The 56,570-nt window shown below is 52.9% G+C and carries 42 protein-coding genes and 2 tRNA genes; 27 read left to right on the forward strand and 17 right to left on the reverse strand.

The features are described 5' to 3' along the window. The 3 genes from BT142_RS07770 to BT142_RS07780 form a co-directional block, all read right to left on the reverse strand. The coding region (locus BT142_RS07770) for a signal peptidase I (protein WP_084659378.1) at positions 1 to 765 on the reverse strand (765 nt) is incomplete at its 3' end. 19 nt (positions 766 to 784) lie between these two features. Continuing rightward, complete coding sequence (locus BT142_RS07775) at positions 785 to 1,498, reverse strand: hypothetical protein (RefSeq protein ID WP_242871937.1); 714 nt, start codon at positions 1,496 to 1,498, stop codon at positions 785 to 787. Positions 1,499 to 1,544: 46 nt separating this feature from the next. Further along, entirely contained in the window at positions 1,545 to 2,348 is an 804-nt protein-coding gene (locus BT142_RS07780; RefSeq protein WP_072417637.1) for an EAL domain-containing protein, read from the reverse strand. Positions 2,349 to 2,707: 359 nt separating this feature from the next. Between BT142_RS07780 and BT142_RS07785 the strand changes: the two genes are divergently transcribed. The 7 genes from BT142_RS07785 (at position 2,708) to dcd (ending at position 8,650) form a co-directional block, all read left to right on the forward strand. Beyond that, positions 2,708 to 2,783: transfer RNA gene (locus BT142_RS07785), tRNA-Thr, on the forward strand. 328 nt (positions 2,784 to 3,111) lie between these two features. Further along, the gene (locus tag BT142_RS07790; protein WP_242940026.1) at positions 3,112 to 3,801 is read left to right on the forward strand and encodes a DUF434 domain-containing protein; all 690 of its coding nucleotides are present in this window, start codon (positions 3,112 to 3,114) and stop codon (positions 3,799 to 3,801) included. Between the two features lie 293 nt (positions 3,802 to 4,094). Continuing rightward, positions 4,095 to 4,685: a hypothetical protein gene (locus tag BT142_RS18665; RefSeq protein WP_139182192.1), complete on the forward strand. Its 591-nt coding sequence runs from the start codon at positions 4,095 to 4,097 to the stop codon at positions 4,683 to 4,685. After that, complete coding sequence (locus tag BT142_RS18670; protein WP_175545487.1) at positions 4,639 to 4,989, forward strand: hypothetical protein; 351 nt, start codon at positions 4,639 to 4,641, stop codon at positions 4,987 to 4,989. The genes BT142_RS18665 and BT142_RS18670 overlap by 47 nt, the downstream gene beginning before the upstream one ends. Next, positions 4,976 to 6,322 (forward strand): hypothetical protein, encoded by a 1,347-nt coding sequence (locus tag BT142_RS18675; RefSeq protein ID WP_092983111.1) that lies wholly within the window; start codon positions 4,976 to 4,978, stop codon positions 6,320 to 6,322. Before BT142_RS18670 ends, BT142_RS18675 begins: the two co-directional genes overlap by 14 nt. Before the next feature lie 276 nt (positions 6,323 to 6,598). Continuing rightward, positions 6,599 to 7,156 (forward strand): C2 domain-containing protein, encoded by a 558-nt coding sequence (locus BT142_RS07810; protein WP_072417642.1) that lies wholly within the window; start codon positions 6,599 to 6,601, stop codon positions 7,154 to 7,156. A gap of 957 nt (positions 7,157 to 8,113) precedes the next feature. Then, positions 8,114 to 8,650 carry a dCTP deaminase gene (gene dcd / locus BT142_RS07815; RefSeq protein ID WP_072417643.1) on the forward strand — a complete coding sequence of 179 codons (537 nt, stop codon included), beginning with the start codon at positions 8,114 to 8,116 and terminating at the stop codon, positions 8,648 to 8,650. Positions 8,651 to 8,840: 190 nt separating this feature from the next. Here the strand turns inward: dcd and BT142_RS07820 are convergent, their stop codons facing one another. The 4 genes from BT142_RS07820 to BT142_RS07835 all read right to left on the reverse strand — a co-directional run bounded on the left by BT142_RS07820 (position 8,841) and on the right by BT142_RS07835 (position 13,928). Then, complete coding sequence (locus tag BT142_RS07820) at positions 8,841 to 10,136, reverse strand: hypothetical protein (protein ID WP_139182191.1); 1,296 nt, start codon at positions 10,134 to 10,136, stop codon at positions 8,841 to 8,843. Beyond that, positions 10,085 to 10,987 (reverse strand): M26 family metallopeptidase, encoded by a 903-nt coding sequence (locus BT142_RS07825; protein WP_072417645.1) that lies wholly within the window; start codon positions 10,985 to 10,987, stop codon positions 10,085 to 10,087. The genes BT142_RS07820 and BT142_RS07825 overlap by 52 nt, the downstream gene beginning before the upstream one ends. Positions 10,988 to 11,062: 75 nt before the next feature. Continuing rightward, positions 11,063 to 11,686: a hypothetical protein gene (locus tag BT142_RS07830; protein WP_072417646.1), complete on the reverse strand. Its 624-nt coding sequence runs from the start codon at positions 11,684 to 11,686 to the stop codon at positions 11,063 to 11,065. 193 nt (positions 11,687 to 11,879) lie between these two features. Further along, on the reverse strand, positions 11,880 to 13,928 hold the full coding sequence (locus tag BT142_RS07835) for a carbohydrate-binding domain-containing protein (protein ID WP_072417647.1): 2,049 nt from the start codon (positions 13,926 to 13,928) through the stop codon (positions 11,880 to 11,882). Between the two features lie 507 nt (positions 13,929 to 14,435). Here BT142_RS07835 and BT142_RS07840 point away from each other — a divergent pair. Continuing rightward, the gene (locus tag BT142_RS07840) at positions 14,436 to 15,860 is read left to right on the forward strand and encodes a fibronectin type III domain-containing protein (protein WP_072417648.1); all 1,425 of its coding nucleotides are present in this window, start codon (positions 14,436 to 14,438) and stop codon (positions 15,858 to 15,860) included. 180 nt (positions 15,861 to 16,040) lie between these two features. Here the strand turns inward: BT142_RS07840 and BT142_RS07845 are convergent, their stop codons facing one another. Then, positions 16,041 to 17,297 (reverse strand): GGDEF domain-containing protein, encoded by a 1,257-nt coding sequence (locus BT142_RS07845; RefSeq protein ID WP_175444905.1) that lies wholly within the window; start codon positions 17,295 to 17,297, stop codon positions 16,041 to 16,043. Between the two features lie 701 nt (positions 17,298 to 17,998). Here BT142_RS07845 and BT142_RS07850 point away from each other — a divergent pair. After that, positions 17,999 to 19,126 carry a D-alanyl-D-alanine carboxypeptidase family protein gene (locus BT142_RS07850; RefSeq protein WP_072417650.1) on the forward strand — a complete coding sequence of 376 codons (1,128 nt, stop codon included), beginning with the start codon at positions 17,999 to 18,001 and terminating at the stop codon, positions 19,124 to 19,126. Positions 19,127 to 19,173: 47 nt separating this feature from the next. Here BT142_RS07850 and BT142_RS07855 read toward each other — a convergent pair whose 3' ends face one another. Further along, complete coding sequence (locus tag BT142_RS07855; protein WP_072417651.1) at positions 19,174 to 19,281, reverse strand: DUF3789 domain-containing protein; 108 nt, start codon at positions 19,279 to 19,281, stop codon at positions 19,174 to 19,176. 211 nt (positions 19,282 to 19,492) lie between these two features. Here BT142_RS07855 and BT142_RS07860 point away from each other — a divergent pair, with 211 nt between their 5' ends. After that, positions 19,493 to 20,569, forward strand: coding sequence for a carbamoyl phosphate synthase small subunit (locus BT142_RS07860; protein ID WP_072417652.1), 1,077 nt, complete (start codon positions 19,493 to 19,495; stop codon positions 20,567 to 20,569). A gap of 28 nt (positions 20,570 to 20,597) precedes the next feature. Further along, the gene (carB, locus tag BT142_RS07865) at positions 20,598 to 24,656 is read left to right on the forward strand and encodes a carbamoyl-phosphate synthase large subunit (protein ID WP_072417653.1); all 4,059 of its coding nucleotides are present in this window, start codon (positions 20,598 to 20,600) and stop codon (positions 24,654 to 24,656) included. An 87-nt stretch (positions 24,657 to 24,743) separates the two neighbouring features. On the opposite strand, the gene BT142_RS07870 is transcribed toward carB, so the two are convergent. The 6 genes from BT142_RS07870 to BT142_RS07890 all read right to left on the reverse strand — a co-directional run bounded on the left by BT142_RS07870 (position 24,744) and on the right by BT142_RS07890 (position 30,299). After that, positions 24,744 to 26,141, reverse strand: coding sequence for a family 43 glycosylhydrolase (locus BT142_RS07870; protein WP_072417654.1), 1,398 nt, complete (start codon positions 26,139 to 26,141; stop codon positions 24,744 to 24,746). A gap of 38 nt (positions 26,142 to 26,179) precedes the next feature. Beyond that, positions 26,180 to 27,679: a carboxylesterase/lipase family protein gene (locus tag BT142_RS07875; protein ID WP_072417655.1), complete on the reverse strand. Its 1,500-nt coding sequence runs from the start codon at positions 27,677 to 27,679 to the stop codon at positions 26,180 to 26,182. Between the two features lie 12 nt (positions 27,680 to 27,691). Continuing rightward, the gene (locus tag BT142_RS19855; protein ID WP_278277571.1) at positions 27,692 to 27,814 is read right to left on the reverse strand and encodes a hypothetical protein; all 123 of its coding nucleotides are present in this window, start codon (positions 27,812 to 27,814) and stop codon (positions 27,692 to 27,694) included. Positions 27,815 to 28,107: 293 nt separating this feature from the next. Then, positions 28,108 to 29,343, reverse strand: a complete 1,236-nt coding sequence (locus tag BT142_RS07880) for a phenylacetate--CoA ligase family protein (protein WP_072417656.1) — start codon at positions 29,341 to 29,343, stop codon at positions 28,108 to 28,110. Positions 29,344 to 29,400: 57 nt separating this feature from the next. Then, entirely contained in the window at positions 29,401 to 29,898 is a 498-nt protein-coding gene (locus BT142_RS07885; protein WP_072417657.1) for an ImmA/IrrE family metallo-endopeptidase, read from the reverse strand. Beyond that, entirely contained in the window at positions 29,895 to 30,299 is a 405-nt protein-coding gene (locus BT142_RS07890; protein ID WP_072417682.1) for a helix-turn-helix transcriptional regulator, read from the reverse strand. The genes BT142_RS07885 and BT142_RS07890 overlap by 4 nt, the downstream gene beginning before the upstream one ends. Positions 30,300 to 30,568: 269 nt before the next feature. Here BT142_RS07890 and iorA point away from each other — a divergent pair, with 269 nt between their 5' ends. The 9 genes from iorA to BT142_RS07940 all read left to right on the forward strand — a co-directional run bounded on the left by iorA (position 30,569) and on the right by BT142_RS07940 (position 45,754). Continuing rightward, positions 30,569 to 32,404: an indolepyruvate ferredoxin oxidoreductase subunit alpha gene (gene iorA / locus BT142_RS07895; RefSeq protein ID WP_072417658.1), complete on the forward strand. Its 1,836-nt coding sequence runs from the start codon at positions 30,569 to 30,571 to the stop codon at positions 32,402 to 32,404. After that, entirely contained in the window at positions 32,394 to 32,966 is a 573-nt protein-coding gene (locus BT142_RS07900; protein ID WP_072417659.1) for an indolepyruvate oxidoreductase subunit beta, read from the forward strand. The genes iorA and BT142_RS07900 overlap by 11 nt, the downstream gene beginning before the upstream one ends. A 124-nt stretch (positions 32,967 to 33,090) precedes the next feature. Next, the gene (locus tag BT142_RS07905) at positions 33,091 to 34,980 is read left to right on the forward strand and encodes a substrate-binding and GGDEF domain-containing protein (protein WP_072417660.1); all 1,890 of its coding nucleotides are present in this window, start codon (positions 33,091 to 33,093) and stop codon (positions 34,978 to 34,980) included. Between the two features lie 339 nt (positions 34,981 to 35,319). Then, the gene (locus tag BT142_RS07910) at positions 35,320 to 36,213 is read left to right on the forward strand and encodes a hypothetical protein (protein ID WP_072417661.1); all 894 of its coding nucleotides are present in this window, start codon (positions 35,320 to 35,322) and stop codon (positions 36,211 to 36,213) included. Between the two features lie 18 nt (positions 36,214 to 36,231). Next, complete coding sequence (locus BT142_RS07915) at positions 36,232 to 38,307, forward strand: glycoside hydrolase family 3 C-terminal domain-containing protein (RefSeq protein WP_072417662.1); 2,076 nt, start codon at positions 36,232 to 36,234, stop codon at positions 38,305 to 38,307. Between the two features lie 24 nt (positions 38,308 to 38,331). Beyond that, on the forward strand, positions 38,332 to 39,660 hold the full coding sequence (gene xylA / locus BT142_RS07920) for a xylose isomerase (RefSeq protein ID WP_072417663.1): 1,329 nt from the start codon (positions 38,332 to 38,334) through the stop codon (positions 39,658 to 39,660). A gap of 570 nt (positions 39,661 to 40,230) precedes the next feature. Beyond that, positions 40,231 to 41,364 (forward strand): HD-GYP domain-containing protein, encoded by a 1,134-nt coding sequence (locus BT142_RS07930; protein ID WP_072417665.1) that lies wholly within the window; start codon positions 40,231 to 40,233, stop codon positions 41,362 to 41,364. A gap of 902 nt (positions 41,365 to 42,266) precedes the next feature. Continuing rightward, positions 42,267 to 44,885: a valine--tRNA ligase gene (locus BT142_RS07935; RefSeq protein ID WP_072417666.1), complete on the forward strand. Its 2,619-nt coding sequence runs from the start codon at positions 42,267 to 42,269 to the stop codon at positions 44,883 to 44,885. Between the two features lie 440 nt (positions 44,886 to 45,325). Further along, the gene (locus tag BT142_RS07940) at positions 45,326 to 45,754 is read left to right on the forward strand and encodes a hypothetical protein (protein ID WP_072417667.1); all 429 of its coding nucleotides are present in this window, start codon (positions 45,326 to 45,328) and stop codon (positions 45,752 to 45,754) included. A gap of 94 nt (positions 45,755 to 45,848) precedes the next feature. Here BT142_RS07940 and BT142_RS07945 read toward each other — a convergent pair whose 3' ends face one another. Then, positions 45,849 to 46,964: a nucleotidyltransferase domain-containing protein gene (locus tag BT142_RS07945; protein ID WP_072417668.1), complete on the reverse strand. Its 1,116-nt coding sequence runs from the start codon at positions 46,962 to 46,964 to the stop codon at positions 45,849 to 45,851. Between the two features lie 158 nt (positions 46,965 to 47,122). Between BT142_RS07945 and BT142_RS07950 the strand changes: the two genes are divergently transcribed. From BT142_RS07950 to BT142_RS07980, 7 genes are all read left to right on the forward strand, one after another. Continuing rightward, entirely contained in the window at positions 47,123 to 47,878 is a 756-nt protein-coding gene (locus BT142_RS07950; protein WP_072417669.1) for a WecB/TagA/CpsF family glycosyltransferase, read from the forward strand. Continuing rightward, a complete protein-coding gene (locus BT142_RS07955) occupies positions 47,875 to 48,981 on the forward strand; it encodes a glycosyltransferase family 4 protein (protein WP_207647522.1) in 1,107 nt (368 codons plus the stop codon). Before BT142_RS07950 ends, BT142_RS07955 begins: the two co-directional genes overlap by 4 nt. Beyond that, complete coding sequence (locus BT142_RS07960; protein WP_072417671.1) at positions 48,978 to 50,186, forward strand: glycosyltransferase family 4 protein; 1,209 nt, start codon at positions 48,978 to 48,980, stop codon at positions 50,184 to 50,186. The genes BT142_RS07955 and BT142_RS07960 overlap by 4 nt, the downstream gene beginning before the upstream one ends. A 341-nt stretch (positions 50,187 to 50,527) precedes the next feature. Further along, positions 50,528 to 51,742 carry an O-antigen ligase family protein gene (locus tag BT142_RS07965; RefSeq protein ID WP_072417672.1) on the forward strand — a complete coding sequence of 405 codons (1,215 nt, stop codon included), beginning with the start codon at positions 50,528 to 50,530 and terminating at the stop codon, positions 51,740 to 51,742. Next, positions 51,729 to 52,646 carry a glycosyltransferase family 2 protein gene (locus tag BT142_RS07970; RefSeq protein ID WP_084659384.1) on the forward strand — a complete coding sequence of 306 codons (918 nt, stop codon included), beginning with the start codon at positions 51,729 to 51,731 and terminating at the stop codon, positions 52,644 to 52,646. Before BT142_RS07965 ends, BT142_RS07970 begins: the two co-directional genes overlap by 14 nt. Continuing rightward, the gene (locus BT142_RS07975; RefSeq protein WP_072417673.1) at positions 52,643 to 54,097 is read left to right on the forward strand and encodes a lipopolysaccharide biosynthesis protein; all 1,455 of its coding nucleotides are present in this window, start codon (positions 52,643 to 52,645) and stop codon (positions 54,095 to 54,097) included. Before BT142_RS07970 ends, BT142_RS07975 begins: the two co-directional genes overlap by 4 nt. A 103-nt stretch (positions 54,098 to 54,200) precedes the next feature. Continuing rightward, positions 54,201 to 54,274: transfer RNA gene (locus BT142_RS07980), tRNA-Pro, on the forward strand. A 1,911-nt stretch (positions 54,275 to 56,185) separates the two neighbouring features. On the opposite strand, the gene BT142_RS07985 is transcribed toward BT142_RS07980, so the two are convergent. Continuing rightward, a partial coding sequence (locus BT142_RS07985) for a tyrosine-type recombinase/integrase (protein ID WP_207647523.1) occupies positions 56,186 to 56,570 on the reverse strand: 385 nt, incomplete at its 5' end.

Here is a 56,570-nt window from a genome sequence, read left to right on the forward strand (position 1 = left end):
CTCGGCAGGTGTACTCTCGGTCGGGGTCTCCGCAGTCACGGGAGCTGCCGCCTCAGCAGGTGCGCTCTCAACAGGAGTCTCCGCAGTCTCGGCAGGCTTTGCTTCGGTCTTTGCTTCGGTCTTTTCCTCGGGCTTGCTGCCGCCGTCCTTGTTCTGGCTTGCGAGGTATTCCTCGATAGCGCGGCGCTTGATCTCTTCCTCGTCGCTCTCGGTGAGGACAGGCTTTCTGACCTCCTGAACGGTGATGATGAACTTGTAGAGCTCGATCAGGAAGAATATCGCCATCGGGATAACTATGCAGATAAAGAAGCCCTTCTTGGTGCGCAGGAAGCTCATAGCCTTTCCTGCACCGCCGAGCTTGAACTCGGTCCACTGACCGATGATATCGCCTGCGTATGCGGGCATATCGTCCTCAAGGTTGTTGTTATCGCCTCGTGTGATAAAGCTGCGGGAATTCTCAGCTATATTTATTCCGACGATCCTATGCGTGTTCTTTACTTTCTTGCCGTCGATTATCGTCCAGAAGGTAATAACGTCGCCTTCCTTGAGGGTGTTGAGGTCATCGACCTCTTTGCAGATGATGAGGTCGCCCTTCTTGAATGTCGGGAGCATCGAATCGGATTCTACCGTAAGGGGGATGAACCCGAAAAGGTTCGCCACGCCGTTATTCTTGCCCGACGAGAATACGATTATCGTAACAAGGAGCGCAAGGATAAGAACTATCCACGCAAGAACGTTAACAATTGCTTTGAGTACTTTTTTCATTTCATTTACCTCTCTTCGATCATGTTGTTTCGACTATCTTGAAGTCCATTCCAAGCTTTAAAGTTCCGCCGATAAGTTCATCGGTACAGTCGGGATCATTTCCCTCGAGCCACACCACGACTGTGAATTTATCCTTCGCTTTTGGTTCAAAGCCCTCATGTTTCGTTGTCATTACGATCGTAGAGGAGGTAAACTCGCTGTCACAATCAGATTCTTTTCCGCTGCCGTTGGATTTTGTTTTGCCGTAGACCGTCTTTTCGCCGTTTATGTAAACTGCCACTCTGACAGCCTCGTCAACTTTGTTAGTTACGTTTTCTATCGTCATCTCGCCGTCGTAGCTTATCGTATCATCGCCCGCGTTGATGAGATAGAAGGTGTAAGCTATATAGCTCTCACCGTTATGACTGCCGTTTATCATGTCGATATTTTCCGGCAGATCGTTTCCGCTGATATTCGTCATATCGTAGACGATATCCGCATTGAGCACCGCCTCAGAACGCTCATACTCAGGTGTTTCCGACAAGGTCAGTCCCTGCCGCATCATATCGTACTTGCTGATCTTTACAGTAAAGCTGCCGTACTTGTCATAGAAATACGATATCGCGTAAGCTATCGCGAGTATCGCCACGAGGATTATCACAAGCAAGCCTATGACTCTCATTATGACCTGATACCGCTTTACCTCTTTGGCAGTCCTTCTTAGTTCCAGAACATCTCTAATATCTTCAGCCAAAGCAGATTCTCCTTTTTCAATATTGTAGTATATTTCAGATCAACGATCATTCTTCCTTTTGGCCTTCGCCGTTTTCTTGTTCAACAAGCTGATCCGACCTTCTTCTTACGTACCTTTCGGCGACGTATTTTCCCGAAAGCGGACCTGCGCAGTACATACACTCAAACTCGTACAGTTTTTCCGCCTGTGCCGAGCCCGTCACGCCGTCGGCGATGGGTTCGACATCAAGACCCCTTACGAAGTCGATAAGCGACTTGACCGCACTGTCCGAGCGTTCGCTCTTGCCCAGATAACCCGTTACCTCGGTACTGAGCACGACGTAATCGACCTCATAATCCGAGAGCTTCATCAGAGGGCAGCCCGCGCTTCCGAAATCGGTCAGCATAAAGTGGAAGCCGTGATTTCTCAGCGCCTTGATGGTGGCGGACACCACGGGGTTCTCCTCATTGAGAAGTTTTACGGGAAGTGCGAAGCACAGCTTACTGGGAGTGACCTTAAAGCGTGTCGCAAGGTCGTAGATCCTTTTATCCGCCTCATGCTGGAGCAGGAATTTCACGGGCATATAGACCGACACCCACTGGAAGAGTATCTCACGCTCGATAAATTTGTTTATCGCTTCGAGAGTCTGAACGTATTCCAGCTCGAAAAGGCGGATGCATTGTGTGGTTATCTCGGCGGTGTCCCTGAAATTCTCGGGCATAAGAGTTCCCATGCCGGGAGTATTCAGTCTGGTCTGCGACTGATAGAAGGCGCAGTTTCCGCTGGAGATATCGCGGATAATGCGGTAAAACAGCTCAACAGCGCGGACCCCGTTAACGGTCGTGACCTTAGGTTCGGTATTTTCTGCCATTGTGCCGTTCACCCCCTTTTCCGACTATACACAATTATTCATTATCATTATACATCATTTTTGTCAATTTGTCAATGACTGATTAAGACTAATTTCATATTTTTCATACAAAAAACTAAAGAAAAATGAGAAATAAAGTACAAAAGATTTATATTGTAAAATAAATATGAACAAGCTTGACTTTCTCACCAAAATGCGGTATAATATTATATGCAAAATTTTTCGCCGGTATGGCTCAGTTGGTAGAGTGTCCGAATAAATTCGGACAGCGCATTCGTATGCGCAGGTCGTGGGCTGTGCTTAAAGCGACACGGCACAGTCGGTACGCAAGCGTCTTACAAAAATCAAATATCACCAATGCTGGTATGGCTCAGTTGGTAGAGCAGCGCATTCGTAATGCGCAGGTCGTCGGTTCGAGTCCGACTACCAGCTCCAAGCGAAAAGCCCGTAAACCGCATGAACGAATTCATGCTGACGTTTACGGGCTTTTTTCGTCCCTTATACAACCCGACTGATTGTATAGGGGACGTTTTCTTTGTAAACTGTCATACCCCTTGTGTCACAGAGGCACAGGATATTAAGTATACTATTATTAATATTATTACAATAGTGGAAAGAAGAATTCTATTGGTGCGCAACGAATTGGTCGTGCAGTTGTGGTTGATATTTCAGCTAAGATGTGATATAATTGAAATGGTATTTTAGAGCAAAAGATAAAGATTTATGAGGTGAAAACATGACTCCAAACGCAAAACGAGGCTTTATGCCGACAGATGAACGGGATTTTTCAGAAAAAGCGCTCCCGAAGCTGCGGAAAGCGGCTGAGGAGGTCTATTTTTTGCTGAACCGAGGTTATCCCGTCACAGGTACCACACGGTTCATTGGCGACCATTATCAGTTATCTGAGCGTCAGCGTCTTGCACTGGCACGCATTGTTTCTCCGAAGGAAAGCATCATTTCACGGAAAAATCGTGAGTTGACTGACATTTCGGGAAAAACGCTTTATATCGACGGATTAAATGTCATCATCGGTCTGGAGATCGCGTATTCAGATTCCATGCTGTTTCGCTGTATGGATGGCACTATCCGTGATCTGGCAGGTCTGCACGGCACTTACAGGCTGATCTCGCAGACGGATTCAGCCATTCGCGCTTTACTTGCATCTTTAGAGACGCTTGAAGTGGAAAAAGCGGTCATCTATCTCGACCAGCCGGTATCCAATTCCGGACGGCTCAGACAGAGGATTCTGGAATTAGCAGGATCTATCCCGTTTTCACTGGAAGTAGAGACAGAGAATCCGGTGGATGCAATCCTGAAAACCAAGCCGCTGGTCGCATCGGCAGACGCGATCATTCTTGATGAATGTCAGCAGTGGTTCAACCTTGTGAAATATGTTGTAGAGAAGCAGATAGGTGATTATCCTTACATAGAGATCATGCAGGATCAATTGTAAAATAGATCAGCGTCAGAAAAAAGCAGGTTCATAAGAGCCTGCTTTTTGTTTTGGAATCCATTTTTATAACACTTGCAGAAACTGCTATATACTACTTATAGCAGAAGCAAAACCGCGGCTATTTTCTGTCAGATGCCTTGATAGTTATTACTTATGTCAATCGGCGTATCGGTTTGTACATAATCCACTATTTTTATTGACAATTAAGCCTTAATATGATATAACATTTCAAAACAATATCATATTGTGCCAATTTTTCCTTGCTTTGGTAATAAAATAACGGGGGTCAGAACATGATAAAAGCCGAACTGTATTACAATCCGTATCTCATGGAAATAGACGTCAGATTCAACGGGCAGCCGCCGCATATCAACAGTCTGATTGAAAAATATCAGAACAAACCGCTTCAAGACTGGATCGACGCTGTACCGCAGATATTTCACGATGAGATGAACGGTTATTATTTCGAGCTTGATTTTTCGGGAACGGCACTTGACTGTGATGAGGTCAGGGAGACTTTTCGCAGGGCTGGTGTCTCTGAAAATGAAGTGCCTGTTTTTCTGAAAAACGAGCTGGAATCCCGTGAGGAAAAGATCGGAAGGATCGATGAACTGCTTGTGTGGCTCGATGAGAACCGTTACAGAAGGTTCGATGTTGAAGCATTCCGCAAGGACAACAGCGAGCTTTTCGATGAGGATTATCCATGTATATCAGAACGACTGGGTGAAGCCCGTGCTCACGATGATCAACAAGGCAAACGTGAAGGAGGAGCGCTATGTCTACACGAACAGCTCCGCTCTGCTCACGGAAAAGGAGGCTCGCAGCTGCATCGTCAGAATGCTGATGCAGCCCTGGTTCGGCGGCGAACCCGTGCCGATCGATAAGCTGACGCGTTCGCTGAGAGTGCTCAGCCTTTCGCGCAAAGACCGCAAAACGATCGGCTCGCTCATCGAGGACTACGAGATCTTCGGCGGTCAGCTCGTGTGGAAGTCGGAGCAGCTGCCGGAGCTCGGAAAGCTTGTCAGAACGGTTCTCGGCATCACCGACAAGGACATCGAAAAGCTGCGCTCCGCAAATGAGCTGGAGGAACTTGCTGCCTCAAGGCTCAAAAAGATGAACAGAAACAAATTGCAGGATATATGTTTTGTTATGACATCAGTAGAGGAGGAGGATAATGATGACATTTGACGCTGTTGAAAGAAGCGGACTGGATATCAGTGCTGTTAGTATCAGAGGCAAGCTGGAATCGCTGAATAAGGGATTCAGGAGCAGTTTAGCGCCTGAGGGTGGGGTGTATGCTAGTGAAAATACAGCCTACCTTGAATATGCCAAAGCAATGGGCGTTGAGAATATTGAACAATCACCGACTGTAAAAGCTACAATATTTGATACGATAAAAGGTCTTAAAAGAATAGCTGATCGTGATGTAAGCAATGATTATCTCAGACAGCAAGCCGGATTTGCTGCTGAAAAGATCAGTACCGGTGTTGACAATATTAAAGCAATATCAGAAGGAACAGGTGAAGTTACTATTAGACTTGATGAAATGTCTGATGATTTGCGAAGCAAAACGTCTGATTTTCTTGGTGATGACTGGAAATTATCAAAAGGAAATGACCCTTTTGCTGATAAGTTCAGGCTTAGGTTTAATGAAGACGGCAGTATCAAGGATTGTAAAGCGATACAGTCTAAATTTGTTGGTAAAAATGCAAAAGAGTGCTATGCTCATTTAAAGTCATCTGAATATAACAGATATTATGAAAAGTGTCATGAAGTCGAAATTCCCAAAGATTATTATGAAGGAGTAAAACAGATAAATAGTAAAAAAATAAAGTCAATAGAAGAAAGCATTAAAAAGTTAGAACTTGAAGGGAATACTGAAAAAATCGCTGAACAGCAGATTGAGCTGGAAAAATGTAAATTAATTGATGCAAAAACCAAACCAAGCTCCATATCCTATAATACCCCGTACTATACACTTAAAGCAATCAGAGCACACAAAGCCGGAGTTTCATCAGCCAAACAAGCCGCAGGCTTGACTGCTGTGGTATCGGGTGTGGATAATTTTCAGCAATACTATAATGGTGAGATATCCGGCACCGAGGCTATTGAAAATGTGGCTAAGGACACAGCTATTGCAGGCGGTATTGGATATGTAACCGGTGCTGTTACCGACCTTGCCGGAGGTTCAAATATTCCGGCAGCGGTGATAACAATGGGCGTGGAGTCTTACGATGATGTTAAAGGCTATGTTGACGGTGATATCAGCGGTGAAAAGTTAGCTTATGAACTTGGAGGAAATGCGGCTAGAACAGCAGGTGGTATTGCAGGATTCAAAGCTGGAGCTGCGGCTGGAGCATTAACCGGAGCCAAAGTTGGAGTAGTTGTCGGTGGAGTTGGCGGAGCCGCAACCGGAGCAGCAGTTGGAGGAGTTGTAGGCGGATTTGCCGGAAGTATGGGCGGCAGTGCTGTTGCTGCCAAAGCATACGAAGCAGGTGCGGAGTTCGTATCCGACTGGTAATGCTAAGAAAAAGGTCGCAAACGCGATACATAAATAACGGTCAAAGAGCGTTCACCAAAAGCGCTGAGAGCCTATTTGTGCCACCGACTGCTGAGGTCGGGAAAATAGCTATATTAACCTTCATATTTTTATATACCGCTTTCAGAACAATACGGTCTAAATTCTTCGTAAATCGTTCTATTTCGGTATACTCATCAACCAAGACAGCCCATCTCCTACTTGACAAAACCGCGTATTTATGATAAAATAATGATAACATAGGAGATGATACGCTCGATGAAGAAAAACAAGTATAAAGTCATAGAGAATCCGTTGAGCGGTTATGATTTCAGCTTTCGCAGATGTCATGCGGCAGAAATCGGGGCATACATTATCGGAATTACGCTCTTTATTTTGATTTGTGCATTTGCTGTTTTTTCAGAAGATGACGGACACAGCTGGAATAATCTATGTGAAAATTTATTATACCCATTATCCTTTTCGATTCCGCTGTTTCTCCTTGGTTTGAGCATGACATTCAGAATCAGGCGCGTGAAAAGAATCATTGCAAATGGAAAACAGGTAGACGGCGAAATAGTTTCATATCGCAGGACACACATTAATTATGCAATAGGCAGTCGTGCTCCAAGAAAACCAAATCACACCATACTGACTATAAGATTTAATGATAACGGCGATCAAGAATGTACTGTAGGTGCAGGACACAAACTGCCGGAAAAAGCACTATCTTCTCCTTACTGTACAGTGTATATCTTAGATGATAATGTATTTGTCACCGGTTTCAGCCTGAGGAAAAAAGGAGATCCTCAGATATCTTTTAAGTTGGAAGAATAAAGAGAATAAAAAATCAGTTTTGTATAACCTACAAGTCGCAGGTCGAAAACTATGACAAAATGAAGATCATTATCATATCCTTGAATGATAAGGGTATGGAAGGTGATAATAGTATTATTCGACTTTTGAGTACGCTTCTGTCTACAACTGAGACTGTTGCAAGAAGAAAACAGATACTCGAAACCCAATTCAATATTCCCATGACAAAGGAAATCGAGTAGGAGGTGCTTGAAAGCATCAAGAAGATGATGAAAAATCTGAAACTGACAGCACAGCAGGCAATGGATGCATTGGAGATTCCCAAAGACGATCAGGCACGTTATGCCGCAATGCTCGATAATAACAAATAAACTGATATTATCCCCTCAGAGTTGACACGCGAAACATAAAGCGTGTCAACTTTGAGGAGGATTTTTTATGTCAAAGAGTAGGTTGAGAATGAATAGCATCAGTGATGGTTTTAAATGAAGGGCAGGGTAGCTTTGTGTGCTGCTTATTCGTAAAGTTGAATATGAAACTAATAATAACACCCTTATGACACTTGTGCAGCCATCCAAACTTTGACAGTTTCCGACACAAAAAATTGACAATCAAAACTCATTCTGATATAATTTTAAATGGCTTAGAAGCCATGTTCATATATCACTTATGATGTGGTGTACAGTATTGTTCTGAACGATGTCAGACGCGTGCTTGAAAGCTACTTGCACGACAAAGAACAGTTCAGAGCATATCTTGACAGCCGATACAGCGACAAACGAATAAGTGTACTATATTAATAGTGTGATAATAATAAAAAAGCAGGTCCATATGTGCGATGCTGATATAGAAGTTTTTCGCCATAGTATTTCTGATGCAAGGTCAGAAGTACTATGGAGTTTCTGTTGACATGGCAGTAATACTGTGTTATAATGAATGCGAATACAAATCGTATCTGCATCGAGAGGAGCTATAAAAATGATATTATCCGATAAAACGATTATAAAAATGCTTGATGAAAACTCTTTGGTGATCAAACCGCTTATAAAAGAACAAATACAACCCGCAAGTGTTGATATACGGTTAGGCGATACATTCAGCGTTGTTGATGACACTCCTTCGGGAATAATAACCTTGGACAATAAGATAAGCTATAAGACCATTAAAACCGATACTTACTTGATTTTACCCGGGCAATTCGTTTTGGCAACAACGATGGAGTATTTTGAACTGCCTGATAATCTAACGGCATTCGTTGAAGGCAGAAGTTCTCTTGGTCGAATGGGGTTGTTTATTCAGAATGCAGGGTGGGTCGATCCTGGCTTCAAAGGTGAGATAACATTAGAATTATATAATGCTAACAGATGTGCTATCGAGCTTAAGTGCGGACGTAGAGTAGGACAGTTAGTATTTGCAGAAATGGACGATCATGCACTAAATCCATACAATGGAAAGTATCAAGGACAAAAAGGAGCAACAGGCTCAAAGGTCTTTATGGATTCAGATAAATTCTGATTTATCTGAGCAGGATAATTAATTCAATGCCCCGAAGCGATTTGAAACGCTTCGGGGCAAAACTTCTATATGGTTATCTGTCATAAGAACCTGCTTTTTGTTTTGGGATCCATTTTTATTTCCTTGCAGAAACCGCGGCTATGAATAACGCAGCCATCCGACAAGCTAAAAAACCAAGGTGTAAAAAGACTTACTTGATGGTAACAGTCACAGCCCTCTGGTTCAGGTTGCTGATATCCCACTTGCCGTCAACTCTCGCGCCGACTGCGAGCTGATAGGTTCCTGCGGGGACCTTAGTCCTGGTGTAGACGGTTCTGGTCGCATCGAACTGATCGAGCAGTCTCCACTTGCCTGCGGAATAATATGCGACCGCGTACTTTTCAGCACCCGGGACCGCATCCCAGCTGAGCCTGAACGCATTGCCCCGTACCTCAACATTAACTTGGGGATAAACAGGTGCATTCGGGGTCACAACGATCGCATTTGAAGTGTCGGTGAACCACTCGCCGTCGAGCTTTGTGATAACAGCTACCTTGTACTCCTTGACCGGGGTCAGTCCCGTGATGGTGTAGGTGTTGCTGTCACACTCTGCGATCTTCGTCCACTCGCCGTTGAGGTAAGCCATTACCGCATAGCTTTCGGCGCCTCTGACCGCAGTCCAGTCGAGTCTGACTGCGCCGTCACCCTTGACGTATGTGATGACAGGAGGGACGTAGGTACTTGCATCACCTATCACCCATACAGCGGAAACAGTATTCTTATATCCTCCGACGCCTGTGATCGTAATGGTATGCTCTCCCGCGTCTACGGCAGAGGTCTCGCCCGACACAGTATAGTCGATACCCTCGGTCAGGACAGTGTCGCCGAACTTAACGGTGAATTTCGGCGTGATCTCCTCGCCTGTATAAACGATGTGCCTACGCTCGAAGGAGACAGCAGCTAAGGAAATGTCGATCGCACCCAGCTCATACTCCACGTTCACGGTCACGTCACTGTCGGGCATTGTCAGCGTATCGCCGTCGATCGTTCCCGCACTTGCTGTGTATCCCGTGAGATCGTGACCTGCGGGAAGAGTATTGCCGAGGGTGACTGTTTCATCCTTTGCCGCGTAGTACTTTCCGTTATACGCAAGACCTGTGCCGTAAGCCGTGATACCGCTGACATTGTACTGAGTTGCCTTGCTGCCGCCGACTGTCACATATTCGCCTGCGGTAATGGTGTGAGCAGGCTTGCTCGTATCCGCCAGGGTGTGTTTTTCCACGGAGGTGGGCTGTACCGTGTAGTAAACATTCGTGCATTTTATAGAAGCAGAAGCAGCATCATATTTGCAGCCGATCGGGTGGAACTTTGAACCGCCGCTGTATTCACCTGCAAAGAGACAGTCGCTCATCGTGATATTAGCATTGTCAGCCCATCCGATAATACCGCCGACATTCACAAAATCACTGTAATATGCCTTGCTGCCGATAGTTCCGCTGTATACCACGCTGCGGAAACGCTGCTGTTCAGATTGACATCCGCGGTCACATTGATATTTTCGATGGTATTTTTGCCGTCAGCAAAACCTGCAAGAGCCGCACAATGCTGTCCGCCTGTGATACTGCCGCCAACTGTCAGATTTTTGATAGTTGCGCCGTCAATGCAGGAGAATACAGCTTCTTTACCTGCACTGCCTGAAATGTCGGCAGTGATCGTATGTCCCGCTCCGTCGAAATTGCCCTTGAACGGATGCTCCCTGCTTCCTGCCATCGTGCTGACGGCAATATCATTCATCAGTCTGAAATACACGCCGTCTGTTGCATCTGCATCACAGAAGGCTTTGAACTTATCCCAGTCGTCGGCAGTGTATATCCTATACGGAACATATGACGTGCCGCTTCCGCCCAGAGTGCCTGCCTCTGTATTATACTGCGCCGTAACGGTACGGTCCTGCGGACCGTTGATAATGTATTTGTAGCTGTCACCCGACCAGCCCGAGAACTTGCAGCACTTGCCGTTTTTGTAATAATACTTGGGCGGCTCGGGAGGTGTGGTGCTCTTGTTGTAATCGACAGTCTGAGTTTTCAGCACCGTGCCGTCAGCACCCTTGAAGGTCACGTTGTAGTCAAAGGTATGCACCCTGACCGTCCTCTTTTTTGTTGAGATACTTCTGTTACTGTAAACGGCGGCTGAAATATCGCAGGTGTAATCATTTGCCTGATTAGCGAACGGCATGACCGAGAAACTTGTATTCTCGTTAAACCGCAACGAGCCGGCAGGAGCACCGCTGAAGCTGAATACTTTCTGCTGATCGGGGTATTTTGCGCCGTACAGGTCATACACTACGCCGCCCGACAAGGTATAGTTTGCTGCCTTATTATCTGTCGGGACATAGATATCGCCGTCGCAGACCAGCGAAGAAATGCCAAAGGGCTAAACTCCCTCTCCGTTCTTCTCATAGTAGAATGTTGTATCAGTGGTACGGTTCGAGCCCACACCTGTGTCTTTCCAGCTGTCGAAATAAGCCGAGGTCTTGCCAAAATGCAGGGTATTACCGTTAGTAGCGCCGTTGATGGTTGAGATCTTACAGCCGAATTTTCCTTCCCACAAGGTGATTGTATTGATGCCGCAGTAAGCCACGGGGTCAGCAGCTTTAATGGTAACTCTTTCAACATAGAATTCGGATTTGTCGGCGGTCTTTCCCCAGACAGAAAGATCAAGGCTGTCGGGAATGCCCTGTACCGTAAAGCTCTGAACATTAGAGCCCGATGTTTCGGCAACCTTATCGATGAACTCATAACCTGTCTTTGCGTTTGTAAGTACTTCGTTTCCCGAGGCCGTGACCTTCGGATACTTATAATTCAGACGAATATAGTTTGCCCTGTTGTTATTATCGTTTACAACGTTCCAGTAGACCGTGACCACATACTCTGGCGGAGCCGTTGCCGCTTCAGCTGTAAGATCGACCCACGACAGTCCGCTGCTTCCGACCATCATCAGTCCTGTGACTGCAAAAGCCGTGCCCCGTCTGAGCAGGCCTGTGATTTTGTTTGACATTTTAAACCTTCCCCTTACTTTTGAGACTGTAAGTACCGATGGGACTTACGGAGTAATTATACTCTTATTTTCGTGTGTTGTCAATGGAAAGATGTATTTTTATACATGAGGGCTATTCTCTCGGCAGTATGTATCGGCAGATCACAGAAAAGCCCCGCAGCTCATCACTGCGGGGGTCTGTGGTTCTTTCAGGTCATCTGCGCTTTCTCACGATGACAGCGGCTGCTGCCGCAAGACCCAGAGCCGCGAACGCTATGCCCTCTGCCGACCCTGTGGAGGGGTTCGGATCGGAAGAGCCTGCGGACGCCGACGCTGTGCCTGTTGCCGCGGCTGCGGAAGCGGAAGCGGAAGTTGAAGTCGAAGCGGAAGTCCCGTCAGCCGAAGAGCTGTCCGCAGACGAACTTTCGGTGCTTTCGGTGCTGACTGTCTGACCGTCTGTCGGGGGGGCGCCGAGGTTCGCAGCTGCGCCGACAGTCGTTTCGGCAGCCTGCTCGCCGTTGATGTACAGGTAGTAGGTCACGCCTTCTTCAAGGGCTTCGCTTGAGAACACGATGTGGTTCGCACTCTTGACGGCTTTACCCGAATAGAGCACATTCCCGTCCGCGACCTTTATCTCGAAGCTGTCGCCGTCATTCAGGGTGATGGCTGTGCCGCCCTGACCGCCGAAACCGTTGTCGCCGCCGTCGGGCTTGGTGGGAGGTTCCTGTCCGCCGAAACCGCTGTCATCGCCGTCGGGTTTGGTGGGAGGCTCCTGTCCGCCGAAACCGCTGTCGTCGCCGTCGGGCTTGGTAGGAGGTTCCTGTCCGCCGAAGCCGCTGTCGTCACTGTCGGGTTTGGTGGGAGGTTCCTGTCCGTCACCGGGCTGACCGCCGCCGGGATTACCGCCGCCCATTCCGCCTGCGCCGAAGGTGATGTACTTTCCCGAAGTGGGGGAAGTCGCCATCTGTGACATACCCACGCCGATGACCGTTCCGCCAGTCACGTTGAAATTGCAGTTGAAATCGCCGTAATCGAGAGCGGCATTGTCACCCATCGACGAACCGAAGACCTCGGTATAGCCGCCCGAAATGTTGATGTCGCCGTTGGAGTCGAGACCGTCGCCGTCGGCGTTGATGTACCACTCGCCGCCCGTGATGTTCAGCTCGAAGGAATAGCCCGTAAGGTCGCCGTTCGCGGCATTCACGCCGTCGTCGGTCGAACGGATGCTGCCGCTGCCGCCGTTGAGGTTCACGACCGCGCCCTCGAAGCCCTCATAGCTGTTCTCAACAACGATGGTCGGACCGTTACCGTCCCCCGAACCGATGTTGAGCAGATAATCGGAATGTATGCCGTCATCGCCCGCGTTGATGGTGATGTTTCCGCCGAGGATGTTCAGCGACTCGCCGCCATCGGTGCCGTTGAGGTGTATGGCGTCGTCAGCCGAAGTGACGCTGATATTTCCGCCGGTGATGTTCAGCTCACCGTCCGCCACGATGCCGTCGTCGCCTGCACTGATGGTGATGTCGCCGCCGTTGATGTTCACTACCGCTTCCGAAGTCTCGTCGTCCTCATCGGGGGAAGATTTCAGACCGTCGCCGTCGGCCGTGAGGTCGAGGGTACCGCCGTTCACAGTCACCGAACCGTCGCTCGAAAGCGCGTTGTTCACCGCCTTCACGTTAAGGGTCACCCCTTCGGAAACGGTGATGTCTGCGCCCTCGCCGCCCTTGATGCCGTTCTTGCACGCCGAGCCGTCGGCGGTGAGAGTGCCGCTGCCCGAGAACACAACGTTCGCGTTCGACTTTATCTTGACCGCCGCACCCTCGAAATCAGCGGCGGCAGTCTCGTCGGCGGAATCCTCGTTTGCGGGGTCTTCCGCGTCGGTGAGGGTGTTCTCGCCCTCAATGACGATCTCTGCGGAAGCCTCCTTGCCTATCTTCAGCGGCGAAGTCTCCGAAGAGGTGAGCCTGATGTCGGAAAGCACCAGCACAACGCCCTCGGTGCCTTTCTTGACGGTGATGCTGCCCTCGGCACATTCGCCCGTGACCACGTAGGTACCTGCGGCGCTGATGGTGAGTTCCGTGCCGCTGATGTCAAAGCCCTCGCCGTCGGTGTCCGAAGCGCTGATGCCCGTGTCGGTGAAGGTGAACACGTTATCAGCCGTATCTTCGTCGTATGCGAGAGCGCTCATAACGCCTGTCTGTGTGAGTATAAGGGTCGCAGCCGCCGCTGCGGATATTGCTTTCTTTGTGATCCTTGCTTTCATGATCTTTTCCTCCTTCATGCAGTGCGGATGTTGTTTCCGCCTTTCTGTATACAAGTATATCCCGCTAACTTAAAATCTGCTTTAAGCTGTGCTTTAAATTAACTTAAAATTTCAGCGGCAGTTAAGGCAACACCGCACAACCACCAGCTCGCGCCTTTGCACGTCATATGCCGTATCAAGCATAAGCTTGATACACATATTATTCCGTCAGATTGCCCAAATTCTCCTTGACTTGCGTCAGCAAGTCAAGGAGAATTTAGACAATCTGACGAAAAATCTGTGGCACCAGCTTCGCTGGTGCGGCGCATCTGACGCACAATGGTCGTGCGGTATTGCCTTAAGATATATACCGAATTTTTCCAAAAATCCTTGCATCCCCGAAAAAACTGTGATATAATAATGTAAGGGGACAGGCTGACCGTCCCCTTGCAGAATGTATTTTTATCCGCGCCGCACAGCTGTATCGGCGCGAAGTCTTTTTTGACAGATCTCAAGGAGGAAAAGATCATGACACACAACTTCACAAAGCGCACTCTCGCAAGTGTGCTGGCAGTTCTCTGCGCTGCGGGCAGCACTCCTGCAAGCCTGCTGACAAACGGTTTTATCGGCAGCGCGGCTCTCACCGTAAGCGCCGAGGGCGTCGATCCCCTGACACACTTTGACGCTGTTGAGCCTACCTGCACCAAGGACGGCAACATCGAATACTGGTGGGATCTGCTGACCCTCAAGTTCTATACCGACGCTGACTGCGAGAACGAGATCACCATCTATGACACCATCATCCCCGCAACAGGTCACAGCTACGGCGAGCCCGAGTGGACATGGAGCGAGGACAATTCAGCCGCATCCGCAGTCTTCACCTGCTCTGCCTGCGGCGAGACCGAAACGGCAGAAGCCGCTGTCACAAGCGAGAAGAAGGTATATCCCACCCATGAAAACGAGGGGCTGATAGTATACACCGCCACCGCCGAGTTTGACGGCAAGACCTACACCGACACAAAGGAAGAAGTTCTTCCCACCAACACGCTGGAGCACTTCGACGCCATCGAGCCCACCTGCACAAAGGACGGTCAGCCCGAATTCTGGTGGGATCTCCAGACGCTGAAATTCTACCTCGACCCCGACTGCACACAGGAAGTCACCATCTTCGACGTGACTTATCCCAAGTACGGTCACGACTTCGGCGATACCGCTGAATGGAACTGGAGCGATGACTTCTCGTCCGCCACATTCACAGGCACCTGCGCAAGATGCGGCGAGACCGTCACAGAAAAGGCTTCCGTGACCGCAGAAACTACCGAACCGACCTGCACTTCCGAGGGACAGACCGTTTACACCGCCGCCTGCACCATCGCAGGAAAGACCTACACCGACACCAGGACAGTTGTTCTCGAAAAGCTCACCAACACTCTTCCCGTCATCACCACCAAGAAGGGCAGCGGCTCCGTAAAGCTCAGCTGGACTGCTGTCAAGGGCGCGGAGAAGTACGCAGTCGTTGCTTATGTGAACGGTTCCTGGAAGAAGCTCGCAGAGGGCAACACCGATACTTACACCGTGACAGGTCTTACCGCAGGCAAGACCTATAAGGTAGCCGTTATCGCAAAGGTGGACGGCAAGTGGATCACCGACGTCTCCAACGCTGTCGAAGTGACCGCAGGCGAGGTATCGCCGTACCCCGAAGTGTCCACGGAGATCAATGATAAAGAAGTACGCATAAGCTGGGAGCCCGTTTCGGGAGCAGAAGCCTACGCTATCGCCTACTACAGATCAGGCAAGTGGAGAGTGTTAAAGCAGCTTCCCCCTTCCGTGACATACTATGTCTTCAAAAACATCCCCACAGGCACTTACAAGATCGCAGTGGCAGCCAAGTTAAACGGCAAGTGGGATACCACCGGCATCACGAACAAAGCGATCACCATAATAATCAAATAACGACCGTCCAAAATAAAAACGGCGGCAGCTTCTAAGTGAAACTGCCGCTTTTTTGTGGTGCGTTTTTTTCTGTGAGAACCTTCGCCTTTCCAAAGACTTTTAATATGTCGTATGTTTGATGTGAAAGGTACGTTTGGCTCTCTACATTTCAAAGAGATGTACTTTAAGAAAAACCAAGCATCATCTGTAGCTGCCGTATTTTGCTTTGAAGGCGTTTTTGGCTTCGTACATTGCCTGATCGGCGCGCTGGAAGAGCGACTCGAAAGTGCTGTCGTCGGGGGTCTGTTCTGCCATGCCGACCGCCGCGGAGTATCTGAGCCACGGTTCGAGGGCGGAGTTCCCGAAGCTCTCTGTGAACGCCGAACTGAGCGACCCTGCAAGGCGTTCCCTGTCGTCGAAGTCTTGACCTTTGAGTATCGCCACGAACTCGTCGCCGCCGATGCGGTACACGGGCGAGTGCTTGAAAGTCTCGCAGATCATGCGGCAGCAGCCGCTGATATAGGTGTCCCCTGCCTTGTGACCGTGCTCGTCGTTGATCCGTTTCAGATTATTCAGATCGACCATCACCACGGCAAGACCGCTGTCATTTTCCTTCATCGCTTCTTCAAGTTCGGCGGCTTTTTTGATATACGCCGCCTTGCTGCCGACACCCGTCAGGTTATCCTTGTAGGCTTCAAGGCTTATCTGACCTATCTGAGCGTTCTTGAAGCGGATGTCCTTTTCCGCCTGACTCAGGTTCTGCATATATTTAAGGTTATTCTTCATGAAGGTCACGAACAGGTGGTAGATGTCCTCTATCTCATCCCCCGTCCGAATGTCGAGCTGTTCCATCACGGCGATGTTGTTCTGATGATCTGTCTCGGTCTCGTAGGCGAATTTGTCGGTCGCCTGCTTCATGCGGTTGATCGGACCCGTCACCATCTTCTGCATGGTATGTACGTCGATAAGCGCGATCAGAAGAGTTATCAGCACCAGCAGGGCGAGCATTTTCAGCACGAAGTTTATGTCCTGCCTGTGCAGTTTCTCCACCGAGAAATCCACGCACACATGACAGCAGTAATTGCCCTTGCTGTCGAACACGGGACGCATATAGGTCAGCATATATCCGTCCACCGTGTCGCCTGTCAGGACGGGTATCTCCTTTCCCTCGCAGAGGTCGGTGAGATAGGGCACGACGGCAGGGTCGGGTTCGTAGATCGTCCCCGGCGGATCGGCATCGAGACTGTAGTCGCTGTCAAGGTCGAAGATGACCTCTCCCCCCTCGGGAACAAAATGATAAACGTACATATATAAGACGTCGGGGTAGTTCGATTTCAGGAACACAAGATTCTCACGTATCTCATTGTACTCCTCAAGCTCAAAGTTCTTCTCCATGTAAAGCTGAACTTTATCATGGTCGAACTCCTCAGACATCATTATCGTGGCACTCTTCCCCATAGCTGTGTACTCTTCTTTCGTTCTCCTCTCGAACCTAAGATACACAACGAAAACTACCGCGGCGATTATAACAAGAAAACTCGCGATAAACAACAACGGCAACCGCACAGATATAGATATCTGCTTCCTGCTAACACTTCCGCTTCCGTCACTCATGACCCATCCCCCATTTTCACACATATCGCTTACGGCGCTCTTTTTCAAAATAGCTTGCCCCTTGCCAAAAAGACGTTCGATAGAGCGTAACGCACCATTTGAGCGTATTTGTCAGATAACATCTTTTGAAATGTCAATGGACTATCTTCCCGACCCCAACAAACTAACAACATATTAAAAGTTTCAGGAAAGGGGTCTGGGGGAGAACCCTTTTTCAAGCCGTGCGAAGCTAAGGCGGACGTGCGAAGCTAAGGCGGACGTGCGAAGCTAAGGCGGGTTTCCCCCAGCAAGACCTGCACTCTTGAAGAAAAAGGCACCATATGCAATATGTTTGGAATATGTATAATCTGTGTATTATTATACCATGTTTCTCCTTTTGGTTCAAGTGTTTCCATGAAAAATATCTCAAAAGATTACTGACGCACAAATATTCGGTGGGATTTTTGGGCATTTATACAAATCGTCGGGGCTTTACCTTTTTGGATAATGACACGGGAAAAGTTCCATGATATAATTATATAAACAAAAGAAACTTCGGAGGCAAAATGAAAAACAAGATAAACAGGCTTGCTGCCGTCTGTCTGGTGCTGACCATGCTGGCAGGCTGCGGCAGAACGATAGAAGCGACCAACAGCTTGCCCGTGGCAACTGCCGAAACTACGGCGGTCACGGCACTTGCGGCCGACACCTCGTCGGCGGACGAAAGTCAGGCAACCGCCGTCACATCGGCAGAAACCGCCGTCACTCCCCTTTCGGACAGTTCGGAAACGGACAGCAAAAAAACGACTGCATCCGAAAAACCTGCCGTCACCGTGCAGGAGACCCGACCGCCCGTTCAGACCACGATCCCCGAAACGACCGAGCCGCCTGCTCCCGACCCCGACGACCTCAGCGTGCCGTACTCCGCGGCTTACGCGCTTTACCGTGCCGACGATGATATGCTGATAGCAGGCAGCGGCACCGACAAGCGCATCTCTCTCGCAAGCATCACGAAGCTGCTTTCGGCCTCGGTCATGCTGGAGCATCTCTCGCCCGATGACCTCGTGACTGTCGGCGACGAGGTCTACCGCGCAAAGCCCGACTCCACCCTCAGCGGCATCGCACCGAACACGACGCTCACCGTCCGTGACCTCATCGCGGCAATGCTTCTGCCCTCGGGAAACGATGCCGCATATACCGTCGCGGTCTGCACCGCAAGGGCGGCTTCGGGGGACGCGGAAATGTCTGTCGATGCTTCGGTGGAGTACTTCTGCGGACTGATGAACAGCTTTGCGGCAGAGCACGGCATGACGAACAGCCATTTCGCGAATCCCGAGGGCTGGGACGACCCCGACCACTACACCACCCTCGACGATCTGCTGAAACTCGCCGACTACGTGCTGACCGTCCCTGCCATCCGTGAGACCGCCGCCATGCACACCGTGTACTGCACACCCGTCTCGGGCGGCAGCTATTTCTGGACGAACACGAACCTGTTCCTCGACCCGAACAGCGCCTATTACCGCAGCGACTGCATCGGGCTAAAAACAGGCACCACCGCCGACGCAGGCTGCTGTCTTGTCAGCGCCTTCGATATCAGCGGCACCACATACGTCTGCGCGGTCATGGGCTGCGGCGAGAACACCGATCGTTACGAGCTGGTGCAGAAAATACTGAACAGATATATCCGATAGAAATGCAAAAAGCCCCGTCCGCACGGACAGGGCTTTTGCTGTTTGTGTCATTTCAGACCGAAATGTCTGTCGGCTTCACCTGCCGCCTGACACAGACACATGACCGTCACTCCTATGAGCGACCCTGCAAAGGTCCCTATGATAAATCCGATCATTTCCGTTCCCCCTTTCCTGCACCTTTTTATAATATGCCCGAAATACCGTTTTTTATCCTTTTTTCATCCACTTAACGGCCCGAAAAAGCCTGCCGCATCAGCAGATCTGCGAATATTAATAAATGAAAAATTTTTTTATTTACCACTTTACAAGACTGTCGTTTTGTGCTATAATGTTATGTGAAAAAATTTGCGTAAGGAGGAATTTACGGTGCAGAAGGCATATCTTATTCTCGAAAACGGTACTGTATTTGAAGGAAAGAGCTTCGGCGCACAGGGCGAAACTATTGGTGAGATAGTTTTTACCACCGCTATGGTAGGCTACCTTGAAACACTTACCGATCCGAGCTATTACGGTCAGATCGTTGTTCAGACGTTCCCTCTTATCGGTAATTACGGTGTTATTCCTACCGATTTTGAGAGCAGCCGTCCGCAGGTAAAGGGCTATATTGTCAGAGAATGGTGTCAGGAACCCAGCAATTTCAGATGCGAGGGAGATCTTGACACTTTTTTAAAGGAGAACGGTATTATCGGTCTCTGCGGCATAGATACCCGTGCGCTCACAAGGATAGTGAGAGAGTACGGCGTTATGAACGGCAAGATCGTTCAGGAGGGTTCGGGTCTGTCATTTGCGGATCTCAAGAGCTACACTATCGAGGATGCTGTTGAGAACACTACCTGCAAGGAAGAAGAGACCTTTGAGCCCGAGGAGAAGAACGGTCACAAGGTCGTTCTGTTCGACTACGGCGCTAAGAAAAACATCTGCCGCGAGCTGTTAAAGCGCGGTTTCGAGGTCACTGTAGTACCCGCTTCTACCACCGCAGAGCGTGTGAAGGAGCTTGCCCCCGACGGCATCATGCTCTCCAACGGCCCGGGAGACCCCGCAAAGAACACCGCTATCATCGAAGAGCTCAAGAAGATCGCAAAGCTCGATGTTCCGATCTTCGGTATCTGCCTCGGTCATCAGCTGCTCGCACTTTCGCAGGGCGCTAAGACCGAAAAGCTGCACTACGGCCACAGAGGAGCTAACCAGCCTGTCTGTGAGGTAGAGACAGGAAGAGTGTTCGTTACCAGCCAGAATCACGGCTACGCTGTTATCAACGACTCGCTGCCCAAGGGTGCGAAGGCTTCCTTCGTGAACGTCAACGACGGCACCTGCGAGGGCGTAAGCTACGACTATATGCCTGCTATCTCGGCACAGTTCCATCCCGAAGCGGCAGGCGGTCCTCTCGATACGGGATTCATGTTCGACAGATTCAAGAGCATGATCGAAAAGTACAAGAAGTGATTAACGGATAACGAAAGGATTGATATAAATGCCTTTAAATAAAGATATTAAGAGAGTTCTTGTTATCGGCTCGGGTCCTATTGTTATCGGACAGGCTGCCGAATTCGACTACGCAGGCACACAGGCTTGCCGCGCTCTCAAGCAGGAGGGTCTTGAGGTTATCCTCGTGAACTCCAACCCTGCTACCATCATGACCGACAACGCAATGGCGGATAAGATATACATCGAGCCGCTGACCCTTGAGACTGTCAAGAGGATCATCAAGAAGGAACGCCCCGACAGCGTGCTTTCCACCCTCGGCGGTCAGACAGGTCTGACCCTTTCGATGCAGCTCGCCAAGGAGGGCTTCCTCGACAAGTACGGCGTTAAGCTGCTGGGCGCCCGCCCCGACACCATCGACAAGGCTGAGGACAGACAGATGTTCAAGGACACCATGGAGTCCATCGGTCAGCCCTGCATCCCCTCGAAGGTAGTTAATACCGTTGAGGACGCTATCGCTTTCGCTGACAGCGAGGGCGTCGGCTACCCGCTCATCGTTCGTCCTGCTTTCACCCTCGGCGGAACAGGCGGCGGTATCGTACACAACGAGGAAGAGCTCAGAGAGATCGCAGGCAACGGTCTGTACCTCTCGCCGATCACTCAGGTGCTCATCGAGAAGTGCGTATCGGGCTGGAAGGAGATCGAGTTCGAGGTAATGCGCGACTCCAAGGGCAACTGCATCACCATCTGCTCGATGGAGAACGTTGACCCTGTCGGCGTACACACAGGTGACTCCATCGTTATCGCTCCCTGCGTTACCCTTTCAAACAAAGAATTCCAGATGCTGCGTACTGCGGCACTCAGAATAGTTGACGCACTCCAGGTAGAGGGCGGCTGCAACTGCCAGTTCGCACTCCACCCCGAAAGCATGGAGTACGCCGTTATCGAGGTAAACCCCAGAGTTTCCCGTTCGTCGGCACTCGCTTCAAAGGCTACGGGTTACCCGATCGCTAAGGTCGCTACCAAGATCGCTATCGGCTACACCCTCGACGAGATTCTCAACGCTGTAACAGGCAATACCTACGCCTGCTTCGAGCCGTCTATCGACTACCTCGTAGTAAAGCTGCCGAAGTGGCCGTTCGACAAGTTCGTTTACGCTAAGCGTGAGCTCGGAACCCAGATGAAGGCTACCGGTGAGGTAATGGCTATCGGCACCTCCTTCGAGCAGGCTATCATGAAGGCTGTCCGCGGCGCTGAGATCGGTCACGACTGCCTCATCAGCCCCAAGCACGAGGTGCTCAGCGACGACGAGATCAGAGCAAGACTCCACAACTGCGACGACGAGAGACTGTTCGTTGTATGTGAGGCTCTCAGACGCGGCGTTACCGTTGACGAGATCCACGAGATCACTATGATCGACGAGTGGTTCCTCAACAAGTTCCTCAAGATCATCGACATGGAAAACAAGCTCAAGAGCGGCGACGATTCCGCCGAGACCTACGAGCTTGCAAAAGTACTCGGCTTCCCCGACAAGGTCATCGAGAGACTTTCGGGCAAGCCCGTCAAGAACCACAGACGCGCTGTTTACAAGATGGTCGATACCTGCGCGGCTGAGTTCGCGGCTATGACACCTTACTTCTACTCGACCTACGACACCGAGGACGAGGCTGAGGAGTTCATCCGCTCCAAGAAGAGCACCAACAAGACCGTTATCGTATTCGGTTCGGGTCCTATCCGTATAGGTCAGGGTATCGAGTTCGACTACGCTTCGGTTCACTGCGTATGGGCTCTTAAAGAAAAGGGATTCGACGTTGTTATCGTAAACAACAACCCCGAGACCGTTTCCACCGACTTCGACACCGCTGACAGACTGTACTTCGAGCCGCTCACCAACGAGGACGTTATGAACATCATCGCTGTTGAGAAGCCTTACGGAGTAGTTGTGGCATTTGGCGGTCAGACTGCTATCAAGCTCACCAAGTACCTCGCTGCAAACGGCGTGAACATTATGGGTACGCCTCCCGATTCCATCGACGCGGCAGAGGACAGAGAGCGCTTCGACGAACTGCTTGAACTGCACAAGATCAAACGTCCGCAGGGCTTCACCGTTATGACTACCGACGAGGCTCTTGAAGTTGCGAACCGCATCGGCTATCCCGTGCTCATGCGTCCGTCCTACGTTCTCGGCGGTCAGAACATGATAATCGCCTTCAACGACGCGGACATCAAGGAGTACATGGCGATCATCCTCGCACAGGAGATCGAGAACCCGATCCTTATCGACAAGTACCTCATGGGTACCGAGCTTGAAATAGACGCTATCTGCGACGGCGAGGATATCCTTATCCCCGGTATCATGGAGCATATCGAGAGAACAGGCGTTCACTCGGGCGACTCCATCGCAGTATATCCCGCATGGAACGTTTCCGACGAACTTATCGAGCGCATCATCGACTGCTCGAAGAAGCTGGCTATCTCCCTCAAGACTATGGGTCTTGTGAACATCCAGTACCTCATCAACGAGGGCGAGCTGTATGTTATCGAGGTGAACCCGCGTTCGTCGAGAACCATCCCGTACATCTCCAAGGTAACGGGTGTTCCGATGGTAGATCTTGCTACCAGATGTATGCTCGGCGAAAAGCTCGCTGACATGGGCTACGGCACGGGTCTCTACCGCAATTCGCCGTATGTGGCTGTCAAGGTGCCTGTATTCTCCTTCGAGAAGCTTATTGACGTTGATAACCACCTCGGTCCCGAGATGAAGTCCACAGGTGAAGTTCTCGCAGTTGCAAGCTCGCTGGAGGAGGCTCTCCACAAGGGTCTGACTGCGGCAGGCTACAAGCTCAACGTCGGCGGCGGAGTGCTCATCACCGTCCGCGATACTGACAAGGGCGAGATCCCGCAGACTGCAAAGGCGTTCTACGACCTGGGATTCAAGGTATATGCTACTCACGGCACTGCCGCTGTTCTTTCCGACCACGGCATCCCCTGTGAGGAAGTTGCAAAGATAGGCGAGGCTGACGAGAATACCCTCACCCTCATCGAGAGCGGCAAGGTAAGCTACGTTATCTCCACCTCTTCCAAGGGCAGAAGTCCTCAGCGCGACAGCGTTAAGATACGCCGTAAGACCGTTGAGAGAAACATCCCCTGCCTGACTTCGCTCGACACCGCGAACGCTATCGCAGCTTCGCTGAGATCGAAGTACAACGAAAAGACTACCGAGATCGTTGACATCAACAATATGCGTCAGGAAAAGAAGAAGGTACGCTTCACCAAGATGCAGGGCTGCGGCAACGACTACATCTACTTCAACTGCTTCGACCAGCGCATCGACAATCCGGAGGGTCTGGCTCTCGCACTCAGCGATCGTCACTTCGGTATCGGTGGCGACGGCGTTATCCTGATCCAGCGCTCGGACGTTGCGGACGGCAAGATGAGAATGTTCAACCTCGACGGTTCCGAGGGCAAGATGTGCGGCAACGGCATCCGCTGTGTTGCACGCTTCATGCGCGACAACGGACTTGTTGACAAGGACGAGTTCGATATCGAGACGCTCAGCGGCATCATGCACGTCAAGCTGCTCCGCCACTACGGCGAAGTGAACGGCGCGACCGTAAACATGGGCGCGGCTATCCTTGACCCTACTCAGATCCCCGTAACTCTCGAAGCTGACGAGAACGGCAGAGTTGTTGACCGCAAGGTGAACATCGGCGGCAAGGACTACAACATCACCTGCGTTTCCATGGGCAACCCCCACGCTGTAACGTTCGTGACGGGCAACCTCGACGCTATCGACCTGGAGGACATCGGTCCTAAGTTCGAGAACGACGCTATCTTCCCCGAGAGAGTCAACGCAGAGTTCATCAAGGTGCTCGACGACCACACCCTCAAGATGAGAGTATGGGAGCGCGGATCAGGCGAGACCTGGGCTTGCGGCACAGGCGCCTGCGCAGCTGCTGTTGCGGCAGTGCTCGGCGGCTACTGCAAGAAGGACACCGAGATCACCGTTAAGCTCAAGGGCGGCGACCTCCAGATCAAGGTCACCGACGAGGCTATCTACCTCACTGGCGACGCTATCACCGTATTCAGCGGCGATATCATCCTCTAAAAAACACAAAACAGCAGGTTTATGACCTGCTGTTTTTTTTGCGCTGAAAAGCCATCTGCCGTGTTTTTTCGGCAGATGGCTTTTTGTTCATCCGAGAGTTATCGACTTCAGCTGCGGTGTGCCGCTGCCTTTGAAGGTCAGCCAGAGCGCGTTCACGCCGTCGGGGATGGACACTTCCGCGAAGGCTGACGTCCAGACGTTGGTGTTGCTGACCGCTATCTCGCCCAGCACCCCGCCGTCCCATGCTGTCTTTATCTGAAACACGCCGTTCCCGTAGCCGCGGGTAGAGATCCCGAACCGCCGCACTCCCTTGCAGTCGAAGTACCTGAACCCGATATTCGTGCCGTCACAGATGTTCGCGATGTAGCCCTCTTCCTCGTCGCCGTCTCTGCCGTCCTGAACTATCCTCGGAGCGTTGAGGTCGCCCACGTAAAGCTCCTTCTCCTCGGTGAACAGGCAGCAGGCGATATAAGCGGGGTACTCTCCCCTGCCCGTGAGCGGCGAGCCGTTGAGTCCGCAGGAGGTGATCTCCGCCTGCTCAAAACCGCCGTCGGGACGCATTTTCAGCCGTTCGGCACAGCCCTGCCGCGAGAACCATGTGCCGTTGGTGTGGCGGTGGTAGAAAACGTACCACTCGCCGCTTATCCCGACGATGCTGCCGTGGTTGTTCGCGCCGCGGACGGATGGCATTTCGGCAGGCTTATAGCTGTCGATGTGAAGGTCGGTGTTGCTGACCAGCACGCCGCCGTACTCAAAACCGCCCAGCGGACTGTCGCTGACGGCGTAGCAGAGCTCGTGCATCACCTCGGAGGAGTAGATGAAGAAATACCTGCCGCCTACCCTGCGTATCGAGGACGCCTCAAAGAACGCGTGCCCCTCGAATCCCGTGCCCTTGCTGTAGCAGCTTCCCGGGATGATGGTCACGGGGTCGGTGAGGACGGTGAGCATATCCCTGCCGAGAGTGACCACCCGCGAACCCGTCCGCGACCTGTCGCCCTGTCCGCAGAAACCGCTGTACATATAGGTCACGTCCCCCTCGGTGAGAACGGCGGGGTCGAACTGCGGTTCGTCGCCCCCGCGCTCGCCGAGACGGGTGCCGTCAGGATAGTGAACATAGCCGTAGAACTCGAACTTCCCCGCTGGCGTATCGCAGACCGCCACCGACATCACGCTCACCTTATCGAGGACATAGTAAAGGTAGTATCTGCCGTCCGCGCCGACGGTCACGTCTGGAGCGTAAAGGCACATATGCCCGTCCCTGTTGAGCGGGTCAGCGGTCTTCGGGTAGATGACGCCCTCATATCGCCAGTTCCCGATGTCATCCACGGGTGCGGACCAGCAGACGTAATCGCCGAGACAGAACACATGGCCGTTCCAGAGGTCGTGCGAACCGTAGATGTACACGCGGTCTCCGAACACGTAGGGTTCGCCGTCGGGGATGTATTCCCAGCTGGGAAGATAGGGGTTGAAAGCCTGTTTTTTCATGTGAAAGTCTCCTTATCCCGACTAATCGGGTAATTTTTTCACTCAAGCAGAACGCCCGTGAGCGAACTGCTCTCCACAGTCGGCACCGCACCCTCGGAAGTGAACTCCATCTCGGCGCGGTCGGTGTCCGTGTAGGGGCGCCACTCGGGGAGCTTATTGCCGTTGATGTCCGAGCCGTTCGGATCGCCGTTTCTGACGAAATTCGCGAGATAGTCGCACATCTGCCGTGCGATGTCGTAGTGTCTGCCCTCGTAGGGTCGGCTGCACTTCGCAAGGGTCTCGAAGAAGAACCAGAGGTCGCAGGAGTGGAAGGTGCCGGGCTTGTCATCGCCAGGGATGTCGGGTACGAAACGGTAGTAGTAGCAGGGCTTCGGGTCGGCGAGCCTGCCCTCGGCGAGGAACATCGACTTTGTGCCGATCTCGGGCGCGGACGCGGGAGCATAGCCTTCGTCGGTCATGATGTGCGCTTCGGGGCATTTCAGGAAAGCCTCAAACTTCGCCCCCAGCGCCCTCTGCGCAAGCGACGCCAGCTGCATCTCGGTCGCGGCAGGGATGGTGTCGATGAACTCATCCCCCGTGTTGCCTGCCAGCACGGGCACGCGGATGCGGCTTCCCTTCCTGAACGCTTCCATCGGGTCGCCAGTGCTGAAAATGTCGTCCTGCACGATGACGTAGAACATCCCCCCCGCGTTTCGCAGCTCGGAATACTTGCGGCGGATGGTCTCGGCGTCGAGCTTCCGCGCTTCTTCAAGGGTCTTTACGCCGAGATGCCCGAACAAGCGCTCGCCTTTCTTGCCTGCCGCTTCAAGGGTCTGCGGAACGAAAAACGGGTCGCGCTGATATGGGGAGCTGATGATGCCGCTCATCACCGCCGCCCTGTGGAACAAGCCCTCGTTGGCTTTGCACGCCATGTGCGCCATGACACTGCCGCCGCCTGCCGACTGACCTGCGATGGTGACGTTATCGGGGTCGCCGCCGAAGTTCGCGATGTTGCGGTTCACCCAGCGCAGAGCCGCCTGCTGGTCGAGCATACCGAAGTTGCAGGGCGCATCGGGCTGTTCGGCGGTCAGCTGCGGATGGCAGAGGAACCCGAACGCCCCGAGCCTGTAGCTCACCGTTACCACCACGATCCCGCGCCGTGCAAGACGTTCGCCGTCGAACTCCATCTCGGCGGTGTAGCCCCACTGGAAACCGCCCCCGTAAAACCACACCAGCACGGGCATCCGCTCGTCTGCGGACTTCGCACCCGTCCAGATGTTTAGGTAGAGGCAGTCCTCGCTCATGGGAATGTCGGGGTCAACGTGCCACTCGCGGCAGTAGATGTCCGTGCCGACGCCCGGTCTGTCCTGCATCGGGATGGGCGCGAAATCGAAACAGTCGCGCACGCCGTCCCAGCTGCGGCAGGGCTGCGGCGCTCTCCAGCGATACTCGCCGACAGGCGGCGCAGCAAATGGCACGCCCTTGAATGCGGTTATCCTCGGGTCAGCGGCAGCAAGCCCGCGCACTTTCCCGTTCTCGGTCTCGGTCGTTCTCAGCATAATATCAACTCCTCATTTTTTGTGCTGCTGCCTGCGTTTTTTTCTCTTGGGGGAGACCCTTTTGAAAAAGGGTCCTCCCCCAAACCCCCTCACTAAAACTTTTAATACTTTTTGGCTTGTGGGTGTTTCTTCCATAGGTAGTATTAAACGGGAAGATAGTGATTCTTCTCTTCGATAGTCTGTCCCTTGCCAAAAAGACGTTCAATGGTGGTTAACGCTTCATTTGCGGAATTTTTCAGATGGTCACTCTTGAAGCGGTGATAGTCTATCTTTCAAACCACAACAAACGAACGACATATTAAAAGTCTTTAGAAGGGGGGCTGGGGGAGAACCTTTCTTCAGAAAGGTTTCCCCCAGTTAAACCCGCAGTCAGTAAAAGCAAAAAGCCCGTGAGCAGGTCGGTATGCTCGCGGGCTGTGAAACTGTTATCAGTCGAATCTTTCGTCGATGACGCGCGCGGTCTTTTTCATGCTGCGCGGCAGGACGCCGTTTTCGACGACCTTGACGATAGGCGTGAAGCCGATGCGGCTCTTGACCTTTTCGGCGATACGCTTTGAAAGGTTCTCGAAATCGACCGAACCGTTAGTCTCGACATAGATACGCATAGTATCCTTGCCGTCGAGGTGCGAGATACGGATCTGATACTCGCTGGAGATCTCGGGGAACTGTCCGAGAACTTCCTCGATCTGGCTCGGGAACACGTTTACGCCCTTGATCTTCATCATATCATCGGTGCGTCCCTTGATGGTGTCGATGCGGGGGTACTTGCGTCCGCAGGGGCACTCGCCGGGAATGATGCGCGAAAGGTCGTGAGTGCGGTAGCGGATGAGGGGTGCGCCCTCCTTCACCAGCGTAGTGATAACGATCTCGCCCTCTTCGCCGTCGGGAACGTTCTTGCCCGTAACGGGGTCGATTATCTCAAGATACAGATAGTCATCCCAGATGTGCATACCGGTATTATGCTCGCAGTTGATGCCGATGCCGGGGCCGTAGATCTCGGTCAGACCGTAGATGTCATACAGCTCGATGCCGAGCTTTTCCGCGATGCTGTTTCTCATCTTCTCGCTCCAGCGCTCGGAGCCGATAACGCCCTTTTTCAGCTTTATCTTATCCTTGATGCCGCGCTTTTCGATCTCTTCCGCCAGCAGCAGCGCGTAGGAAGAAGTCGAGCAGATGACGCTGCTTTCGAGGTTCACCATCATCTCCAGCTGCTTGTCGGTGTTGCCCGGGCCCATCGGTATCGCCATCGCGCCGAGTTTTTCACAGCCGTTCTGGAAGCCGATGCCTGCCGTCCACAGACCGTAGCCCGGGGTGATCTGTATCCTGTCCTTGTTGGTTATGCCTGCTGTCTCGTAGCAGCGTTTGAACATCTCGCCCCAGTCGTCAACGTCCTTCTGGGTATAGGGGATGATGACAGGAGTACCCGTCGTACCCGACGACGAGTGGATGCGCACGATCTCCTCTTCGGGAGCGGTCATCAGTCCGAGGGGATAAGCGTCGCGCAGATCCTTCTTCTCGGAGAAAGGCAGCTTTTCAAAATCCTCAGCCGTCTTCACCTCGGTGATGCCTGCTTCTTCGAGCTTCTTTCCGTAGAAGCTGTTGGACGCGATAAGTGCCCTTATCCTGTCATTTACCAGCGCAAGCTGGCTCTCTGTGATCTTCATTCTGATCAAGTCCTTTCAAAAGAAAATATATGATATAGAATAGAATATGCGAAATGTTCAGACGAACAGTCTCGTCCCTGTCCAGCCCGTATCGAAGCGGTAGCCCATGCTGTTGAGCTCGGTGAGCTTCAAATTCAGCAGTATCGGGTCAACGCGCAGCCGCATCGCCGTTTCGTAAACGTCGCTGCCCTCACGCAGATAGCCCATCATCTCGTCCTCGTCGATGAGCAGATGTGCCGCGAACACGTTTGCTTCGTACTCGACCTTGTCCTTCATGTTGAATATCTCGAACTCCTTGAGACAGTTCTCACGCGCTATATCGGAGTGCAGGAAGAAATGCCCCAGCTCGTGAGCGCAGGTGAGCAGCCTGTCCTCACGTTCGGTCTGCGGCGAGAGTATTATCACAGGCGAATCCGCCACGAAAGTGAACAGCCCTTTCAGGCTGCCCAGCGGTTCGGTCATCAGCATTACGCCTGCCGCCTCACATATCTCGAAAGGGGAAGACGTGCCGTACTTCGCGGTGATGCTCTGCACCAGCTCCGAGATGTAACTCAACCCTCTGCCTCCGTGCGGTCGGTCATCTGCTTTTCCTTGACAGCCCAGTAAGCCTTCTGGAGAGCCAGCATGACCTCATCGGCATCCTCTTCCGAGAGTTTTCCGCCTGCGAAAAGTCCCGCCATCTCGCTGACGAGCTTGTCCGCCTGCACTCTGCCGCCGTTGCCGTGAGCGTACATCGAGGCTATCTGGAAGTCATCCTCGCTCTCATTCTGCCAGAAAGAGGGGGGCGCATCGAAAAGCTCTGCAAGGCGTTCGTACACGTCCTCCGAGCGGGGCTTTCTGCTTCCCTGTTCGTAGAGTATGATGGTACGGCTGCTGACACCGAGTGCCTTTGCGACCTCAGCCTGTGTTTTATGCTGACCGACTCTGATATGTCTGAGCTTTTCTGCGAATGTCATAGTATCTGCCCCTTTTTGAGTGTATGTAGCCCTTGCGGACGATGCTGTCCGCGTTATTCTCATAGACATATGATAGCACATCTTTTTTGCCTTGTCAAGTGTAAATGCTCTTTTCTCGCCCGAAACGACTTTTTTTGTGAATATGCAATATACGATGTTCACATTTTTGTGCGATGTGTTTTTTTTGCCGTCCTGCGGAAAGCGATTGACACAAACGGAAAAAAATGTTATAATACTATTGAACTTTTTTCCGATAAGGAGTGATCTTTTTGCATAAAGAATTTCTGATGGGCAACGCCGCCATCGCACGCGGCGCCATCGCCGCAGGGCTGAACTGCGTCAGCGGCTACCCCGGCACCCCCTCGACAGAGGTGCTTGAGACCTGCGCGAAGGTCAACGACGGTTCACTGTACGTGGAGTGGTCGGTGAATGAAAAAGCGGCTCTCGAAGTCGGCGCAGGCGCGGCCTACTGCGGCGCGAGGACTATGGTCACCATGAAGCAGGTGGGACTGAACGTTGCGTCCGACCCGCTCATGAGCCTTGCCTACATCGGCGTCAAGGGCGGCATGGTGATACTCGTGGCGGACGACCCGGGTCCCATCTCATCGCAGACCGAGCAGGATACCCGCACTTTCGCCATGTACTCGAAACTCCCCTGCTTCGACCCGTCCTCGGTGCAGGAGGCTTACGACATGATACAGACCGCCTTCGAGTTCTCCGAGCGGTATCATACGCCCGTGCTCTTCCGTCCGACCACGAGAGTCTGTCACGGCTACGCGTCGGTGGACGTGAAGGACGAGAGCGAGTACGCGGTCAACAAGCCCGAGGGCTTCGTCCGCGACCCCTCGAAGTGGGTCATCTTCCCCCGTCTCAGCTATCAGGCGCACACCAACATCGAAAAGCGCAACACCGAGCTGTCCGAAGTATTCTCGGAGAGCGGTCTGAACCCCGTCTGCGGACAGGCTTCGGACGACCTCGGTCAGTGCATCGTGACCCACGGCATCAGCTACGCCTATACGATGGAAGCCCTCGGACTGCTGGGGCTCGACATCCCCGTGCTGAAGATCGGCACGCCGTTCCCCTTCCCCGAGCAGGCGGCTGTGAACTTCATCAAGGGCAAAAAAGAAGTGCTCTGCATCGAGGAGCTTGACCCCGTCATCGAGCGTGCGCTGACCTTCGTGAGCGGCAAGTACGGCATCGGCGTGAACATCAGGGGCAAGCTGACGGGCGACATCCCTGCCGCAGGCGAGAACACCGTCGCATCGGTGGCGAAGGCGATAAGGGCGTTCTCGAAACGTGACCTGCCCGAGCTTCCCGAGCCCGAACTCGGCGAAGCTCCCGCTCTTCCCGTCAGACCGCCCGTCCTGTGCGCAGGCTGTCCCCACCGTGCGAGCTTCTTCGCGGTCAAGACGGCTATGCAGGGCAAAAAGAGCGTGTTCTGCGGCGACATCGGCTGCTACACCCTCGGCAACGCCATGCCCCTCGACATGGTGGACACCTGCCTCTGCATGGGCGCAGGCGTGAACATCGCTCAGGGCATCGGCCGCATCGAGCCCGATACAAAGTGCTTCTCCTTCGTGGGCGACTCGACCTTCTTCGCGTCGGCGATAACGGGAGCTGTCAACGCCGTGTACAATCAGGCTGACATGACCCTCGTGATACTCGACAACTCCACCACCGCCATGACAGGTCATCAGCCCCACCCGGGCACGGGACGCACGATGATGGGCGACGTTGTGGAGAAGATAGACATCACCGCTGTGCTCAGAGGCGTGGGCGTAAAGACCGTCGAGACGGTTGACCCCCTCGACCACAAGGCCGCGGTCGAGACGGTAAAGAGGGTCGCGGACGAAAAGGGCGTGAAGGCTATCATCTTCAAGTCGCCCTGTGCCGTGCTCATCAAGCCCGAAAAGCCTGCGTACATCGACCCCGACAAGTGCCGCGACTGCAAGCTGTGCGTTAAGAAGCTCGGCTGCCCGGGCATCGTGATAAAGGACGGCAGGCCGTTCATCGAGAATTCGCTGTGTACGGGCTGCGGACTCTGCTCGCAGATATGCCCGTTCGGTGCGATAAGCGTGAAAGGCGGTGACAAGAATGCAGACTAACATACTCATCTGCGGAGTAGGCGGTCAGGGCATCGTGCTGACCTCAAAGCTCATCGCGGCGGCGGCAATGGCGAGCGGTATGCCCGTCATGAGCGCCGAGACCATCGGTATGGCACAGAAGGGCGGCAGTGTGTTCAGCTTCCTGCGCGTGGGCGAGGGACTTCACTGCCCGATGTTCGCACAGGGATGCGCGGACATACTCATCGCATTCGAGCCTGCCGAAGCGGTAAGGATGCTCCCCTACCTCAAAAAGGGCGGACGCATCATCGTGAACACCCACCCGATAATGCCCGTCACCGCGACCCTCAAGGGCTCGGACTACACGGGCAGGGAGATGCTCGGCTACCTTGCGGAACAGAACGCGGAGCTGACCCTCATCGACGGCGAGAAAGCCTGCGCCGACATCGGTTCGCCGAGAGCGCTCAACATGGTGATGCTCGGTCAGGCGGTGCAGTCGGGCGTTCTGCCCTTCGACCTCGCGGAGATCGAGGACGTAATGAAGAAGACCGTAAAGCCTCAGTTCGTTGATATGAACTCAAAGGCACTGCGCTACACAGTCTGAAAATACAGGAAAAGCCCGTGGTCATCACGGGCTTTTTATTATGCAAAAACTGTCAAAAAGTGTTGACATGAATAAATTGATGTGATATAATTTTATTAACACTATTAGGAAAGGAAGCGGCTCAATGATCAATTCGCACGATACCGTTGCTGTGTTCACCTGCTCGATAACGGGAAGATACAGACGGCAGTTCTGCCATGACCTGAACACCGCCGCAAAGGAACAGGGTCTGAACCTTGTTTATTTCGGCTTTCTCGGCATGATCGGCGAGAAGGACTCGGGCTACGGGACCGAGGAACATCACCTGCTCGACCTCGTTGACCTCGACAAGTTCAAGGGCGTGATAATCGACCTCGAAGGCTTTAAAGTACAGGGCATGGCGGAGAGGATAGTCGAAAAGGTCAGGACAGCAAAGTGCCCCGTTGTCTCGGTGAGCAGGTACTACGAGGGTCTGCACAACATCGTGTTCGACGACCGTGAGGGCATCGGCGGCATGATACGCCACTTCACCGACGTTCACCGCTTCACGAGGATAGGCTATATGTCGGGGCCTTTCGATCACCCCGATGCGAAGGTAAGGCTCGAAATGTTCAGGAGCGTCATGCGCGAAAAGGGTCTGCCCGAGGACGGCACAGGCGTTTTCGAGGGCGACTTCTGGTTCAATATGGGAGATGCCGCTTCAGACTTCTTTCTTTCTTCGGCGGAGCGCCCGCAGGCGATCGTCTGTGCAAACGATTACATGGCGATAGCGCTGTGCCAGAGCCTGAAAAACAGGGGCATCAGAGTCCCCGAGGATATAGCGGTGTCGGGCTTCGACGGCTCGGATGAGGCGCAGACCTACCTGCCCCACATCTCGACCGTTGACAGGAAGAGACTTTCCATCGCACGGCAGGCTTTCAAGGTGATAAACGATGTGACCGAGGGCAAGGAGGTCGGCGACGTGCCTGCCGAACCCGAGTTCATATTCACACACTCCTGCGGATGCCACAGGCTCAACTACCGCCACGAAGTCGAGAAGATGAACCGCCTGCACAAACTCAACCGCGACCTGAGCTACGCCATGTACGACTCGGAAAGCGCGATAATCAAAATGAGCTCGGTGGACAGCACCGAAAAACTCACGGAAGTCCTCGACAGGCACGCCATCAATTTCGGCTGGTACAGGAGCTTTTTCGTGATGACGCATACCGACAGCGAGGGCAGACCTTCCTACGACGCGAAGTACACCGAGCCGTCGGGCGAGCTTATCCCTGCGGTCGCCATCGACCACGCAGGCGATATAATCGACATGAAACAGAAGATGTCCCACGGGATGATTTTCCCCGACTGCTCGTATGACGAGCCGATGTTCATATATGTCAACAGCCTGCACTGCGACGAGCGAAGGTTCGGCTACACGGCGGTGTCTTTCAGCAGTGAGGATGTGTATAATGAGTACTACAATTTCTGGGTGCTGAACCTTGCGGTATCGTTCGAGACGCTGTTGAAGACAAACCGCATACAGTCGCTTATCTGCGACCTCGAAAATCTCAGCATATGCGACGGTCTGACGGGTCTGCTCAACAGACGCGGTTTCGACGAGCGGACGCATGAGGCTATACGCTCGCTGAAAAAAGGCACGGCTCAGGTCTGTACGATGGTCATAGATATGGACGGGCTGAAACGCATCAACGACGGCTTCGGACACACCGAGGGCGATACCGCCATAAAAGCCGCCGCAAAGCTGATAGGAGCCTGCTGCCGCAGCGGCGAGATAGCAGGCCGCGCAGGCGGCGACGAATTCTACGTGTTCGCTCCCGACTACTCGCAGGAAAAACTCGCGGAATTCACGGTCGATCTCAGAAGGTCGATAGACGAGTTCAACCGCGGCAGCGACCTGCCCTACAAGCTGGATATGAGCTTCGGCGCATACCTTGCCGACTCCGACCCCAACGCCCGCCTCGAAGACTACCTGACCATAAGCGACTCGCGAATGTACAAACAAAAACAAGCCAAACCCAACAGAAGAAAATAAAAAACATCCGGAAGCTACAGACCTCCGGATGTTTTTTTTACGGGCGGAGAGTCTTCCCCCAAGACAAACAGAGCTTTTCGGCACAGCAATAAATGGGATAAAGACGCAATATTCGGGTGCGGAGGTTGGGTTTTCGGGGGTTTTATATGGTTCTAATTGGAAACAGAGCAAAGAAATGTGGTGGGAATGGTGCAAATAAGCAATAATTGGACTCGGCAGCGCAATAATCGGGTAGTAAATAAAAAGATCAGATAGTATAATAAAATCACGGTCGGGAGGACGGCGAAAGCCACAGCCGACCATTCAGACCGTGAGGATACAGGACGGAGGCGGCGAAAGATGAGCGGCAGACTTATCGAAAGGCAGTACGGAAATTACGGGAAATGTCTGTTTCTTGAGAACGGCAGAGTTACACTGGGCGTAACGGCCGAGGCAGGTCCCAGGATCATCTATTTCGCGTTGGAAGGGAAACCGAATGTTCTTTTCGAGGATACCGAAAGGCGTTTCGTTGAGGACGTGGGAGAATTCGGCAAATGGTACGCATACGGCGGTCACAGGCTCTGGACAGCGCCCGAGATCAAGCCCGACACGTACTTCCCCGACAATGACGCTGTAAGGTACGGCTTTCAGAACGGTAAGCTGACCGTCTCGCCCGCGTCCGACAGTTTCGGAAGACATATGAGCGTAGAGATAGAGCTTGACGACGATGACGCTTCGGTGAAGCTCACTCACGCTGTTGAAAATATCTCCGACAAGCCGATAAAGGCAGCACCCTGGTCGGTGACGGGTCTTGCGGCAGGCGGAGTGTGCAGGATACCGCTCTGCACGAGAAAGAGCGGCTATCTGCCGAACAGGGTCATGAGCCTGTGGGACTACACGGACATCTGCGACCCGAGACTTACGCTGACGAACACCGAAGTCAGGGTAAGACAGGACAAGTACATCAAGAACGCATTCAAGATGGGCTTCAACGTTGAGGACGGCTTCGCGGCTTACGCCGTGAACGGACAGATATTCGTAAAGCAGTTCGGGTTCGAGGATGCCTCATATCCCGACTACTGCTGTAATTTCGAGGTGTACACCAATTACCTGTTCTTAGAGTGCGAGGCACTCGGGGAGCTGAAGGAATATCAGCCGCATGAAAAAGCCGTGCTCCGCGAAAGCTGGAGGCTCTTTGAAGATACCGACGACAGCGAGCCCGAGCCCGAAAAGCTCAGACAGCTGCTCGGATGAGAAAGAAGGAATATTTATATGAAGAAATATCTTGACGAGAGCCTTTCGGCACAGGAAAGAGCGGAAGCACTGGTGGCGGAGATGACCATTGAGGAAGCCGCTTCACAGCTCAGATATGACGCTCCTGCCATTGACAGGCTCGGCATACCCGAGTACAACTGGTGGAACGAAGCCGCTCACGGACTTGCGCGTTCGGGCGTGGCTACCATGTTCCCGCAGGCCATCGGACTTTCGGCGATGTTCGATACCGAACTGGTGACACGCGCCGCCGAGATAACCTCAACGGAAGCGAGGGCGAAATACAACGCTTACACACGCATCGGCGACAGGGACATCTACAAGGGACTGACCCTCTGGGCTCCGAACATCAACATATTCCGCGACCCGCGCTGGGGCAGAGGTCACGAGACCTTCGGCGAGGACCCGTTCCTCACCGCCGAGAACGGCAAGGCTTACGTCAGGGGCTTGCAGGGGGACGGCAAGGTAATAAAAGCTGCCGCCTGCGCAAAGCATCTTGCGGTACACAGCGGCCCCGAGGCTCTGCGTCACGAGTTCAACGCAGTCGTTACCCCGAAGGATATGGAAGAGACCTACCTGCCCGCTTTCGAGGCGCTTGTCAAAGAGGCTAAGGTCGAGGGCATCATGGGCGCGTACAACCGCGTCAACGGCGAGCCTGCCTGCGCCAGCAAGTTCCTCATGGGCAAACTGGACGAGTGGGGCTTCGACGGATATTTCGTTTCCGACTGCTGGGCGATACGCGATTTCCACGAGCACCACATGGTGACATCGTCGGCGGTGGAGTCGGCGGCGCTTGCGCTGACTACGGGCTGCGACGTGAACTGCGGCTGCACCTACGTGAACCTTCTTGCGGCTTTCGAGCAGGGGCTCATCACCGAAGAGGACATCAGAAAGGCCGCCGTACACCTGTTCAGGACGCGCATCCGTCTCGGTATGTTCGACGGGAAAACCGAGTATGACGACATCCCCTACAGCGTGACCGGCTGCACCCTTCACAAGCTCACCTCGCTGGAGTGCGCGGAAAAATCCATCGTCATGCTCAAAAACAACGGCATACTCCCGCTGGACGAATCCACCGTCCGCACAGTCGCGGTCATCGGCCCGAACTCAAACAGCCGTCCCGCCCTTGAGGGCAACTACAACGGTACTGCCGACAGATACATCACCTTCCTTGAGGGCATACAGGACAGATTCGGCGGAAGAGTCATCTACGCCGAGGGCTGCCACCTGTTCAAGAACAAGACTTCCGTCCTCGCAAGAGAGGGCGACCGCTACGCCGAAGCGATAGCCGCCGCCGAATGTGCGGATGTCATCATCATGTGCGTGGGTCTTGACGCCACCATAGAGGGCGAAGAGGGCGATACGGGCAACGAATTCTCCTCGGGAGACAAGAACGGTCTGCTGCTGCCCGACAGCCAGCGTACTCTCCTTGAAAAGATAATGAAGCTCGGGAAGCCCGTGGTAGTGGTCGTTTCCGCCGGAAGCTCCATCAACACCGAGGTAGACTGCGACGCTCTGCTGCACACATGGTACCCCGGTTCCGAGGGCGGCAAGGCTCTCGCGGAGATACTCTTCGGAGACATCTCACCTTCAGGCAAGCTGCCGCTGACTTTCTACGAGAACACCGACAAGCTCCCCGAGTTCACCGACTACTCGATGCACAACCGCACCTACCGCTACGCCGAGGACAATGTGCTCTATCCTTTCGGCTACGGTCTGACCTACGGAAAGGTATACTGCACCGACCTGAAGTACTCCGACGGCACGGCGACGGTCACCGTCGAGAATATGGGCGACCGCACCGATGAAGTCATACAGCTGTACATCAAGGACTACAGCGCACAGGCAGTCCGCAACGTGTCGCTCTGCGGTTTCAGGCGGGTCAGCCTTGACAGGGGCGAGCGTGCGACCGTCACCATACCCGTTCCCGAAAAGGCTTTCACCGCGGTGGACGAGAACGGCACAAGACGTGTGTTCGGCAAGCGGTTCACGCTGTACGCAGGCGCACATCAGCCCGATAAACTGAGCGAAACGCTCACAGGCACAAAGTGTCTGAGCGTCGATATAGAGCTTTGAATCTTATAAACGGAGGCTATCATCATGTCAGAATTTTTCCCTAATATCCCGAAGATACCCTATGAGGGTCCCAAGTCCGCAAATCCCCTTGCGTTCAAGTACTATGACCCCGATGCGGTCGTAGGCGGCAAGACCATGCGCGAACAGCTGAAATTCGCACTGTCCTGGTGGCACACCATGGGCGGCGACGGCACCGATATGTTCGGTGTGGGTACTGCCGACAAGAGCTGGGGCGAGTCCGACCCCGCCGCACGCGCCATCGCAAAGGTAGACGCGGCTTTCGAGATAATGGAGAAGCTGTCCATCGACTACTACTGCTATCACGACCGCGATCTCTCGCCCGAATACGGCGACCTCAGAAAGACCAACGAGGAGTTCGACAAGGTGGTCGCTTACTGCAAGAAGAAGCAGGCGGAGACAGGCAAGAAACTGCTCTGGGGCACCGCTAAATGCTTCGACCACCCGAGATATATGCACGGCGCAGGCACTTCGCCGTCGGCTGACGTGTTCGCTTACGCGGCGGCACAGATAAAGAAGGCTGTTGAATCCACCGTAGAGCTGGGCGGAAACGGCTACGTATTCTGGGGCGGACGCGAGGGCTACGAGACCCTGCTGAACACCAACATGGCTCTCGAACAGGACAACATGGCACGCCTTATGCGCATGACCGTTGACTACGCACGTTCCATCGGCTACAAGGGCGATTTCTACATCGAGCCCAAGCCGAAGGAGCCCACCAAGCACCAGTATGATTTCGATACCGCCACCGTTATCGGCTTCCTGCGCAAGTACGGTCTCGAAAAGGACTTCAAGATGAACATCGAGGCGAACCACGCGACCCTCGCACAGCACACCTTCCAGCACGAGCTGAGAGTAGCCCGCGACAACGGCGTGTTCGGTTCCATCGACGCAAATCAGGGCGACCCCCTGCTGGGCTGGGACACCGACCAGTTCCCGACTAACGTTTACGACGCGGCACTCTGTATGTACGAAGTCCTCAAGGCAGGCGGCTTCACAAACGGCGGTCTGAACTTCGACTCGAAGGCAAGACGCGGCAGCTTCACCCCCGAGGATATCTTCTACAGCTACATCGCAGGTATGGATACCTTCGCGCTCGGTCTGCGCATCGCCGCAAAGATGATAGAGGACGGACGCATCGACAAGTTCGTTGAGGACAGATACGCTTCCTGGACAACGGGCATCGGCAAGGACATCATCGACGGCAAGGCGACTATGGAAGACCTCGAAAAGTACGCCCTCGAAAAGGGCGAGGTCACCGATTCGCTCGGCTCGGGCAGACAGGAGCTCCTCGAAAACATAATGAACTCCATTATGTTCACCATAAACAGCTGATAACATTACCCCCCTTGATAAATGGCACAGGGCTCCGCGCTCTGTGCCGTTTTTTTCTCTTGAAAAATTTCCCGTCATGTGCTATAATAAATATATCCTATCGTGAGCGCTTACAGGGGAGAGTGCAGGTCTTGCCGGGGGAAACCTTTCTGAAGAAAGGTTCTCCCCCGGACCCCCTTCCAAAGACTTTTAATATGTCGGACGTTTGTTGTGATCGGAAAGATAGTCCCTTGACATTTCATGAGATGCCATCTGATGAATACGCTCAAATGATGCGTTACGCACCCTTGAACTTCTTTTTGGCAAGGGGCAAGCTACCTAAGAGTAGAATCACAAACTTCCCGACCAACACAAAGTTAGGTAGAAGCACCCAAAAGCCAAAAAGTATTAAAAGTTTTAGGAAAGGGGTTTTGGAGGATAACCCTTTTTCTAGCCGTGCGAAGCTAAGGCGGACGTGCGAAGCTAAGGCGGACGTGCGAAGCTAAGGCGGGGGTTTTCCCCCAACAAGACCCGCACTCTTGAAATAAAGAGAGCACGCTCGCGGTGAGAAAAGGTATTGGAGGGAGAAATATGGAGGAGAGCAAGCAGAAGGTCATCAAGATATGCAGGCGGCTTGCCAAGCTGCTGAAGGTCATTTCGGTGGCGATATACATTCTGATAGTGCTGCTGGTGGTGGCGATCATTTTTGCGCCGCATTATGCGGACACCCTCAACATCAGTGCGGACATCGAAGATATGCCCGGGACGATGCAATTTTTGCAGGGGGTTTCGGATGGCGCCAAGTTCAGCAAGTTAACGAAGATCATCATTTCCGAAACGTTCATGCTGCTCAGCTTATGTGTATACCAATTTTTCGTCCACATCATGATAAAGATGCTGGAAGTAGTGAGCATGGGCGATTCACCGTTCACGAAGAAGACTGCGGTCAAGCTCAGGAAAGCGTCGTGGTATTCGATAATCATCCTTTTCATGAGCAGCGCCACGTCAGCGGTAATAACGTTCATCACGCTGAGGCTTTTCGCGGCGATATTCGAGTATGGGGCGTACCTACAGGAGAAAGCCGACGAGACCAACCGCATTCAGGAAGAGATGATAGTTTCCTTTGCGGAGATAACCGAGAACAAGTCATCGCAGACGGGCAACCATGTCAAGCGTGTATCGGAATATTCCAGAATAATCGCGGAGCAGATGGGGCTTTCGGAGGAGGAATGTGAGCGGATACGGCTTGCGTCCACCATGCACGACATCGGCAAGCTGATGATACCCACGGAGATACTGGAGAAGCCTGCGCGGCTGACCGACGAGGAGTTTGCGGAGATAAAGAAGCATTCGGGGTATGGCGGCGAGCTTCTCGACCATGTTGAGGGCGACATAATGCAGCTTGCGAAGCAGATAGCGCTCGACCATCATGAGCGGCCTGACGGAAGGGGTTATCCGACGGGCAAGTTGAAGGACAGCATTTCGATCGAAGGCAGGATCGTTGCGGTAGCGGATGTTTATGATGCGTTAACGAGCAAGCGGAGTTACAAGGAGCCGTGGGATCCCGAGGTTGCGTACAATGAGATAGTAAAGAATGCGGGTTCGCAGTTTGACGAGGAAGTCATCAATGCGTTCAAGGAAGCCTATCCGAAGATAGACGAAGCGCGGAGCAATTATGCAGACGGAAAGGATCTATCGTTTATAAAGCAAAAGAGCGCAACGTAAAAAAAGCCACCGTCCCGTCCTCGCCAGAGACCTAAAAAGTTTAGGAGGGGGTCTGGGGGAGACCCTTTTCAAAGGGTCCCTCCCAGCAGGGGCTCGGGGACAGCGTCCCCGCCAAGGGAACATGGCTTTGACCCGAAAGAGAGCCATCATCCCCCCCACAAAAATAAAATCGGCATTTCCCGAAAACCCGAGGAAAAGAACTCAACATGAAAGATGAGCTCAAACATCCCTTCGAAGCGTGAAATGCCGATTTTATTTTGCCAAAAGAGCGAAGCGACTTTTGGCAAAGCCCCAAAAATCGCGCCAGCGATTTCTCCGACTTGCACAAACCGATGTAGCCTTTCTGCCTTGTCGCACCTTCGGCGCGATGGGGTGTTTCACTCGAATCGCTTGCGCTCTCTCGCGAAAATAAAATCGGCAAATCTATTGTTCTTTGAAGAAAGGCGCTGACTTTTGGGTCTCCGCCTTTTTGGATGTTTGGTTCGGGATTTGCCGATTTTATGTTGGTGGGGGGATGTTGGTGCGCTTTGGCTTCAAAACCTTATTCCTTTGGCGGGGACGCCGTCCCCGAGCCCCTGCTGGGGGACCCTTTGAAAAGGGTCTCCCCAGACCCCTCCTAAACTTTTTGAGACCCTGGCGAGGACGGGACGTTTGTAGCCGTGCATAGCTAAGGCAGGGGTCTCCCTCCCTCCTAAACTTTTTGGTCTCTGGCGAACACGGGACGGTGGCGTAAATTAACAATTTGCCTATTGACTTTTTAAGGGTTTTGTGAGATAATATATTATATATGCTATATGGAAGTGAAAAGTATGGATACCAAAAGCATTATCCTCGGGATGGATACGCGAGTCTGCGATATCTCCTGCTCATAACGTATCTGTAACACGAAAGGAAGATAAAAAGTGAAAAGAGAACTCGAAAAGCTCTATAAACCCTCGGACTTTGAAGATAGGATCTACGATATGTGGGTCGAAAACCGCTGCTTCCACGCAGAGATCGACCACGAAAAAATTCCCTATACTATCGTTATCCCACCCCCGAATATAACAGGTCAGCTCCATATGGGCCACGCTCTCGATAATACTTTGCAGGATATTCTTATCCGCTGGAAAAGAATGAGCGGCTACTGCACCCTCTGGCTCCCCGGTACCGATCACGCTTCTATCGCTACCGAGGCTAAGATCGTTGAGGCTATGCGTAAGGAAGGTATCACTAAGGACGATATCGGCAGAGATAAGTTCCTTGAACGCGCATGGGATTGGAAAAAACAGTACGGCGGCCGTATCGTTTCTCAGCTTAAAAAACTTGGCTCGTCCTGCGACTGGGAACGCGAACGCTTCACTATGGATGAGGGCTGCTCTAAGGCTGTTAAGGAAGTCTTCATCAGCTACTACGAGAAAGGCCTTATCTACCGCGGTGAACGTATCATCAACTGGTGCCCCCACTGCCTGACTTCTATCTCCAACGCTGAGGTAAACTATGAGAATCAGGCAGGCAGCTTCTGGCACCTGAGATACCCCCTCAAGGATGGCTCGGGTTACGTTGAACTCGCTACTACCCGTCCCGAAACTCTCCTCGGTGATACCGCCGTTGCAGTTAACCCCAAGGACGAACGCTATAAAGATATCGTTGGCAAGACCCTTATCCTGCCCCTCGTAGGCAGAGAGATACCCGTCGTTGCCGATAACTACGTTGCTATGGACTTCGGTACGGGCGTTGTTAAGATCACACCCGCACACGACCCCAACGACTTCGAGGTAGGACGCAGACACGACCTGCCCGTTATCAACGTTCTTACCGAGGACGCAAAGATCGTTGACGATTACCCCGCATACGCAGGCATGGACAGATACGAGGCAAGAAAGAAGATCGTTGCCGACCTCGAAGCAGGCGGCTTCCTCGTAAAGATCGAAGAGCATGAGCATAATGTTGGTACCTGCTACCGCTGCGGCACTACCGTTGAGCCGAGAGTTTCGCTCCAGTGGTTCGTTAAGATGGAAGAGCTCGCAAAGCCTGCTATCAAGGCTGTTGAGGACGGCAAGATCAGGTTCGTGCCCGACCGCTTCTCTAAGAACTACTTCAACTGGATGAACGACATCCGCGACTGGTGCATCTCCCGTCAGCTGTGGTGGGGTCACCGCATCCCCGCATTCTACTGCGACGACTGCGGCGAGATGGTAGTTACCAAGGAGAGCAGCGCAGTTTGCCCCAAGTGCGGCAAGCCCATGAGACAGGATCCCGACACCCTCGACACATGGTTCAGCTCGGCACTGTGGCCCTTCTCGACTCTGGGCTGGCCCGACAAAACCGAAGAGCTTGACTACTTCTACCCGACAAACACCCTCGTTACGGGCTACGACATCATCACCTTCTGGGTTTCGAGAATGATCGTTGCGGGTATGGAATACATGAAGGAAAAGCCGTTTGAGACGGTACTCATCCACGGACTCGTTCGTGACGAACAGGGCAGAAAGATGTCCAAGTCCCTCGGAAACGGCATCGACCCGCTGGAGGTCATCGCAAACTACGGCGCAGACGCTCTGAGATTCATGCTGGCTACTGGCAACGCTCCCGGAAACGATATGCGCTACATGGACAGCAAGGTAGTCGCTTCGAGAAACTTCGCGAACAAACTGTGGAACGCGGCACGCTTCATCATGATGAACCTGCCCGACGATTTCACCGCCGACACCCTGCCCGAGGATATGTCTGTTGAGGACAAGTGGATCGTATCCAAGTTCAACACCCTCTGCAAGGAGATCGACACCAACCTCACCTCCTTCGAGCTGGGCGTTGCGGTAGCTAAGCTCTACGACTTCATCTGGGACGTTTACTGTGACTGGTATATCGAGCTGACAAAGCCGAGGATCGCCGCAGGCGGAGACACCGCCAAGAGCGCTCAGACCGTCCTCGTTTGGGTAATGAAGGGTATGCTGAAGCTCCTGCATCCGTTCATGCCGTACATCACTGAGGAGATCTGGCAGGTACTGACCGACGGCGCTTCGATACTCATGCTGGAGAAGTACCCGACCTTCGACGAGAGCCTCAGCTTCGCACAGGAAGAAGCAGACTTCGGAAAGATCATCGCGGCTATCAAGGCTGTAAGAAACATCCGCAGCGAGATGAACGTGGCTCCGTCCGTTAAGGCGAAGCTCGCCATCGAGACCGCCGAGAAGGACGTGTTCGCTAAGGGCGAGATCTTCTTCGAGAGACTTGCATCCGCAAGCAGCATCGAGATCGCCGACAAGATCGAACTCCCCGACAGCGTTACCGTCGTTACCGACGCGGCGCGTATCTTCATCCCGCTCTCCGACATCGTTGACAGTGACAAGGAGCGCGAGCGCCTGAACAAGGAGAAGCAGAAGGTACAGAAGGACATCGACTTCCTCTCGGGCAAGCTCTCGAATCAGGGCTTCCTCGCGAAGGCTCCCGAACAGCTCATCAACGCTCAGAAGGAGAAGCTCGCTAAGGCTCAGGAGAAGATGGCTAAGATCGAGCAGTCGCTGGCGGCGCTCAAGTAAGCCGAGAAAATAACAAAGTACAGAGGTCATTCCTATTCGGGAATGGCCTCTTTTTTGCTGTAAAATATGTGCGTGAACAGGCGCTGATAACAGTTAATATAAATTATCTGTTAATCTTTTGGCTACTTTTAACGAAATGACGTTTAGTTCCGAAAACGTTTTAATATACGGTTTAACATATATTTTCGTAGGTTTCAAGTCGCTTCGATACAAAAACGCGAAAAGTGCGCAACTGTTTGCTCACGCGGTTTTTCAAGGCTGAAAACGATTACACGTTAGTTAGAGATTTAACAAAGAGTGACATTTGTCATCGCAAAAAGTGACAAATGTCATCACGAAAATGACAAATATCATCTTGATTATTTTCGTTAAATGAGTTATAATAATAACAGAAAAACAAAAGACCAAACAACAACAGTCAGAAAAGGAGGTCGTACATTATGATGGATAAATGCTGTGCAACCGCTATCAGGATCTCTACAGGGATCATCGCACTCTGCGGCTCTGCGATATCTTTTCTCCTCGCATATGACACATATAACTCAGGTACGTCTCTGTCGGCATGGAAAGGTCTTGCAGGCAACGACAAAGTGCTGTATATCAAGCTGCTGATCCTCGGAGGATTGGCGCTGGCATACGGAATTACAAGTATACTGCACCGCGGTTCAAGGCTCGGTGCGCTTATCCCCTCCCTGATCGGACTTCTCGCGATGTCCGTAAGCGCAGTGAGCCTTAATGAACTGCTGGCATTCTTCTTTGCATCAGCTGTACTGACAGTGCTTTCGATAGCATCGTTCTTTGAACGCGAAAAAACTGTGGTGCGCTGGGAAAAAGTACCGTCCGTTTCCGCATCCGATTTCTACTTCTGATCGGATGCCCGCGGACCCCTTAACCAAGAACTACCGTAGAAACCACTTCTCTATTCAAGAAACACTCTCCGCCCGAAAACGGAGAGTGTTTCTTTTATCTGTGCCGAAGCAGCGACTTTATGTTCATTTTCAGGAGCTGCGGGTCGCCTGCGGTCTTGTCGAAGAGCCGCCGCAGCCTTATCACGGGCAGCAGATACGGCTTATCCTCAAGCACGGGATAGTCGTAAACTATCCTGTCGGCAGGGATGAACAGCTCGTACAGCAGATAGCCGAGCCTGCCTTTTTCCGCAAGCTTTCGGTCGAGGGCGTTCTGCCTGCTGCCGTAGACGCCGCTGCTCAGCACGAACTCCTCCATGCTGCCGAGACTGCCGTCGGGCTCCGCTTCGCCGAACCACTGCTCCGACAGCCGCAGCATATCGCGGCAGAGCGAAACGTTCTCCGACCTCATCAGCTTTCCGAGCACCCCCGTGTCGATGAGGCTCCCATACCCGCGGCTGATGAGCTGCATATCCATAAAATGCTTGATGCCCGTGCCCGCTTCGAGGTAGTGCTTCGCGGCGTGAGCCAGCACGTAGCCGAAAAAGAAGTTCGCCGACATCTCGTACACGCCGCCGCCCGTGTGCCTGCTGTGCTGCCACGGGTCGCCGAAATGCCTGCCCGACAGCCCCTCCATCTCGCTTTCCGAGAAGAGCGAACGGTGTATCTCGACGCTCATCAGCGGCTCTTTGTGGTACACGTCCTCGCTGCCTGCCCCGAAACTTTCGGCTGTGTAGCCGAGCGAGAGCATTATCCCGCGGACGGTGTCGGCGTTCTCCGCGTCGATAAGCAGGTCGATGTCCGACATCATGCGCATATAAGACTTCGGGTAGAGGGACTTTATGAGTATGCCTTTCAGGGGCAGCATACGCACTCCCCTTTCCGCGAACGCGCGGCAGATCGCCGAATACTCGCTGCGCTGTATCACGTCGCGGCAGAATTCCTTGTCGCGCTGCTCACGCCACTGCCCGAGCAGTTCCTCTGACGGCTTCACCGAGAGCTTTTCCACCGCGGCAAAACTCATGGCGCCGACGTTGTGCTTCTGTGCAAGCTCATACACCTTCTCAAAGCTCATCCCGTCGGGCAGTTCCGAGGGCTTCGAGCCGTTTATCACACAGGCAAGCAGATGCAGGAGATACCTTCCCTCGTCCGCCGCCGTTTCCTTGCTGTACAATTCGTTTTTCCTCCGTAAATTTAATTTGGAATGATAATATTTTACATTAAAAAACAGCACTTGTCAACCTTGACATTCAGCGCTTTCGGTGGTATAATAAAATTTGTATGACCTTTTCAAAACGACCGTACCTACGGGCAGAGAGGAAGCATCCACAGATGGCAAGGATCAAATTCATGAACACATATATCGACAACTTCACCATGAGGGAAGCTGTCAGAGAGATCGACAGGCTGATAAGGCTCGGGAAACCGTCTATCGTGGTCACCCCGAACGTTGACACCGTCGTCAAGCTCGAACAGGGCGGCGAACTTGCGGAAGTCTACCGTCAGGCCGATCTTATCCTCTGCGACGGTATGCCGATGGTATGGCTCTCGAAGCTGTACGACACGCCTATCAAGCAGAAGATATCGGGCAGCGACCTGTTCCCGAGACTGTGTGCTCTCGCCGCAAAGCGCGGCTACAGGATGTTCTTCCTCGGCGCGGAAAAAGGGGTCGCGGACATCGCCGCCGCAAGGCTGAAAAAGCGTTTCGCGGGGCTGGACATCTGCGGCACTTACTCGCCGCCCGTGGGATTTGAAAAGGACGAAAACGAACTTGAAAAGATAAGACAGCAGATAAAGGACGCTCGCCCCGACATCCTCATCCTCGCCTTCGGAGTGCCGAAGCAGGAGCTGTTCATGATGCACGAACGCTACAGGCTCGGAGTGCCCGTGTCACTGGGTCTGGGCGCGACCCTCGACTTCGAGGCGGGAAAGATAAAACGCGCCCCGAAATGGATGAGCGAACACGGCCTTGAATGGGCGTTCCGCATCACGCAGGACCCGAAACGCCTTGCAAAACGTTATCTGGTGGACGATATGAAGATATTCTCGCTCGCGGTAAAGTACCACCCGAAGAACAGGAGAAAATGATGACCATCTTGTTTGACCTCACCGCCGTGTACGACCATCTGACGGGCATCGAACGGTATGCGATAAACACCGCGAAATACATCATAGCGGCTAACCCCGAAAACAGCTACATACTGCTTTTCAAAAACGAGATACACCCGTCGCTGGCGAAGGAATCCGCACTTCCGAACGTCAGGGTGCAGGTCATCGGCGGATGTAACAAGCTGCTGTTCAACCAGCTGGTGCTGCCGATGAAGCTGCGCTCCTGCCGCGCCGACAGATACTTCTTCCCCTGCTTTCAGAGCCCCCTGCTCTTCCGCAGGAAGGGCATCGTGAACACCATCCACGACCTGGCGGTCTGGGACTGCCCCGAGACCATCAAGCCGATAATGGTACCCTACCACCGCCTGAGCTACCTGAACGCGGCACGGGTCAGCAGGAGCATCATGACCGTCTCGTATTTCAGCAAGGGGCGCATCTGCAAGAAACTGCACGTTGACGAGCGAAGGGTGGGAGTATCCTTCAGCGGCGTTTCAGAGCAGTTTCTGGAGCCCGACGTCAGCGCGGAAAAACTCGCTTACGTGAGGAAGAAATACTCGCTGCCGAAGAAATACCTGCTCTGCCTTTCCACCGTAGAGCCGCGTAAGAACATGAGCCTGCTGATAAAAGCCGTGGCGGAGCTGAGAAAAGAGGGCAAACTCGACGCAGAGCTTGTACTGGCAGGACGCAGCGGCTGGAAAACAAAGCAGGCGCTCGGCAGTCTGAGCAGCTGCACTCACCTTACGGGCTTCATCGACGACTGCGACCTGCCTGCGGTCTACCGCGGCGCGGAAGCATTTGTGTTCCCGTCGCTGTATGAGGGCTTCGGGCTTCCCGTTGTCGAGGCGATGGCCTGCGGCACACCCGTCATCAGCTCGGACGCGGCTTCCCTGCCCGAGGCGGCAGGCGATTCGGGGCTGCTGTTCGAGAGCGGTTCGGTATCGTCCCTTAAATGCGCCATACTAAAGCTGCTCGCCATGCCCGAGGACGAACGTGAAAAACTCCGCAGCCGCGCCCACAGGCACGCACAGAAGTTCGCGTGGGAGACGGTCGCCGAGCGCGTATACCACAGGATATGCAAATGAAAATGAGGATACTTATCGTAAACACCTGCTACTATCCCGACGTTCAGGGCGGCGCGGAATACAGCGTGAAAAAGCTCGCAGAACAGCTCGTTTCCGAGGGGCACAGGGTGCTCGTGCTCTGCTCCGACAGCCGCACCGTCACCGAAACTGTGAACGGCGTGAGAGTGCATCGGCACAGGTTCCATTCGGTGTATCACCGTCTCGGGAACGACAGCCGCAGCTTCGCGGAGAAGCTCGGCAGACACGCCCTCGACACCTGCAACCCCCTCAACGCTCACGCCCTTGAACAGATCATCGGGCATTTCCGCCCCGATGTCATACACACGAACAATCTTTACGAGATAACCCCGCAGATATGGCTGACCGCAAAAAAGTTCGGTGTGCCCGTTGTACACACCCTGCGCGACTACGCCCTGCTCTGCCCGAGGACTACCCTCACCCACGCCGACGGCTCCCCATGCGGAAAGCCGAACCCCGTCTGCGCCGCTCACCGCGCTGCCTGCAAAGCGGCTTCGGCGGCAGTCATGGCGGTAACAGCGCCGTCGGAGATGATGCTGGAGCGGTTTGCTGAGGAAGGTTTCTTCCCGAAGGCTTCAAAGCAGACGGTCCCGAACGCCGCCGACTTCGACCCCGAAACGGTCGCTCGGCTCTGCCGCGAAAAGCGGACGGGCGAGACCGTGACTTTCGTTTTTCTCGGGACGCTTTCGGAGCACAAGGGAGTCAGGGTGCTTCTCGACGCTTTCGGGCTGTTCGGCAAGTCAGACCCGAGCGTTCGGCTCGTCATCGCAGGCAAGGGCGAGCTTGAGGACATGGTGAAAACTGCGGCGGCGCACGACAGCCGCATTACCTACGCAGGCTTTCTGAACGAGACCGAGGTCGGCGAACTGCTTGTCGGCTGCGACGTTCTGGTCTGTCCGTCGGTATGGAACGAGCCTTTCGGCAGAGTCGTGCTGGACGCGTACAAGCACGGCCTGCCCGTTATCGCATCCCGCGCAGGCGCCCTGCCAGAGACCGTCACCGACGGCGTCACAGGCGTCCTCGTCCCCCAAAGCGACACCGCCGCACTCCACCGCGCCATGAACCGCATGACCGACCACTCCCTGCTCGAAAAAATGCGTACCGCCATCCCCGAAAAACTCGCACCCTACAGCCTCAGTTCGCAGTCACGCTGTTTTACTTCCATATATCTGCGGGTTTTAACTTGAGGAGAACCTCTGCCTTAGCTTCGCACGGCTTGAAGAAAGGTTCTCCCCCAGCCCCACTTCCAAAGACTTTTAATATTGGTGACGTTTGATTTGTAGGGAAATATAGATTTTCACCGCTTTATGAGGCGCAGACCACCATCGAACGTCTTTTTGGCAAGGGGCAAGCCATTAAAGAAAAGAACTACAAACTTCCCGACCAATACAAAATCAGAAAGAAGCACCCACAAGCCAAAAAGCATTAAAAATTTTAGGAAGGGGGTTTGGGGGAGAACCCTTTTTTAAAAGGGTTTCCCCCAAGACAACTCTCCCCCCAAAAAAGCACAAAAACGGAGGTGAAGTCCATGACGGCTGCGCTGAAGGACAAGTCCGAGGAGGGCTTCGTGCTGCGTCCGTTCTATCTTTTGCCGATACTTTTCCTGATACCTGAGTTTCTGAACTACCGTGAGGATCTGTCGGCCGTACTGAGTGTATGGCGCATTGCGCAGCTTGGCGCGGCGGCTGTACTTACAGCAGACCACATCCTGCACAGGGAAAAGCATCTGATAACCAACCTTGTATTCCTGCTGTACGGGCTGATGACCTTTTCAGCCTATGTCAACGGCGGAATCGAGTCGATAAAGAGCCTGTTCTGGCTGACCGTCTGCGGCATCGGCACGGTCATGTACGTCACGCGGGCTGCCGAGCGTTCACTCGACCGATTCATCGCGTACACGAGAGCGATACTCTTCGGGTACGTCTTTGCGAACCTTGCGGTCATGATATTCTGCCGCGGCGGCATCGCATCGGGACGAATAGGTCAGACCATATGGCTGCTCGGCGGCAAAAACGTCATACTGCCCTACCTCATCCTCGCGGAGACGGCGCAGCTGCTGTACCTCGGTAGAAAGGGCGAACCGCTGATATGCCCCTCGACGCTGCTGCTCATCACGGCAGGCATCATAACCTCGCTCATCGCGGAGTCGTCCACCACGATGCTCGTGATGTTCCTGACCATCGCAGGCTTCGGGGTGGATGCGATGATCAAGAGCCGCGTTGTAAAACAATGGCTTACCGACCGCAAACTGTTCGTTTCGCTGGTGCTGATATTCCTGTTCATCATCTTTTTCAGTCAGGGCAGCTTCATCACCGAAATGGTGGCGTCGATACTGAACCGCACCCCGAATTTCAACGGCAGAACGGAGCTCTGGGCCGAGGCCATGAGGATGATACGCGAGTCGCCCGTGTTCGGCGTGGGAACGTCCCTCGTTCTGGACGTTGGCTGGCGCGACAACATGACCCACGCTCACGACCTGTACCTGAACATCGCCGTAAAGTACGGCATACCGTCGCTTCTGGTGCTGACGCTCATCATCTACCTCGTGTATTTCATGAACAACCGCCGTCTGCCTGCGCTGACGGTATACGTCATGTCGCTGTACCTGTTCGCGTCGATAGTCGAGGTCTATCCGCTCAGCCTGCTGATGCTGCTCATCTTCATGGTGAACCGCTCGGCGGTAGTCAGCGGATACAGCAAGGAAACCACTGAAACAGGAGGAAAAGCAGATGCCGCAGCATGAGCTTATCCGCAGGATACAAAAGCGGCTGTACGATCAAGACAAGCCCCATCCGCCCGAGGAGACCGCTCTGCGCATCAGAGGACTCGAAGCCGAGCGCGGCTCATACGCGCTGAACAGTCAGCCGCGGGAGAAGAAGATAACCGTCTCGCTGACAAGTTTTCCACCGCGGTATGAGGGTCTGCATACGGTGATAAAAAGTCTGCTGACCCAGACGGTGCGCCCCGACAGGATAGCGCTCTACTACGACGAGACAGACGCGGAAGTGCCGTTTCCCGACACGCTGACGGAGCTTTCCGCATACGGTGTGGAGTTCTGCCGCCGCGATACTCCCGACGGCTGCAAGCCCCTCAGACCTCACAAGAAATATCTCTACGCCATGCAGGAGCATCCCGACGACCTCATCATCACCGTGGATGACGACAGCATCTATCCCCCCGACCTTATCGAAAAGCTGACGGCGGCTCACAAACGGCATCCCCGCTGCGTCGTCGCCGCACGGGCACACCTCATGCGCTTCGAGAACGGCAGGATAGCACCCTACGACAGCTTCGGCTGGTGCCTGACAAAAGAGGACGCGCCTTCGATGAGATACATCCCTACGGGGGTGGGCGGCGTGCTGTATCCGCCAGAATGTATGGACAGCCGCCTGTTCGACACGGCGCTCATCTGCAAGCTCTGCCCCGACGCCGACGACCTGTGGCTGAAAACCATGCAGGTGCTTGCAGGCACGAAAGTAACTGTCTGCGACAGGAGCGTTGCGAAACGCATTCTCCCCGTCCCCGACAGTCAGACCGAGTCGCTCAACTCGCAGAACGTCCTCGCGCACAGGAACGATGAATACCTCAGTGCGCTGTGCAGGGCTTTCTCGCTGACCGAGGCGGACTTCACGGGAGACGGCGCATGAAAAAACAAGGATTTCTCTCACACTTCGCGGTCATCGGTGCAGGCACCTTCATCAACCTGCTGCTCGGACTGTTCACGACCCCGATAATCACACGTCTCGTTGACCCCGACGAATACGGTCAGCTGTCGGTGTTCACCATGTACTCGGGCATAGCGCTGATGGTGCTGTGCGCGGGTCTCGACCAGTCGCTCGTGAGATTCTACTACGACAGCGACTCGGAAAACTACCGCAGAGGTCTGCTCTTCCGCTGCATACGCCTGCCGCTGATACTGACAGCTGTGGTCAGCGCGGCGGTCATCACACTGGCGTACACGGGCGCGGTGAAGTTCGAGTTCGAGCCTGTCATAATGGTGCTGCTCTGCGTGTTCACGGCTTTGCAGCTGGTCTACCGATTCAGCCTGCTGACCGTGCGACTCGAATACAAGTCGAAGCTCTACTCGGCGCTGAACATCCTGCACAAGCTCGCCTACATCGTGACGGTGCTGCCGATGATATTCCTCATCCGCAGTCACTACCTTCTGCTTCTGGTGTCGGCGACCGCCGCCGCTGAACTCATCTGCGTCATCGTGAGCGTCGTTTCGCGCCGAAACATCTGGAACGCCGCCGCCCTCAGGAAAAACGACTGCACCGTGCCCTTTTCCGCACTGGTGCGATACGGTGCGCCGTACATCATCACCCTCGGCGTGACGACCCTCTTTCAGGCGATAGACAAGCTGTCGCTGAACCACTTTTGCAGCTATTCCGAGGTCGGGGTCTACTCGTCGGCGATGAGTCTCGTACACATCTTCGGTATCATCCAGACCACCTTCACGGCGCTGTGGATGCCGATGGCGGTGGAACATTTCACCAGCTCCCCCGACGACAAGGAATTTTTCCGCAAGGGCAACCGCATGATAACCGCCGCGATGATGTTCTGCGGCATCAGCCTGATACTCTTCAAAGATCTTTTCGCGGTACTGCTGGGCTCGAAATACCGCGAGGCGGCGTACATCCTGCCGTTTCTCATCTTCGACCCGATAATGTACACCGTCTCAGAGACCACCGTCGGCGGACTGGTCTTCATGAAACGGAGCGAATTGCAGGTCTTCACCGCGCTGGGCGCCTGCATCACGAACATCATCGGCAACATCATCCTCGTCCCCATGCTGGGATGCAGGGGCGCTGCCATCTCCACGGGGCTTTCGTACATCGTGTTCTTCACCCTGCGCACCGTCCTCGCGAACCACTGCTATCCCATCGACTTCGGTCTGCCGCGGTTCTACCTGATGACGCTGATACTCTCGGGCTGTGCCGCGTATAACACCTTCGTGAGATTCAACCTCTTCTCGGTAGCAGTGGCGCTCATCTGCTACGCGGCGCTGTTCTTCCTCTACCGCGATACGATAGCCGAGTGCAAGAATTACGCCCTCAGCGCCGTCAGAAACTTTCTGAATAAGAAAAACGGCGGATAAGATTATTAACTTACTGTTAATCTTAGCAAAACGCTCTTGACTACAGGAGCGTTTTGTGATATAATAGTTGTTGCGATGAAGGTCGCAGTCACAAAAGTGTGATCGAGGTGTGGCTCAGTTTGGTAGAGCGCTTCGTTCGGGACGAAGAGGCCGTGGGTTCGAATCCCGTCACCTCGACTATAAAGCCCTTGTCGGCTAAGATAAACACACATTATGCGCTTATCTCAACCGACAAAGCGGTTGATTTATTCAAAAGGCTTTCGCCTTATATCGCAAATTTAAGTCAGCTTGAATTCTGCGGGTACATACTGCACTCTATTGTGAGCAGACTGGAAAACAATCTTATATGTACCGTAGCTTTGCATGGCACTCTCGGTGTTTGTGAGCTGTTATGCTCCGTGTGCAGGCTCATAGGCGGCTTACCGTCACAAAGCGACACCGATGGTGCCCCACGACAAGAAACAGCGCGCTGCTGAATAAGCTGTGCGCTCACAGCTGTTCATACGCTTTGTATGTTTGTTTCTCTAATCGAGCAGATAAGCGTTGACAGACTGCATATCATGGCGCAGGCTGCTGTGCGTCTTGCGAGGACGCATTAAAGTTATACATCTTTTAGATCACTCCCTTGACATCAGGCGATCATCATTCACCGGGAAACGGACACTCTCATTCTTCATAGTCCGTGAATCAAGCCATTCAGTTGTCAAGTTGCTTTCACTAAAAAATCAAAGACCTTTCAGCGAATGTTCGCAGAAAGGTCTTGACAAAATCTATGATTAATGCTATACTTAGAGTAAGGCATAATCATCAAAACTAAGTCCAGACGATGCGCGAACATCGCTTTGGGTTACGAGCTGTTCGGTGTTGGTAGCACCGTTCAGCTTGTTTTGCTTTTTAGTTGATAGTATTATTATACCATATCTCCGAGTAATTGTCAAGTATTTTGACTATATTTCTCAAAAAAAGTTGTTGTCATTTTAACGATTTAAAGTGTATCACTTTATGCAATATACCGAACTTATGTTCTGCCATGTGTCATACTCTGCCATGTGGCAGATTTTTTCTTATAAAAGAGAAAAAAACTCCCTTGCCACGAAGGGCAAGAGAGGTTTGTTTTGCATATTTACGTCTTGATGACCTTTCAAGAGAAACGAAGTTCAGATGAATATGCTCCAAAAATTAGTCATTGCCTTTCTCTTTGATAAGCTCGTTGTTTAAGAACATTGTTCCTTTCTCGGATTTCTTCATTTATGCGAACAAAAGCCGAGCGCCTGACATCGCAAACGAAAGTCAGCGCGAAGTAGCCCGCGACAAAAGGCACCCCATGCTCAACACACTGCAAAACAAACCTACAGGGACCGAACCGATCAAGCGCACGCACCCTGGCAGTAAACCAATACGCCCACGCCGCACGCCAATAGGCGACACACCCTCACAAAGCCAAACCGATAGAACCCCACGACAAGAAACAGCACGCCGCGCAACAAGACGTACCCACACACCGAAAAATACGCTCTCCATGCTCGTCAAGATAATACACCAGACAACCCTTGACAGACCACATACCATAACGCAGGATGCTCCGCATAGTGCCAAGAAGAAGAAAAGAAAGACATCCATCACATCAATCACGCAACATCAAACCAACACAAATCACCGGGAAACGCACAATCTCAACAAAAACACGAACGAAAGCAAGCCACTCAGCTCGCAACAAGCCATCACGAAAAAAACAAACAAATTCCAGCCAAAACTCGCAAAAAGGACTTGACAAAATCTATGAAAAAGCCTACAACAAGAGTAACCCATAAGAATAAAAACTAAGACCAGACGAACAAACAAACAGCGCAGAAAACAAAAAGCCACCCCGAGGTGACAAGCCGGACACCAAGCCCGGCTCGTTAGCTGACAGAATAACAAAACCACAACACGCAGCAACAGCCAAGGAGCTTAACCAGATTGATCAAAAAAAGAACTGAACACTAAAACGATATAAAGCCAATAAACATATGCAATACACCGAACCAAACGAAAAACAAGCGACACACTCAGACAACTCCCAGAAGCGTTCTATGAAGACAGCATGAATTACATTCCAAGCAGTTCTCTGAGCTGTTTAATGTCACGGTGTCCATAAACACGGCTGAGCATATCAAGGTCGCTCCACCCCATTTGCGCGGCTATCGCTGTCGGCGATCTTCCCTCGTTGAGCCAAATCGAAGCCCTTGTGTGGCGCAGACAATGCGGCGTTAATACAGGAATGATGATTCCCTTTTCGGCATAGTAGTCACTCATCTGCTCCATGAACGGCTTGTATCGGCGCTTGCTCCAGTTGCTCGGAGACTGACAATTGCCGTATTTGTTCACGATAAGGAACTCGGTTGCAACTATCGTTCCCGGTCTGCGTTTGTGCTTGTTCGCGCCGACCGTGATGAATCGCGGAAGTTTGGCGATCATCAGCGCCGTATCCTCG

It is taken from the genome of Ruminococcus sp. YE71, from assembly GCF_900119155.1.
In the GTDB taxonomy this organism is placed as follows: domain Bacteria; phylum Bacillota; class Clostridia; order Oscillospirales; family Ruminococcaceae; genus YE71.

Bases quoted from the DNA above. Each gene is read 5' to 3' on its own strand.
- BT142_RS07780 (WP_072417637.1), bottom strand. From the start codon at position 2,348: ATGGCAGAAAATACCGAACCTAAGGTCACGACCGTTAACGGGGTCCGC.
- BT142_RS07790 (WP_242940026.1), top strand. From the start codon at position 3,112: ATGCCGACAGATGAACGGGATTTTTCAGAAAAAGCGCTCCCGAAGCTG.
- BT142_RS18665 (WP_139182192.1), top strand. From the start codon at position 4,095: ATGATAAAAGCCGAACTGTATTACAATCCGTATCTCATGGAAATAGAC.
- BT142_RS18670 (WP_175545487.1), top strand. From the start codon at position 4,639: ATGCTGATGCAGCCCTGGTTCGGCGGCGAACCCGTGCCGATCGATAAG.
- BT142_RS18675 (WP_092983111.1), top strand. From the start codon at position 4,976: ATGATGACATTTGACGCTGTTGAAAGAAGCGGACTGGATATCAGTGCT.
- BT142_RS07810 (WP_072417642.1), top strand. From the start codon at position 6,599: ATGAAGAAAAACAAGTATAAAGTCATAGAGAATCCGTTGAGCGGTTAT.
- dcd (WP_072417643.1), top strand. From the start codon at position 8,114: ATGATATTATCCGATAAAACGATTATAAAAATGCTTGATGAAAACTCT.
- BT142_RS07830 (WP_072417646.1), bottom strand. From the start codon at position 11,686: ATGTCAAACAAAATCACAGGCCTGCTCAGACGGGGCACGGCTTTTGCA.
- BT142_RS07835 (WP_072417647.1), bottom strand. From the start codon at position 13,928: ATGAAAGCAAGGATCACAAAGAAAGCAATATCCGCAGCGGCGGCTGCG.
- BT142_RS07840 (WP_072417648.1), top strand. From the start codon at position 14,436: ATGACACACAACTTCACAAAGCGCACTCTCGCAAGTGTGCTGGCAGTT.
- BT142_RS07845 (WP_175444905.1), bottom strand. From the start codon at position 17,297: ATGGGGAAGAGTGCCACGATAATGATGTCTGAGGAGTTCGACCATGAT.
- BT142_RS07850 (WP_072417650.1), top strand. From the start codon at position 17,999: ATGAAAAACAAGATAAACAGGCTTGCTGCCGTCTGTCTGGTGCTGACC.
- BT142_RS07855 (WP_072417651.1), bottom strand. From the start codon at position 19,281: ATGATCGGATTTATCATAGGGACCTTTGCAGGGTCGCTCATAGGAGTG.
- carB (WP_072417653.1), top strand. From the start codon at position 20,598: ATGCCTTTAAATAAAGATATTAAGAGAGTTCTTGTTATCGGCTCGGGT.
- BT142_RS07870 (WP_072417654.1), bottom strand. From the start codon at position 26,141: ATGAAAAAACAGGCTTTCAACCCCTATCTTCCCAGCTGGGAATACATC.
- BT142_RS07875 (WP_072417655.1), bottom strand. From the start codon at position 27,679: ATGCTGAGAACGACCGAGACCGAGAACGGGAAAGTGCGCGGGCTTGCT.
- BT142_RS19855 (WP_278277571.1), bottom strand. From the start codon at position 27,814: ATGGAAGAAACACCCACAAGCCAAAAAGTATTAAAAGTTTTAGTGAGG.
- BT142_RS07880 (WP_072417656.1), bottom strand. From the start codon at position 29,343: ATGAAGATCACAGAGAGCCAGCTTGCGCTGGTAAATGACAGGATAAGG.
- BT142_RS07890 (WP_072417682.1), bottom strand. From the start codon at position 30,299: ATGACATTCGCAGAAAAGCTCAGACATATCAGAGTCGGTCAGCATAAA.
- BT142_RS07900 (WP_072417659.1), top strand. From the start codon at position 32,394: ATGCAGACTAACATACTCATCTGCGGAGTAGGCGGTCAGGGCATCGTG.
- BT142_RS07905 (WP_072417660.1), top strand. From the start codon at position 33,091: ATGATCAATTCGCACGATACCGTTGCTGTGTTCACCTGCTCGATAACG.
- BT142_RS07910 (WP_072417661.1), top strand. From the start codon at position 35,320: ATGAGCGGCAGACTTATCGAAAGGCAGTACGGAAATTACGGGAAATGT.
- BT142_RS07915 (WP_072417662.1), top strand. From the start codon at position 36,232: ATGAAGAAATATCTTGACGAGAGCCTTTCGGCACAGGAAAGAGCGGAA.
- xylA (WP_072417663.1), top strand. From the start codon at position 38,332: ATGTCAGAATTTTTCCCTAATATCCCGAAGATACCCTATGAGGGTCCC.
- BT142_RS07930 (WP_072417665.1), top strand. From the start codon at position 40,231: ATGGAGGAGAGCAAGCAGAAGGTCATCAAGATATGCAGGCGGCTTGCC.
- BT142_RS07940 (WP_072417667.1), top strand. From the start codon at position 45,326: ATGATGGATAAATGCTGTGCAACCGCTATCAGGATCTCTACAGGGATC.
- BT142_RS07950 (WP_072417669.1), top strand. From the start codon at position 47,123: ATGGCAAGGATCAAATTCATGAACACATATATCGACAACTTCACCATG.
- BT142_RS07955 (WP_207647522.1), top strand. From the start codon at position 47,875: ATGATGACCATCTTGTTTGACCTCACCGCCGTGTACGACCATCTGACG.
- BT142_RS07960 (WP_072417671.1), top strand. From the start codon at position 48,978: ATGAAAATGAGGATACTTATCGTAAACACCTGCTACTATCCCGACGTT.
- BT142_RS07965 (WP_072417672.1), top strand. From the start codon at position 50,528: ATGACGGCTGCGCTGAAGGACAAGTCCGAGGAGGGCTTCGTGCTGCGT.
- BT142_RS07970 (WP_084659384.1), top strand. From the start codon at position 51,729: ATGCCGCAGCATGAGCTTATCCGCAGGATACAAAAGCGGCTGTACGAT.
- BT142_RS07975 (WP_072417673.1), top strand. From the start codon at position 52,643: ATGAAAAAACAAGGATTTCTCTCACACTTCGCGGTCATCGGTGCAGGC.